46 protein-coding genes and 1 pseudogene (2 of these 47 cut by a window edge) are annotated in these 57,400 nt (G+C 71.5%); 23 read left to right on the forward strand and 24 right to left on the reverse strand.

From position 1 onward, the window contains the following. Together ABZ444_RS02015 and ABZ444_RS02020 are read left to right on the forward strand one after the other, a co-directional pair. Positions 1-209: the 3' end of a glycosyltransferase gene (locus tag ABZ444_RS02015; RefSeq protein ID WP_357991334.1), read on the forward strand. 910 nt of this gene lie to the left of the window's left edge; 209 of the gene's 1,119 nt are visible here — the last part of the coding sequence; its start codon lies beyond the left edge, outside the window; the stop codon is at positions 207-209. A 12-nt stretch (positions 210-221) separates the two neighbouring features. After that, positions 222-830 (forward strand): response regulator transcription factor, encoded by a 609-nt coding sequence (locus ABZ444_RS02020; protein ID WP_357991336.1) that lies wholly within the window; start codon positions 222-224, stop codon positions 828-830. A 375-nt stretch (positions 831-1,205) separates the two neighbouring features. On the opposite strand, the pseudogene ABZ444_RS02025 reads toward ABZ444_RS02020, so the two are convergent. Together ABZ444_RS02025 and ABZ444_RS02030 are read right to left on the reverse strand one after the other, a co-directional pair. Beyond that, positions 1,206-2,858 (reverse strand): annotated as a pseudogene (locus ABZ444_RS02025) (histidine kinase); the annotation flags it as partial. 25 nt (positions 2,859-2,883) lie between these two features. Further along, the gene (locus ABZ444_RS02030) at positions 2,884-3,678 is read right to left on the reverse strand and encodes a universal stress protein (RefSeq protein WP_357991339.1); all 795 of its coding nucleotides are present in this window, start codon (positions 3,676-3,678) and stop codon (positions 2,884-2,886) included. A 79-nt stretch (positions 3,679-3,757) separates the two neighbouring features. Between ABZ444_RS02030 and ABZ444_RS02035 the strand changes: the two genes are divergently transcribed. Both ABZ444_RS02035 and ABZ444_RS02040 read left to right on the forward strand, forming a co-directional pair. Further along, positions 3,758-4,060 (forward strand): hypothetical protein, encoded by a 303-nt coding sequence (locus ABZ444_RS02035; RefSeq protein WP_357991342.1) that lies wholly within the window; start codon positions 3,758-3,760, stop codon positions 4,058-4,060. 86 nt (positions 4,061-4,146) lie between these two features. Next, positions 4,147-4,695 (forward strand): phosphatase PAP2 family protein, encoded by a 549-nt coding sequence (locus tag ABZ444_RS02040; protein ID WP_357991345.1) that lies wholly within the window; start codon positions 4,147-4,149, stop codon positions 4,693-4,695. Here the strand turns inward: ABZ444_RS02040 and pip are convergent. Then, complete coding sequence (pip, locus tag ABZ444_RS02045; RefSeq protein WP_357991347.1) at positions 4,661-5,620, reverse strand: prolyl aminopeptidase; 960 nt, start codon at positions 5,618-5,620, stop codon at positions 4,661-4,663. The two genes, ABZ444_RS02040 and pip, sit on opposite strands and share 35 nt — an antisense overlap. A 66-nt stretch (positions 5,621-5,686) precedes the next feature. Here pip and ABZ444_RS02050 point away from each other — a divergent pair, with 66 nt between their 5' ends. Next, positions 5,687-6,604, forward strand: a complete 918-nt coding sequence (locus ABZ444_RS02050) for a threonine/serine dehydratase (RefSeq protein ID WP_357991350.1) — start codon at positions 5,687-5,689, stop codon at positions 6,602-6,604. Here ABZ444_RS02050 and ABZ444_RS02055 read toward each other — a convergent pair. The 5 genes from ABZ444_RS02055 to ABZ444_RS02075 all read right to left on the reverse strand — a co-directional run bounded on the left by ABZ444_RS02055 (position 6,595) and on the right by ABZ444_RS02075 (position 9,392). Further along, positions 6,595-7,173 carry a hypothetical protein gene (locus tag ABZ444_RS02055; RefSeq protein WP_357991353.1) on the reverse strand — a complete coding sequence of 193 codons (579 nt, stop codon included), beginning with the start codon at positions 7,171-7,173 and terminating at the stop codon, positions 6,595-6,597. The genes ABZ444_RS02050 and ABZ444_RS02055 overlap by 10 nt on opposite strands. A gap of 67 nt (positions 7,174-7,240) precedes the next feature. Then, complete coding sequence (gene mscL / locus ABZ444_RS02060; protein WP_357991356.1) at positions 7,241-7,660, reverse strand: large conductance mechanosensitive channel protein MscL; 420 nt, start codon at positions 7,658-7,660, stop codon at positions 7,241-7,243. An 80-nt stretch (positions 7,661-7,740) separates the two neighbouring features. Continuing rightward, positions 7,741-7,956 (reverse strand): DUF397 domain-containing protein, encoded by a 216-nt coding sequence (locus ABZ444_RS02065; RefSeq protein WP_357971014.1) that lies wholly within the window; start codon positions 7,954-7,956, stop codon positions 7,741-7,743. Positions 7,957-8,119: 163 nt separating this feature from the next. Then, positions 8,120-8,323: a DUF397 domain-containing protein gene (locus tag ABZ444_RS02070; RefSeq protein ID WP_357971015.1), complete on the reverse strand. Its 204-nt coding sequence runs from the start codon at positions 8,321-8,323 to the stop codon at positions 8,120-8,122. Between the two features lie 220 nt (positions 8,324-8,543). Continuing rightward, positions 8,544-9,392, reverse strand: a complete 849-nt coding sequence (locus ABZ444_RS02075) for a helix-turn-helix transcriptional regulator (RefSeq protein WP_357991359.1) — start codon at positions 9,390-9,392, stop codon at positions 8,544-8,546. Positions 9,393-9,997: 605 nt separating this feature from the next. On the opposite strand from ABZ444_RS02075, the gene glgX reads away from it, so the two are divergent. The 4 genes from glgX to ABZ444_RS02095 all read left to right on the forward strand — a co-directional run bounded on the left by glgX (position 9,998) and on the right by ABZ444_RS02095 (position 17,191). Further along, positions 9,998-12,091 carry a glycogen debranching protein GlgX gene (gene glgX, locus ABZ444_RS02080; protein ID WP_357991362.1) on the forward strand — a complete coding sequence of 698 codons (2,094 nt, stop codon included), beginning with the start codon at positions 9,998-10,000 and terminating at the stop codon, positions 12,089-12,091. Then, positions 12,084-14,234, forward strand: a complete 2,151-nt coding sequence (treY, locus tag ABZ444_RS02085; protein WP_357991365.1) for a malto-oligosyltrehalose synthase — start codon at positions 12,084-12,086, stop codon at positions 14,232-14,234. Before glgX ends, treY begins: the two co-directional genes overlap by 8 nt. After that, a complete protein-coding gene (gene treZ / locus ABZ444_RS02090; RefSeq protein ID WP_357991368.1) occupies positions 14,224-15,936 on the forward strand; it encodes a malto-oligosyltrehalose trehalohydrolase in 1,713 nt (570 codons plus the stop codon). Before treY ends, treZ begins: the two co-directional genes overlap by 11 nt. A 289-nt stretch (positions 15,937-16,225) precedes the next feature. Next, the gene (locus ABZ444_RS02095) at positions 16,226-17,191 is read left to right on the forward strand and encodes a hypothetical protein (protein ID WP_357991371.1); all 966 of its coding nucleotides are present in this window, start codon (positions 16,226-16,228) and stop codon (positions 17,189-17,191) included. A 118-nt stretch (positions 17,192-17,309) separates the two neighbouring features. Here the strand turns inward: ABZ444_RS02095 and ABZ444_RS02100 are convergent, their stop codons facing one another. The 9 genes from ABZ444_RS02100 to ABZ444_RS02140 all read right to left on the reverse strand — a co-directional run bounded on the left by ABZ444_RS02100 (position 17,310) and on the right by ABZ444_RS02140 (position 28,197). Further along, positions 17,310-18,911, reverse strand: a complete 1,602-nt coding sequence (locus ABZ444_RS02100) for an FAD-dependent monooxygenase (RefSeq protein ID WP_357991374.1) — start codon at positions 18,909-18,911, stop codon at positions 17,310-17,312. 1,222 nt (positions 18,912-20,133) lie between these two features. Then, positions 20,134-20,424, reverse strand: coding sequence for an MTH1187 family thiamine-binding protein (locus ABZ444_RS02105; protein ID WP_357991377.1), 291 nt, complete (start codon positions 20,422-20,424; stop codon positions 20,134-20,136). A 363-nt stretch (positions 20,425-20,787) separates the two neighbouring features. Further along, entirely contained in the window at positions 20,788-21,117 is a 330-nt protein-coding gene (locus ABZ444_RS02110; protein WP_357991380.1) for a hypothetical protein, read from the reverse strand. Between the two features lie 10 nt (positions 21,118-21,127). Then, entirely contained in the window at positions 21,128-21,805 is a 678-nt protein-coding gene (locus ABZ444_RS02115) for a uracil-DNA glycosylase (RefSeq protein WP_357971023.1), read from the reverse strand. A gap of 69 nt (positions 21,806-21,874) precedes the next feature. Further along, a complete protein-coding gene (locus ABZ444_RS02120; RefSeq protein WP_357991383.1) occupies positions 21,875-23,248 on the reverse strand; it encodes a M1 family metallopeptidase in 1,374 nt (457 codons plus the stop codon). Between the two features lie 82 nt (positions 23,249-23,330). Further along, complete coding sequence (locus ABZ444_RS02125; RefSeq protein ID WP_357991386.1) at positions 23,331-24,230, reverse strand: carbohydrate ABC transporter permease; 900 nt, start codon at positions 24,228-24,230, stop codon at positions 23,331-23,333. Beyond that, positions 24,227-25,600 (reverse strand): ABC transporter permease subunit, encoded by a 1,374-nt coding sequence (locus ABZ444_RS02130; RefSeq protein WP_357991389.1) that lies wholly within the window; start codon positions 25,598-25,600, stop codon positions 24,227-24,229. The genes ABZ444_RS02125 and ABZ444_RS02130 overlap by 4 nt, the downstream gene beginning before the upstream one ends. 12 nt (positions 25,601-25,612) lie before the next feature. Then, positions 25,613-26,941, reverse strand: a complete 1,329-nt coding sequence (locus ABZ444_RS02135; RefSeq protein ID WP_357991391.1) for an ABC transporter substrate-binding protein — start codon at positions 26,939-26,941, stop codon at positions 25,613-25,615. 8 nt (positions 26,942-26,949) lie between these two features. Beyond that, the gene (locus ABZ444_RS02140) at positions 26,950-28,197 is read right to left on the reverse strand and encodes an ABC transporter substrate-binding protein (RefSeq protein ID WP_357971027.1); all 1,248 of its coding nucleotides are present in this window, start codon (positions 28,195-28,197) and stop codon (positions 26,950-26,952) included. A gap of 130 nt (positions 28,198-28,327) precedes the next feature. Between ABZ444_RS02140 and ABZ444_RS02145 the strand changes: the two genes are divergently transcribed. The 3 genes from ABZ444_RS02145 to ABZ444_RS02155 are packed head-to-tail and all read left to right on the forward strand — an operon-like array spanning position 28,328 to position 31,826. Beyond that, a complete protein-coding gene (locus ABZ444_RS02145) occupies positions 28,328-28,834 on the forward strand; it encodes a PadR family transcriptional regulator (protein WP_352349944.1) in 507 nt (168 codons plus the stop codon). Continuing rightward, positions 28,831-29,559 (forward strand): ABC transporter ATP-binding protein, encoded by a 729-nt coding sequence (locus ABZ444_RS02150; protein ID WP_352349946.1) that lies wholly within the window; start codon positions 28,831-28,833, stop codon positions 29,557-29,559. Before ABZ444_RS02145 ends, ABZ444_RS02150 begins: the two co-directional genes overlap by 4 nt. Next, positions 29,556-31,826: an FtsX-like permease family protein gene (locus ABZ444_RS02155; protein WP_357991394.1), complete on the forward strand. Its 2,271-nt coding sequence runs from the start codon at positions 29,556-29,558 to the stop codon at positions 31,824-31,826. The genes ABZ444_RS02150 and ABZ444_RS02155 overlap by 4 nt, the downstream gene beginning before the upstream one ends. A gap of 17 nt (positions 31,827-31,843) precedes the next feature. Here ABZ444_RS02155 and treS read toward each other — a convergent pair whose 3' ends face one another. Continuing rightward, a complete protein-coding gene (gene treS / locus ABZ444_RS02160) occupies positions 31,844-33,538 on the reverse strand; it encodes a maltose alpha-D-glucosyltransferase (RefSeq protein WP_357991397.1) in 1,695 nt (564 codons plus the stop codon). Positions 33,539-33,802: 264 nt separating this feature from the next. Beyond that, entirely contained in the window at positions 33,803-35,425 is a 1,623-nt protein-coding gene (locus ABZ444_RS02165) for an asparagine synthetase B family protein (protein ID WP_357991400.1), read from the reverse strand. A 116-nt stretch (positions 35,426-35,541) separates the two neighbouring features. On the opposite strand from ABZ444_RS02165, the gene ABZ444_RS02170 reads away from it, so the two are divergent. The 4 genes from ABZ444_RS02170 (at position 35,542) to ABZ444_RS02185 (ending at position 40,792) form a co-directional block, all read left to right on the forward strand. Then, positions 35,542-37,353, forward strand: a complete 1,812-nt coding sequence (locus ABZ444_RS02170; RefSeq protein WP_357991403.1) for a hypothetical protein — start codon at positions 35,542-35,544, stop codon at positions 37,351-37,353. A 16-nt stretch (positions 37,354-37,369) separates the two neighbouring features. Continuing rightward, positions 37,370-38,002, forward strand: a complete 633-nt coding sequence (locus ABZ444_RS02175) for an anticodon-binding protein (RefSeq protein WP_357991406.1) — start codon at positions 37,370-37,372, stop codon at positions 38,000-38,002. A 163-nt stretch (positions 38,003-38,165) separates the two neighbouring features. After that, a complete protein-coding gene (gene lysA, locus ABZ444_RS02180; RefSeq protein ID WP_357991621.1) occupies positions 38,166-39,506 on the forward strand; it encodes a diaminopimelate decarboxylase in 1,341 nt (446 codons plus the stop codon). Then, on the forward strand, positions 39,503-40,792 hold the full coding sequence (locus ABZ444_RS02185; protein ID WP_357991409.1) for a homoserine dehydrogenase: 1,290 nt from the start codon (positions 39,503-39,505) through the stop codon (positions 40,790-40,792). The genes lysA and ABZ444_RS02185 overlap by 4 nt, the downstream gene beginning before the upstream one ends. 16 nt (positions 40,793-40,808) lie before the next feature. Here ABZ444_RS02185 and ABZ444_RS02190 read toward each other — a convergent pair whose 3' ends face one another. The 4 genes from ABZ444_RS02190 to ABZ444_RS02205 are packed head-to-tail and all read right to left on the reverse strand — an operon-like array spanning position 40,809 to position 46,457. Further along, positions 40,809-42,497, reverse strand: a complete 1,689-nt coding sequence (locus ABZ444_RS02190; protein ID WP_357991412.1) for a glycosyltransferase — start codon at positions 42,495-42,497, stop codon at positions 40,809-40,811. Beyond that, positions 42,494-44,530: a glycosyltransferase family 2 protein gene (locus ABZ444_RS02195; RefSeq protein ID WP_357991415.1), complete on the reverse strand. Its 2,037-nt coding sequence runs from the start codon at positions 44,528-44,530 to the stop codon at positions 42,494-42,496. Before ABZ444_RS02195 ends, ABZ444_RS02190 begins: the two co-directional genes overlap by 4 nt. After that, positions 44,527-46,023 carry a glycosyltransferase family 2 protein gene (locus ABZ444_RS02200; RefSeq protein ID WP_357991418.1) on the reverse strand — a complete coding sequence of 499 codons (1,497 nt, stop codon included), beginning with the start codon at positions 46,021-46,023 and terminating at the stop codon, positions 44,527-44,529. The genes ABZ444_RS02195 and ABZ444_RS02200 overlap by 4 nt, the downstream gene beginning before the upstream one ends. After that, positions 46,020-46,457 carry a hypothetical protein gene (locus tag ABZ444_RS02205; RefSeq protein WP_357971037.1) on the reverse strand — a complete coding sequence of 146 codons (438 nt, stop codon included), beginning with the start codon at positions 46,455-46,457 and terminating at the stop codon, positions 46,020-46,022. Before ABZ444_RS02205 ends, ABZ444_RS02200 begins: the two co-directional genes overlap by 4 nt. A gap of 237 nt (positions 46,458-46,694) precedes the next feature. On the opposite strand from ABZ444_RS02205, the gene ABZ444_RS02210 reads away from it, so the two are divergent. Then, positions 46,695-47,765 carry a family 2 glycosyl transferase gene (locus ABZ444_RS02210; RefSeq protein ID WP_357991421.1) on the forward strand — a complete coding sequence of 357 codons (1,071 nt, stop codon included), beginning with the start codon at positions 46,695-46,697 and terminating at the stop codon, positions 47,763-47,765. Continuing rightward, the gene (locus ABZ444_RS02215) at positions 47,762-49,411 is read left to right on the forward strand and encodes a glycosyltransferase (RefSeq protein ID WP_357991424.1); all 1,650 of its coding nucleotides are present in this window, start codon (positions 47,762-47,764) and stop codon (positions 49,409-49,411) included. Before ABZ444_RS02210 ends, ABZ444_RS02215 begins: the two co-directional genes overlap by 4 nt. 22 nt (positions 49,412-49,433) lie before the next feature. Here the strand turns inward: ABZ444_RS02215 and ABZ444_RS02220 are convergent, their stop codons facing one another. Beyond that, complete coding sequence (locus tag ABZ444_RS02220) at positions 49,434-50,822, reverse strand: glycosyltransferase (protein ID WP_357991427.1); 1,389 nt, start codon at positions 50,820-50,822, stop codon at positions 49,434-49,436. Between the two features lie 236 nt (positions 50,823-51,058). Between ABZ444_RS02220 and thrC the strand changes: the two genes are divergently transcribed. The 5 genes from thrC to ABZ444_RS02245 all read left to right on the forward strand — a co-directional run. Continuing rightward, positions 51,059-52,117, forward strand: coding sequence for a threonine synthase (thrC, locus tag ABZ444_RS02225; RefSeq protein ID WP_357991430.1), 1,059 nt, complete (start codon positions 51,059-51,061; stop codon positions 52,115-52,117). A 44-nt stretch (positions 52,118-52,161) separates the two neighbouring features. Beyond that, positions 52,162-53,067 carry a homoserine kinase gene (gene thrB / locus ABZ444_RS02230; RefSeq protein WP_357991433.1) on the forward strand — a complete coding sequence of 302 codons (906 nt, stop codon included), beginning with the start codon at positions 52,162-52,164 and terminating at the stop codon, positions 53,065-53,067. A 455-nt stretch (positions 53,068-53,522) separates the two neighbouring features. Further along, positions 53,523-55,571 (forward strand): transcription termination factor Rho, encoded by a 2,049-nt coding sequence (rho, locus tag ABZ444_RS02235; protein ID WP_357991435.1) that lies wholly within the window; start codon positions 53,523-53,525, stop codon positions 55,569-55,571. Positions 55,572-55,706: 135 nt separating this feature from the next. Next, positions 55,707-56,972, forward strand: a complete 1,266-nt coding sequence (locus ABZ444_RS02240) for a sensor domain-containing protein (RefSeq protein WP_357991438.1) — start codon at positions 55,707-55,709, stop codon at positions 56,970-56,972. A 10-nt stretch (positions 56,973-56,982) separates the two neighbouring features. Next, positions 56,983-57,400, forward strand: the 5' portion of a protein-coding gene (locus ABZ444_RS02245) for a response regulator transcription factor (RefSeq protein WP_357991440.1). 218 nt of this gene lie beyond the right edge of the window; 418 of the gene's 636 nt are visible here — the first part of the coding sequence; its start codon is at positions 56,983-56,985; the stop codon falls past the right edge of the window.

Below are 57,400 nucleotides of genomic sequence, written 5' to 3' on the forward strand. Positions count from 1 at the left end.
GCCTGCGCCGCGGCTGCCTGCCCGAGATCATCGACCACGGCCGTACCGGCTTCCTCGCCGACACCGAGGAGGAGCTGGCCGAGTACGTCCAGCGGGTGGACGAGATCGATCCGGAGGAGTGCCGCCGCGAGGCCAGGCGCCGCTTCTCGCCCGGCGTGATGGCCGACCGCTACCTGGACCTGTACGACCGGGTCCTGCGCGCGGACTGATAGACATGTGCGGTGATTCGCGTACTTCTGGCCGAGGACCAGGCCGTGATCAGGCACGCGCTCGCGACCCTGCTCGGCCTGGAGGCCGACTTCGAGATCGTGGCCGCGGTCGAGTCCGGTGACGCCGCCGTGGCCTCCGCCGCCGCGCACCGGCCGGACGTGGCCGTGCTGGACATCGACATGCCCGGCACCCTCGACGGGCTGGCCGCCGCGGCGGAGATCCGGGCCAGGGTGCCCTCGTGCCGCACGCTCATGCTCACCGCCTACGGCAAGCCCGGCCATCTCAAGCGGGCCCTGGCCGCCCAGGTGGACGGCTTCCTGCTGAAGACGGCGCCGCCGGAGGACCTGGTCTCGGCGATCAGGCAGGTCACCCGGGGCGGCCGGGTGCTCGACCCGTCCCTCGCGGTCACCGCCTGGGACCTGGCCGACAACCCGCTCACGCCGCGCGAGGCCGACGTGCTACGGCTGGTGGCGGGCGGCGCCGAGGCCCCCGACATCGCCCGCCGGCTGCACCTGACCGCCGGGACCGTGCGCAACTACCTGACGGCCATCGTCGCCAAGCTGAACGCGCGCAACCGCACCGACGCCGTGCGCATCGCCACCGAGGCCGGCTGGATCTAGCGGAGCGCGCGCGTCGAGCCGGAACCAGCCGTCCTCGGCGGCGGTCGTGAGCCGGCCGCCCAGCGTGGCCAGGCGGGTGGTGAGGTTGCCCAGCCCGGACGAGCCGCGACGGGGGACCGCCGTGGCCGCGCCGTCGTTGCGGACGAGCAGCCCGACCTCGTCGCCGGCGGCGGAGGTGGAGATCACGCAGGCGCGCGCGGCGCTGTGGCGCAGGACGTTCGTCACGGCCTCGCGCAGCACGGCGCTGAGCACGGTCTCGACCTCGGCCGGCAGCTCGGGGTGCGCGAGCCGCAGGGTGGCCTCGACCCCGGCCGCCGCCAGCACCTTCCTGGCCGACTCGGCCTCGGCGGCGAAGGACAGCTCGCGCTGCTCGCCGGTGACCGAGCGCAGGTCGTGCCGGGCGTGCTCGGCCATGGTGACGACGTTCTCCAGCTCCCGGACGGGGTCGGGCAGGCGGCGGGCCAGCTCGCAGGTGAGCAGGATGGCGGCCAGGCTGTGGCCGAGCAGGTCGTGCAGGTCGCGGGCGGCCCGCAGGCGCTCCTCGACGACGGCGGAACGCGCCAGGCTCTCCCTGGCGGCGTGCAGTTCCTTGGCGAGCTGGGCCAGGCGGAGCAGGCTGTAGACCACCACGCCGGTGGTGAGCGTGCTCACCGTGATGTTGACGCGGCCGGGCAGCTCGTACAGGGAGGCGACGGTCCAGACCGCGGCCAGGATCGCGGCCGTCAGGGGCCAGGCCGTCCGCGGGCGGAAGGCGAGCAGCACCGGACCGGCGAGGAAGCCCGCCGCCCCCAGCCAGATCGGCCCGAACACCGGGATCGGGGCGAAGGTGAGCGCCGCCATCACCCCCAGCGCCACCATGTGGCGGCCGGTGACCGAGCGCAGCTGCATGACGACGATCACGGCCAGCGCCGCGACCGCGGGAGCCAGCAGGCCGGCCGGGATCTGCAGCAGCGCCTTGACGCTGAACCCGACCAGCACGGCGGCCAGCAGGACCACCGAGACGTCGGGCGGCTCGCGTCGGGCCGCCGCGGGCGGGCGCGTGGCGGGCAGCACCGCCTCCACCGTGTACCGGCCCCGCCCGGACAGGCCGCGGGTGAGCGCGCCGCCCGCCGCCGCCACCTGGCGCGTGAGCCCCGCCGGGTCGGCGAGCCCGCCGGCGTCGTCGTCCTCGGCCGTGCGGCGGCCGTCGTCGGCCACGCGCAGGTGTACCTGGGCCCGTTCTGGCTCCTCCCAGGTCTCGATCACGCACATCGTGGCGGTGCCGCGGCGGGCGACGTCCGTGACCGCCTCGCGCAGCACCGAGGCGAGCAGCGCGCCCGCCGGGCCCAGCGGCTCGGTGTGGGCGGCGCGCACCTGCACGCCGACGCCGGCCGCCTCCAGCAGGGCGTGGGCCGTGGTCAGCTCGGGGGCCAGGGACATCGCGCGGTAGCTCGCCGCCGCGGCGCGCGCGTCCGCCAGCGACAGCCGCGCCGTCGCGACCACCTCGCCGAGCGTCTCGGCCGCCTCCCGCGGCGCGGCCAGCGCCCGCCGCGCGCCCGCTCCGATCGTGGCCAGGCCGCGCCCGAGGCCGTCGCTCAGCTCGGCGGCGATGCGCAGCCGCTCCTCGGCCACCGCCGCCGCGGCCAGCGCGGGACGGGTGGCCTCCATCTCGGCCACCCGCTCGACCAGCCGGATGAGGCCGAACACGACCAGCGACACCAGCACCGTGGTGATCGCGAGGTCCGTCGTGGAGACCGCGTCCCCGGCATAGCGCCAGTGGTGGATCACGACGCCGCTGAAGGCCACCGCGGGCGCCAGCGCCCACCAGCGCGTCACCAGCAGCGACCCGGCGAGGAAGCCGAGGATCGCGACGGACGCGCCCTGCCCCAGCGTCACCGCGTAGACCAGCACGCCCTGGACGGCGAGCAGCCACCCCTTCCTGACCCGCAGCGTGAAGGCGCACTGCGCGGCCAGCACCGGCAGCGCCCCCCAGGCGCCGGCCACCACGTAGACGCCGGCCAGCGAGGCCAGCACCACGACGACGATCATCCGGGCTACACGCACGCCCAGAAGCTTAGGAGAACCCCCGCGGCAGCACGGTGACCGGGCAGGAGGACGACCTGAGCACCTTCATCGCCAGCTCGCCCAGGAACACCCGGTGGGGCTGGGCGTCCTCGCCGGCGGCGCAGACCAGCAGCTCGCCGGGCAGCCACTCGACGTCCTTGAGCGCGGCCTGCACGTCGTGGCCCTCGGCCACCTCCGACTCGGCCTCGATGCCGGTGCTCTCCCAGGCCAGCCGTACGGCCAGGGCGAGGTCGTCGCGCAGCTTGCCCTGGTCCTCGGTGCGCAGGTCGAGGGTGATCAGCCGGAGGGGCACGTCGAGCCGGAGCGCCGCCTGGGCCACCCGCTCGACCGCCGCGTCGCACTGCGGCCGGTGGACGTAGGCCAGGGTGAGCCGGGCGGGCTCGTCGGGCGGCACGTAGCCCGAGGGTGCCAGCATCACCGCCTCCGGCGACAGGTGCAGCAGGTGGTCGGCGGTGCTGCCGACGGCGATGCGGCCGTACTGGCCGCCGCTCGCCGAGCCGACCACGATCAGGTCGGCCCTGATCCTGCTGGCCAGCACCGCCAGCCCGCGGCCGGTGCCCCGGCTCTCGAACGCCATGTACTCGGCCGGGACGACGCCCAGCTCCTCACCCGCGTGGGCCAGGTTGGCCTGGGCCTCGACGGCCAGCCCAGGGCTGCCCGGCGGATAGATCGACGCCACCGTGAGCTCGCCCCCGGTCAGCCGGGTGATGGCGGCCCCGAGCGCGAGGGCGTCCCGCCCACCGGGGTCGTTGCTGTAGCCGACGATCACGTGCTCTCCGATCACGTTTGCCCTCTTACCCGCTCTGAACTGGGAATACGCGGTCTCTGCCGATGCGTTTGAAACGATTGGAGGCGTAAAAACAGTGAAGATCACCCTTGACACCCGTTTCAACGGGTCCCTCGGCCCGGTCACCCTAGGTGAAGCGGTTCAGCACCTCAAGGCGCACGACCTGACGTGCACCGTCCCCGCCGGCATCGTCGAGCAGAAGGTCACCGTCTTCTCCGACTGCGTGGAGCGCGGCTTCACCCCGCTGCGCAGCGAGATCATGGCCGCGTACTACGTGGCCGAGCGGGACGCCACCGCCGAGGCGTTCGACCGCGGCCTCATCACCGAAGGCGAGCTGGAGCAGAGGCGCGCCCTGCTGGTGCGCCAGTACCTTGGGTAAGGACCGGAATCGCCCTTTCGGTCGAAGCATTTGACGATCAAAGTTCATAAGGTCGTGTCCACTACCCGTTCACGGATTGGACACCTGTGTACCGCGACATCGTCGACTTCGCTCTGACCACGCCCGGGTGGCTGCACGCCCTCGCCGAGTTCGGCACGGACGCCGGCCTTTTCATCTTCGCGGCGCTGTTCCTCGCGTGCTGGTGGCGGGCGCGCCAGGCCCCCGCCCGCGACCTCGCGCTCGCCATCGCCGGGCCGGCCGGGGTGGTGGGCGCGTACGTCGTGAGCGAGGGCGTGAAGCTGCTGGTCCGGGAGGACCGGCCGTGCCGTGGCGGCATCGCCACGATCGCGGCCTGCCCGCCCTCCACGGACTGGTCCTTCCCCAGCAACCACACCGTGATCGCCGCCGGGGCGGCGGGCACGCTCATCCTGGTCTGGCGCGCCTTGGCCTGGGTGGTGCTGCCGCTGGCCGCCCTGATGGGCTTCTCCCGGGTGTTCGTCGGCGTGCACTACCCGCACGACGTGGCCGGCGGCTTCCTGCTCGGCCTGGTGCTCGCGCCGCTGTTCGCGCTGCTGCTGGTCGGCGCGGTCACCCCCGCGGTCAGGCTCGCGCGAAGCCGTCTGTCGCCGCGATGAGCCGGTCGACGATGCCGGGCTCGGTCGCCGCGTGCCCGGCGTCGTGCACCACCTGGAAGTCGGCCTCGGGCCACGCCTTGTGCAGGTCCCAGGCGGTGGCCATGGGCGTGCAGGCGTCGTAGCGGCCCTGGATGATCACGGCCGGGATGTGCCGGACGCGGTCGACGTCCCTGATCAGCTGCTCGGGCTCGAACCAGCCGCCGTGGCGGAAGTAGTGGTTCTCGATCCTGGCGAACGACACCGCCATCTTGTCCTCGCCGAACTCCGCCACCAGGCTCGGGTCGGGCAGCAGCGTGATCGTCGCGCCCTCCCACTGGGACCACGCCTTGGCCGCCGCGAGCCGGGCCGCGTCGTCGTCACCTTCGAGGCGGGCGCGGTAGGCGGCCATCAGGTCGCCGCGCTCCTCGACGGGGATCGGTGCCAGGTACGACTCCCACAGGTCGGGGAACAGGTAGCTCGCGCCCTCCTGGTAGAACCAGTGCAGTTCGTGCGGGCGCAGCGTGAAGATCCCGCGCAGCACCAGCTCGGTCGTACGGTCGGGGTGCGTCTGGGCGTAGGCCAGCGACAGCGCGCTGCCCCACGACCCGCCGAACACCTGCCACCGCTCGATGCCCAGGTGCTCGCGCAGCCGTTCCATGTCGGCCACCAGGTTCCAGGTGGTGTTGGCGGCCAGCGACGTGCCCGGCGTGCTGGCGTGCGGCAGGCTGCGCCCGCAGTTGCGCTGGTCGAACAGGACGATGCGGTACAGCTCGGGGTTCCACTGCCGGCGGTGGTTGGCGCTGCACCCGGCGCCCGGCCCGCCGTGCAGCATGACGGCCGGCTTTCCGTCGGGGTTGCCGCAGACCTCCCAGTAGATCTGGTTGCCGTCACCCACGTCGAGCAGGCCGGACTCGTAGGGTTCGATGGGCGGGTACAGAGTTCTCATGTCTCGCGATCCTGCCATGGAGCAGGAGCTCGCCGAATTGTGCCGGTCTGAGCCTAGAGTGACCGTATGGACCTGGTGACGATCGACGACATCCGCGCGGCGGCCGGGCGGATCAACGGAACCGCGGTGCGCACGCCGCTTCTGAGGATGGGCGAGGCGTGGCTGAAGCCCGAGAGCCTCCAGCCGGTCGGGTCGTTCAAGATCCGCGGCGCCTACAACGCGCTGGCCGCCCTGCGTCCCTCCGGCGTCGTCACGCACTCCTCCGGTAACCACGGCCAGGCGCTGGCGTTCGCGGCGGCCGAGTTCGGCGTGCCGTGCGTGGTCGTCGTGCCCGAGGGCACCCCGGCGGTCAAGGCGGCGGCGATCGAGGGCTGGGGCGCCGAGCTGGTGATCGTCCCGCCCGACCAGCGCGAGGTGACGGCCGAGCGGCTGGCCGGCGAGCGCGGCCTGACGCTGGTGCCGCCCTACGACCACCGCGCGATCATCGCCGGGCAGGGCACGATCGGGCTGGAGATCGTCGAGGACCTGCCGGACGTCGAGGCGGTGCTCGTGCCGATCAGCGGCGGCGGGCTGGCCGCCGGCGTCGCGGCGGCGGTCAAGGCGCTGCGGCCCGACGTCCGCGTGTACGGCGTGGAGCCCGAGCTGGCCGCCGACGCCGCCGAGAGCCTGGCGGCCGGGCACGTGGTGGCCTGGGAGACCACGCGCACGTTCCGAACCATCGCCGACGGGCTGCGCGTGAACCGGGTGTCCGAGCTGACCTTCGCCCACCTGCGCGAACACCTCGAAGGCATCGTCACCGTGTCGGAGGACGAGCTGCGGGCGGCGATGCGGCACATCGCGCGCACGGCCCGGCTGGTGGCCGAGCCCAGCGGCGCGGCGACCACGGCCGCCCTGCTGTCGGGCCGCGTCCCCGCCGGGCGCACGGTGGCCGTGCTGTCCGGGGGGAACGTCGATCCTGAGCTGTTCGCCCAGGTCTACGCCTGAGCCCAGGCGTGGCGGGTGAGGAACCCGCGCTCGCCGGTGGCGTACTCGTGGAACGCCTGCTGCACCTCGGCCAGCTCGGGCACCACCGTGCGGACCATCGTGCCCTCCTTGTACTCCAGCTCGTAGCCGGGGGAGACCTGGAGGAAATGCCGGCCGAAGTTCACCAGGGCGACGAACGGGTTCTGCGGCGACAGGGTGGCCAGGACGTCGTGGACCAGCCCGAGGTCGGGGTCGTGCACGACCATCCCGTCGCCGGTGTGGAGCTGCATGCCCTCGTACACGCCGAGCGGGGCCACGTTGTGCACCAGGTCGCGCTGGGGGTCGTAGCAGACCAGGCCGTGCGCGCGGGCGGTGGTCAGCACCTGGGCCGAGCTCTCGTCCATCGTGTCCAGGTCCATCGTCACCAGGACGTGCCCGGGGTACAGGGTGACCTCCCCGGGCAGCTCCTTGGCGACGTCGGGCACGTCCCCCTCGACGGGATCGCTCCGCCTCACCGCCAGATACGTGGCCCGGGCCTGATCCCTGCTGATCGGCACGGGCTCGTCCCAGACCATCAACTCAACGCTCATCGGTCCATCTTGCCGAACGACCACCGTGCCGGTGCGCCACTGGGGTCAAGAGTCCGTGATGTACGGTTCAGCGCGGTTTCTCGGACTGGGGCACCAGCTCCACCGTGCAATGGGCACACCGACTGGCCTCGGCCGGGATGTCGGACAGGCACTCGGGGCACTCCTTGGTCGTCGCGGCCTTGTCCCGGTCGAACAGGTGGATCAGCCGCGTCATCGGGGCCACGACCAGCCAGTAGACGACCGCCGCGATGACCAGGAAGGTCAGCAGGTGGTTGAGGAAGTCGCCGTACTTGAACCGGCTGCCGTTGATCGTGAAGGAGTACTCGGCGAAGTTCGGCTGCCGGCCGCCGGTCACCGCGCCGATGAGCGGGGTGATGAGATCGGTGACCAGCGCCTGGACGAGCCCGCTGAAGGTCGCCCCGACGATGACGGCGACGGCCAGCTCGACGATGTTGCCTCGGAGTAAGAACTTCTTGAAACCGCCCATGGAGTCGGCATATTGCCGGGGGCCGCGGCCTGAAACCCCGATGGCCCCCGACAGAGCCCGATGGAGAACGTCGTGGCCGGTCAGACCTGGGGCGCGAGCCGTTCGAGATCGAAGCGGCCGTGCCGCACGCCGTCGAGGAACGCGGTCCACTCGTCGGTGGTGAACGACAGGACGGCACCGCTGGCGTCCTGACTTCCCCGCACCCAGACCCGGTCGGCGAGCATGGTGACCTCGACGCAGTCGCCATTGTTGCACCGTTGCCAGCGTGCCTGGTCAAGGGCAGGTGGGCGTTTCATCCATTACCTCCTGAAGGCGGCTGTAGAGGTATTGAGCCGAAGGTGATTTTACCTTGACAGTCGAGGATGACCAGGCGACAAAAGGGGCAGTGGCGAACGCCGGCGCCGGACAAAACAAAAGGCGGGCGTCCGTGAGGACGACCGCCGGAAAAGCGCCGCGCGCTCAGTCGGACTGACGTATTCCGCGCAGGAACGCGTCCCATTCCCGGGCGCTGAAGGTGAGGACCGGGCCGGCCGGGTTCTTGTTGTCCCGCACGCCGATCTCGCCGGGGGACAGCAACGCGACCTCGACGCATTCTCCGTTGTTGCAGCGCGAGGCGGCCCGCCACCGCGGACCCGCCTGGACGTCAGGGTGGTGGGACGTCATTGTCTCCCCCTCGTGCATCGACAATGGGCGCGGCGGCGGGTCGGACCTCGCCGGGCGCGCTCGGACGTTTCACTCGGACGCCGGCGATCTCACGTGGAGAGCGAAAGCGTCCCAATGGATGAACAGTAGCACCTGGCACTTGCCACGAGAACGAGGCTCTGATGTGTCGGAGGCATCATGCCAGGTGACCGGAAAAACGAGATGATCCTGTGACGGAGCGCTAAGCGAAGTTTGCGGCCATCTCGGTAATTCGCCGCTTCGATTCCTGGATGCCCAGGGCCTCGGCCCGCAGATGGTCGATGATCTCGCGAAACCGCCGGACCACCTTATCGGCCTCCAGGTAGAAAAGGCCCATTTGATGTTCCACGAAAATGGTGTCGGCGATGCCGGAGTCATGGTCGAACTCCATGAGCCGGAAGGTGCTGTCGAAGCCCACGTGCGCCCCCGCGGTGAACGGGATGACCTGGATGGTGACGTGCGGCAGCTCGCTCAGCTCGATGAGCCGGTCGAGCTGTTCATGCATGGTCTGCCGGCTGCCCACGTGCCGGTAGAGCACCGACTCGTCCAGCAGGACCCAGTAGCGCAGGGTGTCGGGCCGGTGCAGCCACTCCTGGCGCTTCATCCGCACCCTGACCCGGTCGTCGAGCACGTCGGGCGCGATGCGGGGCAGCCAGCCGCGGATCACGGCGCGGGCGTAGTCCTCGGTCTGGAGCAGGCCGGGCACGGTGGTGATCTCGTACTCGGTGATGGCGCTGGCCTCCGCCTCCAGGCCGAGCATCTGCCGCAGCTCGCGGTTGTCGTAGAACTGCCACCACTCCTTCTGCCTGGCGTCCTTGGCCAGCGTCATGAGCTGGGCGGACTCGGCGGGGGAGACGTCGTACAGGCGGCACAGGTCGCGCACGTCACGCAGGCTGACGCCGCGCTGGGCGGTCTCGATCCGGCTGATCTTGGCTGGGGAGCACAGGAGGAGCTGGGCCACCTCGGCGATGCTGAGGTTCTTCTCGTTGCGCAGCTCGCGTAAGCGCATCGCCAGTTGCCGCTGCCGGAGCGTCGGGTTGGGGATGGTCATCGCCGCACACTCCCTTCCCGCGCGGTGGCCGGTTGCCCCGGAGCGTACCCCTGGGTTCGGTTTCGAAGGCATGTGCGGTAGGTAATCGTCACCGGCACGTTCCTATGGCAAGTGCCAATTCGGGGTGGGTTTCCGGCATCGGAGGGTAAAAGTCAGCCAAGCCGTAAGAGAGGGGGATGCCCTGGGCTGATTTGATCAAACCACCAGAGATCGAAATGCCGCGTTCATTCCCTGACGCGATGGCTCACCAGAGGCCGTCCGTCACATAAGGCTGGGCCGACGGGGGCTCGTCGGCCCGGCTGCGACGATCATTCGCTACTGCCAGAGCGAGGATCGACCGTCCTGATCGCGGGGGATCGGGGACGCAGCGTCGCGTCACCCCGATCGTGGGTGCGGATCCGGTGCGCGGGGGCCGCGCATCGGATCCGTGAACCACGCCACCCCCCACCGGGCCGAACACGTGAGCCGTCTTCGACACCGCGCCGTCGGAGGCGGCTCACTCGATTTTTCGGAGTATTCCGGACGGACGCGTGGGAAGGAACAGGGTGGCCTTGTCCGGCGGAGCGGGGGAACGGAACATGGGGAGAGACCGCAAGGGAGCCTCGATGATCGAGATCTGGCCTGGAGACCCCTATCCTCTCGGGGCGACCTACGACGGCGCGGGCACGAACTTCTCGCTCTACACCGAGGTCGCCCAGGCGGTGGAGCTGTGCCTGTTCGACGAGGACAACGTCGAGTCGCGGGTGCCGCTCACGGAGGTCGACGGGTTCATCTGGCACGGATACCTGCCCGGCATCGGCCCCGGCCAGCGCTACGGCTACCGGGTGCACGGGCCGTACGAGCCGGCGCGCGGGCTGCGCTGCAACCCGAACAAGCTGCTGCTCGACCCGTACGCGATGGCGATCGAGGGCGGCGTCGACTGGCACGAGGCGGTCTACGGCTACCGGTTCGGCCAGCCGGACACGCGCAACGACGCCGACTCGGCCCCGTACGTGCCGCGGTCCATCGTGATCAACCCGTTCTTCGGGTGGGGGCACGACCGGCCGCCGGCGACGCCGTACCACGACACGGTGATCTACGAGGCCCACGTGCGCGGGCTGACGATAAGCCATCCCAAGATCCCCAAGCACCTGCGTGGCACGTACGCGGCGCTCGGCCACCCCGAGATCCTCGACCACCTCACCAAGCTGGGCGTGACGGCGCTGGAGCTGATGCCGGTGCACCAGTTCGTCACCGACCACATCCTGGAGCAGCGCGGCCTGTCCAACTACTGGGGCTACAACTCCATCGGCTTCTTCGCCCCGCACAACCGCTACTCCAGCACCGGGCAGCGCGGCGGGCAGGTGCTGGAGTTCAAGGCGATGGTGCGCAGCCTGCACGAGGCGGGCATCGAGGTCATCCTCGACGTCGTCTACAACCACACCGCCGAGGGCAACCACCTCGGGCCGACGCTGGGGTTCCGGGGCATCGACAACAGCAACTACTACCGCCTGGTCGAGAACGACAAGCGCTACTACGTCGACACCACGGGCACGGGCAACAGCCTGCTCATGCGCTCCCCGCACGTCCTGCAGATGATCATGGACTCGCTCCGCTACTGGGTCATCGAGATGCACGTCGACGGGTTCCGCTTCGACCTCGCCTCCACCCTCGCCCGCGAGCTGCACGAGGTCGACCGGCTGAGCGCGTTCTTCGACCTGGTGCAGCAGGACCCGGTGCTGTCGCAGGTCAAGCTCATCGCCGAGCCCTGGGACGTCGGCCCGGGCGGCTACCAGGTGGGCAACTTCCCCTCGCGCTGGACCGAGTGGAACGGCCGCTACCGCGACACGATCCGCGACCTGTGGCGCGGGCAGGCCGCCACGCTGCCCGAGTTCGGCTCCCGCTTCACCGGGTCGAGCGACCTGTACAAGGACGACAGCCGCCGCCCGGCCGCCTCCATCAACTTCGTGACCTGCCACGACGGCTTCACCCTGCAGGATCTCGTCGCGTACAACGACAAGCACAACGAGGCGAACAAGGAGGGCAACCGCGACGGCACCGACGACAACCGGTCGTGGAACTGCGGCGAGGAGGGCCCGGCGAGCCTGGCCATCGAGTCGCTGCGCGAGCAGCAGAAGCGCAACTTCCTCACCACGCTGTTCCTGTCGCAGGGCGTGCCGATGCTCTCGCACGGCGACGAGCTGGGCCGCAGCCAGAAGGGCAACAACAACGGCTACTGCCAGGACAACGAGCTGACCTGGGTCGACTGGTCCGACATCAGGGAGAACTGGCTGCTGCTGGAGTTCACCCAGGAACTGGCGGCGCTGCGGAAGAAACATCCGGTCTTCCGGCGCAGGAGGTTCTTCTACGGCAGGCCGGTACGCGGGCTGAGCGACATCGCCTGGCTCACCCCGTCCGGGGAGGAGATGACCGACAGCGACTGGAACGTCGGCTACGCCAAGTCGCTGGCCGTCTTCCTCAACGGCGACGCCATCACCGAGCCCGACCGGCGCGGCCGTCCGATCAGGGACGACTCCTTCCTGCTGCTGTTCAACGCCCACCACGACACGATCAAGTTCACGATTCCCCAGGACTACGGCGAGATGTGGCACACCGAGATCGACACCGCGATGCCCATCAGGCTCGACGTGCGGATGGTGCGCGCGGGCGAGGCGATCGAGGTCCCCGGACGCAGCGTGCGGGTGCTGCGCCGTGTCTAGGCCGGCCTCGACGTACCGGGTGCAGCTCACCCCCGACTTCGGTTTCGCGCAGGTCGCCGAGATCGCCGGCTACCTGCGCGACCTCGGCGTCAGCCACGTCTACCTGTCGCCGGTGCTGCAGGCCACCCCCGGGTCGCGGCACGGCTACGACGTCGTCGACCACTCCAGGATCAGGGAGGAGTTCGGCGGGGCCACCGGCTTCCGCGAGATGGCCCAGGAACTGGCCGCGCACGACCTGGGCATCGTCATCGACATCGTGCCCAACCACATGAACACCATGAACGCCCAGTTCTGGTCGGTGCTCAAGGACGGGCCCGCCTCGCCGTACGCCGACTGGTTCGACATCGAGTGGGTGGACGGGAAGGTGGCGCTGCCGGTGCTCGGCGACGACACCGAGCCGGTGGTCGACGGCGACGTCCTGCGCTACCACGAGCACGCCTTCCCCCACCCGGGCCACTACCGGCTGGTCGACTGGCGCGAGGGCCCCGGCTACCGGCGCTTCTTCGACGTGTCCTCGTTGATCGGGTTGCGCGTGGAGGACCCGTCGGTGTTGTTCGCCACGCACGAGGTGATCTTCTGGCTGCTCGACGAGGGCCTGGTCGACGGGTTGCGCATCGACCATCCCGACGGCCTGGCCGATCCCCGCGGCTACCTCGACCGGCTGCGCGAGCGGACCGGCGGCCCCTGGACGGTCGTGGAGAAGATCCTCATCGGCCCCGAGCGGCTGCAGCCCGACTGGGCCTGCGACGGCACGACCGGCTACGAGGTGCTCAACCGGATCAACGGCCTGTTCGTCGACCCATCGGGCAAGGAGCCGCTGGTCCGGCTGTTCAGCGAGCTGACCGGGCAGCCGGACGACTACCGTCCGGTGATGACGCAGGCCAAGCGCGAGGTGCTCGACCTGTTCTTCGGGGCGGAGATCGACCGGCTGGCCAGGGTCACCGGCTGCGAACCCGCCGCGGTGTCGGAGCTGCTGGCCGCGATGCCGCTCTACCGCGCCTACCTGGTGCCGGGGGAGGAGCCGCCGCCCGAGTCGGTGGAGATCGTCGAGCTGGCCGCCGCCGAGTGCTCGCCCGCCGTGCGGCCGCTCGTCCAGCAGGTGCTGTACGGTTCGCCGGAGGCGATCGTGCGCTTCCAGCAGACGTGCGGGCCGGTCATGGCCAAGGGCGTGGAGGACACCGCGCTGTACCGGTGGTTCCCGCTGTCGTGCCTCAACGAGGTGGGCGGCGAGCCGGACGTGTTCGGTGTCTCGGTGGAGCAGTTCCATGACTTCTGCGGGGAGATGTCCCCGTACACGATGACGACCCTGTCCACGCACGACACCAAGCGGTCGGAGGACGTGCGCGCCCGGTTGTCGGTGTTGTCGGAGATGCCCCGGGAGTGGGCGTCCGTGGTGTCCGAGTGGTCGCGGGAGCTCTCCTTCGACCCCCACCTCGACTACCTGGCCTGGCAGAACCTCATGGCGGCCTGGCCGATCTCCGCCGAACGCCTCACCGACTACCTGCTCAAGGCGGCTCGGGAGGCCAAGACCGCGATCTCGTGGGTGCGTCCGGACGCCGGTTACGAGCGGCGGCTGCGGGAGTTCGCGCAGGCCGCCGTGCGGCTGCCGGTGGAGGAGTTCACCGAGCGCATCGAGCCGTTCGCGATGTCGAACTCGCTCGGGGCCAAGCTGGTGCAGCTCATGATGCCCGGGGTGCCCGACGTGTACCAGGGCAACGAGACCACCGACTTCTCGCTGGTCGATCCGGACAACCGGCGGCCCGTGACGTACCCGCGCAAGCCCGAGACCTCCTGGGACGCCGCCAAGCTCCTGGTCACGACGCAGGCGTTGCGGCTGCGCAGGCGGCTCGGGGGCGCGGCGCCGTACCTGCCGCTGCGGGCCGAGGGGGAGGCGGCCGAGCACGCGATCGCCTTCGCCCGGGGCGAAGGCCCGCGGGCGGTGGCGGTCGCCACCAGGCTGCCGGTACGCCTCGCGCGCCGCTCCGCGGTCGCCGGCCACTCGGTGTGGGGCGACACCACCTTGACGCTGCCCGGCGGATCCTGGCGCGACCTGCTCACCGGCGAGCCGCATTCGGGAACGGTTCCGCTGGCCCGGCTGCTCGATCAGTACCCCGTCTCACTGCTGGAGCGACATGATCTTTGAGGTCTGGGCACCGAAGGCCACGGCTGTCGAGGTCGACGTTCTGGACGGACGCCGGCCGATGTCCCAGGGGGAGAGAGGCTGGTGGTGGGCCGAGGTCGCCGAGGCCGGCCACGGCACCAGGTACGCCTTCGTCCTCGACGGCGGCGGGCCCTACCCCGACCCGCGCTCCCGGCGGCAGCCGGAGGGGGTGTTCGGGCCGAGCGCGGTCTACGAGCACGACCGCTTCACCTGGTCCGACCACGACTGGAAGGGGCGCGACCTGCGCGGTTCGGTGATCTACGAGCTGCACGTCGGCACGTTCACCGGCGAGGGCACGTTCGCCGCGGCGATCGAGCGGCTGGAGCACCTGGTCGAGCTCTGCGTGGACTTCGTGGAGATCATGCCGGTCGCCCCCGTCCCCGGCGGGCGCAACTGGGGTTACGACGGCGTCGACCTCTACGCGGTCAACGAGACGTACGGCGGGCCCGACGGGCTGAAGTCGTTCGTGGACGCGTGCCACCGGGCCGGGATCGGCGTCATCCTGGACGTGGTCTACAACCACCTGGGGCCGTCGGGCAACTTCCTCCACCCCTTTGGTCCGTATTTTTCCGGGTTTGCTGGTAGCTATTGGGGCGAAGCGGTCAATCTGGACGGGCCGGGGTCCGACGAGGTCCGCCGGTACTTCATCGGCAACGCCGTCCAGTGGCTGCGCGACTACCACATCGACGGGCTGCGGCTGGACGCCGTCCACGCGCTGCACGACAGGCGCGCCCGCCACCTGCTGGCCGAGCTGTCGGAGGAGGTCGACGCGCTGGCCTGCTCGCTCGGCCGGCCGCTGTCGCTGATCGCCGAGTCCGACCTCAACGACCCGCGCATGGTACGCCCGCTGGAGGCCGGCGGCCTGGGGATGACCGCGCAGTGGAACGACGACGTCCACCACGCCCTGCACACCGCCGTGAGCGGCGAGAGCCACGGCTACTACGAGGACTTCGCCGACCCGTCGGCGCTGGCCAGGGTGCTGACCCGAGGTGTGCTGCACGACGGCGGCTACTCCGGCTTCCGCGACCGGGCGCACGGGCAGCCCTTCTCCGGCGTGCCCGGCCATCGGCTGGTCGCCTGCCTGCAGAACCACGACCAGATCGGCAACCGGCCCGGCGGCGACCGGCTGCCCGTGTCCGCGCTCAGGCTGGGGGCCGGGTTGCTGCTGACCTCGCCGTTCACGCCGATGTTGTTCATGGGGGAGGAGTGGGGGGCCCGCGCGCCGTTCCTGTTCTTCTCCGACCACGTGGAGCCAGAGCTGCGGGAGAGCGAGGGGACGCGGCGCGAGCGCGAGTTCGACGGCTTCGGGTACGCCTGGGACGCGCCCGATCCGTCCGACGAGGAGGCGTTCCTGCGTTCCAAGCTGGACTGGAGCGAGCTGAAGGAGGAGGAGAACTGGTCCCTGCTGTGCTGGTACCGGGACCTCATCGCGCTGCGCAAGGCGCTGCCGGAGCTGTCGGATCCGCGGCTGGACCGGGTGCGGGTGGAGGCCGATCCGGAGGGGAGGTGGCTGGTCATGTGGCGCGGGACGGTGTGCGTCAGCGTCAACTTCTCCCCGGAGACGCTGACGTTGCCGCCGGCGGGCGCCACCCTCCTGCTGGCCTCGGACGACCCGGTAGCCGCCGGCCCCGACGGCCTCCGCCTCCCCGGCCAAACCCTGGCCATCACCCGCACCACCCCCTGACCGCCGGCCCCCGCCTCCCCGCCCAGCCCCTCGCTCCCTCTCCCCGGCCGGCGGGCGTCCGCCTTGCCGGTCAGGCCCTCGCCATCTCCCTCGCCATCTCCCTCGCCACCCCCCGGCCAGACCCTCGCCATCCCCTGGCCGGGCGGTGCTGCGCAGGCGTTTCCGGGGGGCTGTCCACAGGCTGGGGGTCGGTCGGTGTCTTGTCCCCAGAACGGCGTTCGGCCGCACCGGGGCGGGCCGGGTTGCGGATCCTGGGTGCCTCACCACGTTTCGAAGGCGAGGCACCCCCATGAAGATCGTTCTGCCGCTCCCCGCCATGCTGACCTCACTGTTCGTCGTAGCCGTGGAGCACCTGCCGTTCGACGTCGACACGTTCGTGCCCTGGCGGGTCCCCGGGGCGTACCGGAAGGCGGCCCGTGACGCGCTCGAAACCCCGCCGTCCCTGACCGTCACCCATGCCCCCGCCCCCTGGCGCCCGGCCGGGCTCACCCTCACGGGCGACGAACGACGGCGGCTGCGCCGAGCCGGGCAACACGTGCTGGTGTCCACCACCGCGCCCCCACGCCGCCTGCCCGGCAACGTGCAGACCGCCAGAGCCGTCGCCCGCGCCCTCGCCCGCCAGTGCGACGGCCTGCTGATCGACCCGTCGACCGCCTCGGCCGTCCCGGCCTGCCCGAGGTCGCCGGGCGAGCCAGGAGACTTCCGCCTCGGCGACGACTGGCTCACCTGGGACGTGCAGATGCGCGACGACGCCACCTGCCCTCCATGGGACCCGTCCGAGACGGCCGCCTGCGACTGCCTGCGCGTCACCTCGCGCGGCCTGAGCCGCTTCGCGCTGCCGGAGATCACTCTCGACGGCGCCGCCTGCGCCCACAGCCTGTGCGCGACCGCCCTCCTCCGATCGGTGGCCCATCGCCTGGTCGCCGACCAGCTCGCCCATCTGCGGGCGCACCCGCTGGCCACCTGCCACGAGATCGACGACCTCCTGCGGATCCGGCCGTCCGGCGCCCTCCGGGGCGTCCCGCCGTTCGGCGTGCGGCTGACCCCGTGCGACGCCGACCTCGGCGAGCCGGGCAGGTCGGGCGCCATCCGCCGCCTGAAGGTGGGCCCCGCTCCCGGCTGCGGCCGGCTCACCCGTCTCAAGGTGGGGCCGCCGTCCGGCTTCACCGGCTCGGTCAACGACTGGCTCCGCACCACCGGCAGCCTCGACCTGACCTCCGTCGACCAGCCCGCACGCCCGGCCCTCGCCGCCTGACCTCCGCCCCCGCGAGACGGCCAGACCCCTGGAGGACGAACGTGCCTCCCCGCCCATGAGCACGTTTCACGACCCCGGCGAACGTCGTTGGGGCGCCGGTCCGGTGAGAGGCAGGTGGTCAGCGGTGCAGGATCCGGGTGAGGGCCTGGTCGAGGGTGGACATGGGGTCCGCCGTGGGGCGAGGGGCGCGCCAGGCCACATACCCGTCGGGCCGCACCAGGACTGCGCCGCCTTCCCGCACCCCGTACCGCTCCCGCCAGCGGCCCTCCACGTCCACCAGCTCGTCGTCCACCAGGATGCGGGTGAGCTGCACGCCCAGGCGCTCCTTGACCACGCGGCCGGCGTCCATCCAGACCTGGCCGCCGCTCTTGTCGGCCAGCAGGACGAAACCCGAGCCGAACAGGTCGATGGTCGAGATGCGCTGCCCCTCCCAGTCGAGCACGACGTGCGGGGCGCGGCTGCCGGGGCGGCCGCTCGGGGTGCGCGGGTCCTCCAGGAGCGAGCCGTCGTCGCCGGGCTCCTCCAGGACGGCGGCGGAGTGGTACCGGTAGCCGAGCATCGCCTGCAAGAAGTCCTCCAGGGGCTCGGGGTAGTCGGAGCGCTCGTCCACGGGCATCCGCACGCTGAGGTTGGCGAGCTGGGCGTCGGCGGTAAGGGCGCCGATCGGGCGGCGTTCGGCGTCGTAGGTGTCCAGGAAGCCGGGGCCGGCCTGCCCGCTGATCACCAGCCAGAGGCGCCAGGCGATGTCGCAGCCGTCCTGGAGGGCGGTGCTGCCGCCCTGGCCGCCGGTGGGCGGCATGGTGTGGGCGGCGTCGCCGGCGAAGAAGACGCGTCCGGCGCGGAAGGTGTCGGCCACGACGTGCGCCAGGCTGAACGTCGCCGTGTCCAGCACCTGCACGTCCAGGTCCGGGATGCCGGTTCCGACGCGGATGAGCTCGACGCAGCGTTCCTCGGTGAGGGCGTCGGCGCCGCCGTCCGGGGAGGGGGCCTGGTTGATGCCGAGCACGTGCGCGCCGACACCCGTGCCGGTCACGATGACGCCGGTGAACGCGTCGTTGTGCAGGTACCAGACGATGACCTCGCGCTCGTTCACCAGGCCGGTCAGGTCGGCGTCGAACATGATCGAGCGCATCTGCACGAGGTCGCCCCTGCCGGAGGTGGGCACGGCCAGCCGCTCGCGCAGCGTGCTCCGGTGGCCGTCGGCCGCTACCACGTAGTCGGCCCGTACGATGCTCTCTTCGCCGTCGGCAGCGCGGATCACGGCGGTGACGCCGTCGTCGTCCTGGTCGAGGGAGATCAGCTCGGTGGAGAAGCGCAGGTCGGCGCCGAGCTCGTCGGCGTAGGCGCGCAGCACCCGCTCGACCTCCGACTGGGGGGCGCCGATCCGGGGCACGGGGGTGAGGTCGGCGAGGGCGTCGAACTCTCCCGTGTCCTCGAAGATCATCTGCGGGTCGGGGTCGGCCAGCGTTTTGGCGATCGCGATGCGCATGGAGTCGCCGATGCCGATCCAGATGTCGGCGAACGTCTGCTCGATCCCCGGCAGCGGCCGCAGCAACTCGACGGCCCGCGGTCCCATGCCGAACGCCTTGGGCTGGATGGACGTGCTCGGGTGCCGCTCGACCAGAATGACGGGCACTTCGCGCCAGGCCAGCAGCGCGGCAGCGCTCAGGCCCGCGTACCCGCCGCCGACCACCAGCACGGGCACTCGCTCTTGTCTCATTGCCTCCACCTCCGGGCACACGTAGTATCGCGTTCGCTGATCAAGCGACACGATATGTCGCGTCTACAGAGACGGTCAAGACATATCGCGAACCCTCATTCATCGGAGCTCTCAGACTGCCTGGAAGCACGACGCCTTCCGGGCACGGGATCAAACGGGCGGCGTCCGCCCCGCCCGCGGGCCGAGCAGCACCGACATCGCCAGAAGGTCAGGCTTGAAGCACTTCATGGCGACCTTGGGCGCCACGTGCCCGCTACGGGGTCGCCGCGCCACGTGCCCTCTACGGGCTCGCCGCGCCCCCATGTGGCCGCTCCGGGGCTCCGCACTACGTGCCCGCTACGGGGACTCCGCATCAGTGTTCGCCGCAAGGGCTGTGCGCCACCTGCCACCTACGGGAGACTTCCCGCCCTGTGTCCGTCGCGGGGGCTGCGTGCCACGTGCGCGCTACGGGGCTCCTCGTCACGTCCCGCATGGGGGGTTCTCGCCACGTCCCGCCGTCGGGGCTGCTTGCGACGTGCCACGTGCCCGCTGCGGGGGCTGCGTACCATGTGCCCGCTTCGGGGCTCCTCGCCATGTCGCGCCATGGAGGGTTCCTGCCACGTCCCGCTGCGGGGGCTCCTCACCGTGTGCCCGGCTGCGGGCTCAAGCCGGGCCACCGCGGACTGCGGGCGTCACGTTACGAGCATGCGGCCGAGAGCTCCGGGGCGGTGCGGGTTGTCGCAGTCGCAGGCCGACTACCGTCTTCCCGACCGGACGGCCAGATGCCGATGGCGAACGGCTTCTGGGCGGTCAGCTGTCGAGATACAGGCCGGGTGTCGGTTTTCGGATGGGCGGGCGCCTGGGTGTCGGGCGCCGATTGGATGTCGGCCTTCTGGAGGGCGGTCGAGTGCCGGGCACCGGCCAGGGGTCGGTCCCTGGGCCCGTGGTCGAGTGCCGGGTGCCGGGTGCCGTCCTGGTGTCAGTCCGGGCGGGCGGCTGGGTGTCCAGCGCTGGCCGGGTGTCGGCGTTCTGGCGGGCCGTCGGGCGCCGGCTGGCCGAAGCGCCCGGTTACCCGTTCACGCTGGCGTTGTCGGCCGAGTGGTGGTGGGTGCCGGGCATGGGGCAGGGGCCGGTTCTGGGCCGGGCGGTGAGGTGTCGAGGTGCTGGCTGGGGGCGGCTTCTGGGGGAGCGGCTTGGGGCTGAGGTGTTCTGCTTGGGGGGCTTGGCGGTGGGAGGGGGTGGGTCAGGGGAGGTGGCGTTCGAGGCTTTGGAGTTTGGTGGTCATGCCGTCCGTCACGCCCGGGCGGAGGTCGGCCTTGAGGACCAGGCTGACTCTCGGGGCGACCTCGGAGACGGCGTCGACCGCGCGCCTGACGACGTCCATGACCTCGTCCCACTCGCCCTCGATCGTGGTGAACATCGCGTCCGTGTGGTTGGGCAGGCCGCTCTCGCGGACCACCTTGACGGCGCGGGCCACCGGTTCGGCGACCCCTTCGCCGACGCCCAGCGGGGTGATGGAGAAGGCCACGATCATGGCGACAGATCCCTCGGAGAACGGAAAGAGCCCGGACGAGACGATCGTAGCCGGGGCGAAGAGCCACGACGCGGGTGGGGCGTCGTGGCTGATCGCCGTACGTCAGAGGTCACGACGCGGTGGGGCGCCGTGGCCGGCGCCGTGCGACGGAGCCGCGGCGCCGATGGTGCGCCGTGGCCGGTAGCCGTACGTCAGAGGTCACGGCGCGGATGGTGCGCCGACCGGTCGACGTATGTCGGAGGTCACGGCGCGGATGGTGCGCCGACCGGTCGACGTATGTCGGAGGTCACGGCGCGGGTGGGCGTCGTGGCCGGTCGACGTACGTCACGTCCCGTCACGACACGTCACGTCATGTGCGAAAGGTCACGCGTGGTCGTGGCCGTGGTGGTCCTCGTCCTCGTCCTCGCTCGGCCCCTCGGACGGCTCCACCCCGAGAACGGCCTCGCGCGGCTCGATCTCGGTGATGTGGTCCACGAGCTGCAGCACGTGGTCCGGCTCGATCAGCCACTGCAGCGCGGAGGCGCCGGTCTCGTCGGAGTTGACGAGGTCGGCCTGCTCGGAGCGCTCCTCGTCGCTGAGGTCGGCGTCGGGATGCCGGATCTCGGCCAGCGCCGCCGCCTGCAGCGCGTTCACGTCGAGCACCTCCACGGTCAGCTCGACCGTAAGGCGCAGGTATTTCGGTTCATCACTCATGGCGACGATGCTAGGGCAGCTTCCACTCGACAGGTGCGGCGCCTTGCTGGGTGAGCAGCTCATTGGCGCGGCTGAACGGCCGCGAGCCGAAGAAGCCGCTGCGCGCCGACAGCGGGGACGGATGCGCCGACTCGATACGCGGCACGCTGCCGAGCATGGGCGCGAGGTTGCGGGCGTCGCGGCCCCACAGGATGGCGACCATCGGCTTGTCGCGGGCCACGAGGGCGCGGATGGCCTGCTCGGTGACCTGCTCCCAGCCCTTGCCCCGGTGGGAGGCGGGCTTGCCCGGCATGACGGTCAGGACCCTGTTGAGCAGCAGCACGCCCTGCTCGGCCCACGGGGTCAGGTCGCCGTTGGCGGGGCGGGGGAGGCCGAGGTCGGACTCCATCTCCTTGTAGATGTTGAGCAGGCTCCCGGGCAGCGGCCGCACCTCGGGCGCCACCGAGAACGACAGCCCGACGGGGTGGCCGGGCGTGGGGTAGGGGTCCTGACCCACGATCAGCACCTTGACGTCGTCGAAGGGCTGGTTGAACGCGCGCAGGACGTTGGGGCCCGCGGGCAGGTACTGCCTGCCCTCGGCGATCTCGTTGCGCAGGAACTCACCCATCAAGGAGATCTGCTCGGATACGGGCTCAAGAGCCTGAGCCCATCCGGCTTCGACGACTTCATGCAAAGGACGACCGGCCATGGCCGTGAAGCTTATCTAGGTCTGGTACGGCTTGCCGCCCAAACGGACGCGCAGGCCGTACCGGAATGATCACAACGACGGCTTGCCGGGCTGGAAGAGCCAGACGTCGAAGAGGGCGTCGAGCTGCCTGCCGGACACGCGTTCGGACAGGGCGACGAAGGCGGCGGTGTCGGCGTTGCCGTATTTGTGGTCGTTCGCCCAGGTGCGCAGGATCGTGAAGAACACGCTGTCGCCGACGGTCCGGCGCAGGACGTGCAAGGTCGCCGCGCCGCGGTCGTAGACGGGGTCGTGGAAGAGCGCGGCGGCGCCGCCGGGGTCGGCGGTGGGCGTCTGCCAGAACTCGTCGTCGGCGGGCCTGGCGTAGACGCCGTCGAAGGACGTCTGCACGGTACGGCTGCCGATCTTCTCCAGCCAGAGCCATTCCGCGTACGTCGCGAAGCCCTCGTTCAGCCAGATGTCCCGCCATAACGAGGGCGTCACCGAGTCGCCGAACCACTGGTGGGCCAGCTCGTGCGCGAGCAGCGACTCGCCGGGCACCACGGGGTAGATGGGCCGGGTCTGGGTCTCCAGGGCGTAGCCGACGTTCGGCTCGTGGTCCACGATCCCGCCGGTGGAGGAGAAGGGGTACGGGCCGAAGAGCGAGCTGAAGTAGTCCAGGACGGGGGCGTGGCGGGCGGCGAAGTCCGTCGCCTTGCCGGCGAGCTTGGGATCCACGGCGGTGATCACCCGGTAGCCGCCGGACCTGGTGTCGGTGAGCTGGAACCTGCCGATCGACACCGTGGTCAGGTAGCTGGCCATGGGTTCGCGGGCGTCCCACACGTAGGTGGTTCGGCCGCCGGCCGACGTCCTGGCCACCAGGTCGCCGTTGGCCACCGCGACTTTCGTGCTGGGCACGGTCACCGCGAACCGGTACGTCGCCTTGTCCGACATGTGATGGTTGCCGGGGTACCAGGTCATCGCGCCCTGCGGCTCGTTGGCGTTGAAGACGCCGTCGCTGGTCCTGATCCAGCCGTCCCTTGAGCCGTCGGGGTCGAGGACGTGGGTGGGCCTGCCGTCGTACCGGACGACGACGGAGAAACCCTGTCCGGAGACCAGTGCGGCGGCGGGGGTGACGACCAGTTCGTCGCCGCTGCGGGTGAAGGCGGCGGGCCTGCCGTCCACGGTGACCGAGCGTACGGACAGCGAGCCGGACAGGTCGAGGTCGAAGCGGCTCAGCGCCTGGGTGGCGCGGGCGGTGACGGTGGCGACGCCGGTCAGCATGTTGGAAGAGGGGTCGTAGTCGAGGGCGAGGTCGTAGTGGCCGGCGTCGTAGCCGCCGTTCCCCTGACCGGGGAAGTAGGGGTCGCCCGCCCCGGGCGCGCCCGGGGCGCCGCCGAGCGCGGCGGCGGGGGTGAGGGGGAGGGAGATGAAGGCTGCTGCGGCGAGGGCGAGAAGACGCTTCATGCACAATCATCGGAGGTCCGGAAGGACGTGTTACGGGCGCCCGCCTGCCCCCCTCGGGAGGCGGGCGCCCGCAGGGAATGGCCTACTTGACGGAACCGGCCATCATGCCCTGGACGAAGTACCGCTGGAAGGCGAAGAACAGCACCAGCGGGATGATCAGTGACAGGAACGCCCCGGAGGAGAGGATGTCGACGTTCGATCCGAACTGCCGCATCTGGGACTGCAGGGCCTTGGTCATCGGCTGGTTGTCGGTGTTGGCGAACACGAGCGCGATGAGCATGTCGTTCCACACCCACAGGAACTGGAAGATGCCCAGCGAGGCGATGGCCGGCTTGCCCAGCGGGAACACGACCTGGGCGAAGATCTTCCACTCCGGTGCGCCGTCCATCCTGGCCGCCTCCAGGAGCGAGGCCGGGATGCCGACGAAGAAGTTGCGCAGCAGGAAGATGGCGAACGGCAGGCCGAACGCCGTGTGGAACAGCACCACGCCGGGGATCGTGCCGAAGATCCCGACACCGCCGTAGAAGGCGGCGACGGGGATCAGCGCGATCTGGATCGGCACGATCAGCAGGCCCACCACGACCAGGAACGCCGTGTCCCGGCCGCGGAACTCCATCCACGCGAACGCGTACGCCGCCATGGCCGCGATGCCGATCACCAGGATCGTGGTCGGCACGGTGATGGCCACCGTGTTCCAGAACGACGAGGTGAAGCCGCTGGCCAGCAGGTTCTTGTAGTTGGCCAGGGTCAGCTCGGCGGGCTTGGTGAAGATCGTCCACCAGCCCTCGGCGTTGTTCACCTTCACCGTGCGCATGGAGACGACCAGCAGGCCCAGCGTCGGCACCAGCCAGAACAGGCCGAGCACGATCATGACCACCTGGACGGCCCCGCCACCGAGGCGGTCCACGATCCTGCTCGCCAGGCCTCTGCTCGGCGCGCCCGACTCCAGTCCGTGAGACGCGTTCACGGTCGCGGTCGTCATGTGTCTTCCCTTCTGAACCGGCGGATGTTCATGATCATGAAGGGGAGGACCAGGATGAGCAGGAACACCGCGAGTGCGCTGCCGAGCCCCTGGTTGTTCCCGCCGCCGAACGAAACGCGCCACATCTCCAGCGCGACCACGTTCGACTGCGGCTGAACCGAGGCCGGCGCGATGATGTAGACCAGGTCGAAGACCTTCAGCGTATTGATGATCATCGTCACGAAGACGACGAGCAGCACCGGCGACAGCAGCGGCACGGTGATCCGCCGGAACACCTGCCACTCGGTCGCGCCGTCGATGCGGGCGGCCTCCAGGGCGTCCCGCGGGATGGCGGCGAGGCCGGCGGCGATCAGCACCATCGCGAACCCGGCCCACACCCAGACGAACGCGCCGATGATCGCCGGCGTGATGAGCGTCTGGCCGAGCCAGGTCAGGCCGCCGTAGCTGGCCTGGAAGTTCGACTCCGGCAGCCGTACGACGTAGGAGCCCGCGGGCAGGCCGTCGAAGCGGAACGTGCCGTCGTCGGCGGTCGTGGCGGTGCCCGCCACCTTGCCGTTCTGGACCGCCTCGACGGTGATGCCGGGCAGGCCCTTCTCCGTCGGGTCGACCGCGCCGCTCTGGCCGCCGCCGCCCTGGGTGAAGTCGAACCAGACGGTCCCGGACAGGCCGTCGCCCGAGGGGGCGCGGGCGGTCTGGGCGTTGGACGGCATGGTCTGCGGCTTGACGCCGACGATCGGGATCAGCACCGGCCGGCCCGCCTGGGCGGGCTCCTTGGTGACGACCGCGCCGTTCTGCTCGGTCACGGGAGACCCGTCGCCGCCGCGCGGCCGGGCCTCGGGGTAGCCCTTGGAGGAGGAGAACGTGTCGTGCACGGTGGTGAGCACGGCGTTGGCCAGGCCCTTGTCGGGGCTCTCCTCGTACACCAGGCGGAAGATGACGCCAGCGGCCATCAGCGAGACCGCCATGGGCATGAACACGATCAGCTTGAACGCCGTCGCCCACTTGATGCGCTCGGTCAGCACCGCGAAGATCAGGCCGATCGTGGTGACCACGATCGGCGCCACGACCACCCAGATGAGGTTGTTGCGGATCGTGACGAGCATGCCGTCGTCACTGAAGATCGTTGCGTAGTTGCCCAGCCCCACGAACCCGCTGCCCGAGGCGTCGAACAGGCTGCGGAAGATGGAGTAGACGATGGGGTAGACCACCCAGACGCCGAGCAGCAGGGCCGCCGGCAGGAGGAAGGCGATGGCGACCGCCGGCGATGGGCCGAGGCGTCGTCTCTTACGGGGGGTTTCAGCCGGTCCTGCGGAAGGCCCGCCCGCGATCTTCGCGGGCGGGGCCGCCGGGCCGTCCAACCGTTCGGTCACGGCCTTACCTCTTTACTTCCAGGCCTTCTTGGCCTCGGCCTCGAGCGCCGCCTGGGCGCCCTTGACGTCGCTCGGGTTGCGCAGGAAGTCCTGGAGGACCTTCCACTCGCCCTTGCCGTCGGTGCCGCCGAAGGCGCTCGGGGCCAGGTCCGACATGTCGTAGCGGACGGCGTCACCGGCGGAGACGATCGTCTGGCCGAGCTGCTTGGTCAGCTCGTCGGGGTAGTTGTCGGGGGAGACGTTCTTGTTGGGCGACAGGTAGCCGGGGAGCTTGGCCCAGATCTCGCCGCCCTCCTTGGAGGCCAGGAACTGCACCAGGGCCATCGCACCGGGGGAGTCCTTCATGACCACGGCCACGTCGCCGCCGAGCACGACCGGGGCGGTGTCGCCGGCCTTCGGGAACGGGAAGTACTTGGCGCCCTCGCCGACCTTGGCGCCGTCCTGGGTGGCCTGGGTGGCGACGAAGTCGGCCTCGATGACCATGGCGGCCTTCTTGTTGCCGTAGACCTTGGTCACGCAGCTCGGGAAGTCGGTCTGCAGCGCGCCGGAGGCGCCGTCGAGCACGAACTCCTTCTTGCCCGCGATCTGCGCGATCTTCTCCAGGGCGGTGGCGACGCTGGCGTCGGTCCAGGGGATCTCGTGCTTGGAGAGCTTGTCGTAGTTCTCCGGGCCGGCGCTGGACAGGTAGACGTTCTCGAACAGGTCGGTCAGCGTCCAGCCGGAGGCGCCGCAGAGGGAGAAGGGCGGGGTGCCGGAGTCGGCGATGGTCTGGCCGGTCTTGATCAGCTCGTCCCAGGTCGTCGGCACCTGGACGCCGGCCTCCTCGAACGCCTCGGAGCGGTACCAGACCAGCGACTTGTGCGCCGCCTTGATCAGCACGCCGTACACCTTGCCGTCGGCGGAGCCGAGTTCCTTCCAGTACGGCGTGTAGTTGGTGTCGATCTCCTGGGTGACCTCGGCGGACAGCGGCTTGAGCGCGTCCTGCTTGGCGTACTGCTGCACCAGACCCGGCTGCGGCAGGATCGCGACGTCCGGCGGGTTCTTGCCCTGGATGCGCGGGCCGAGGTAGGCGCCGGTGTCCTCACCCGTGGAGGCGTAGGTGACGGTGGCGCCGGTCTTGTCGGAGAAGGCCTTGAGCACCTGCTCGAAGTTCTTCTGCTCCGCGCCGGTCCACTTGGCCGCGACCTCCAGCTTGACGCCTTCGAGCGTCTTGGCGCCGGCGGCGGAACTGGCCGGCGCCGACTCCGAGGCGGTTGGGGTCGTCGTCGTCGGGGCGTTGCCGCAGGCGGCGACGGCTACCGCGAGCCCTGCCAGGACTACTGCTGCTCTGGCTTTACGCATGGCTTGCCTCACTGGGTTCTGATGATCTCTTCGAGTTCTGACTTCATGGAGGCCGCGACGTCGTCGGCGGACTCGTTCTCGGGGTCGGCCAGGGCCTTGGCGACCGAGCTGGCGATCACCAGGCTCACCTGGTTGTAGTTGGCGCTCACCGGCCGTGGTTTGGCGGCGAGGATGCTCTCCTTGAGCACGGGCAGGTACGGGAACCGCTTGATCAGGGCCGGGTCGTCGTACAGCTCGGTCCACACCGGCGGGAAGGAGCCCTCGGTGAGGACGCGGCGTTCGTTCTCCAGGCTGGTGAAGTAGCGGATGAACTGCTGTGCGGTCTGCTGGTGCTTGGAGTAGGCGCTGACGGCCAGGTTGATCCCGCCGAGGGAGCTGGATCCCTGACCGTTGAGTCCGGGCAGCCGGGTCACCGCGAAGCGGTCGCCCAGCTTGGCCCTGGCCGGGCCGTAGGCGTGCGGCCAGTTGCGGGCGAAGGCCAGCTTCCCGTCCTGGAAGGCCAGCCGGGTCTCCTCCTCCTTGAAGGTCAGCGAGTCGCCGGTGATCCAGCGCTCCCGCAGCCCTTGCATCAGGAAGTCGAGCGCGATCTTCCCCTTGGCCGGATCGAGGGTCACTTCCGTGCCGTCGTGGTTGAGAATCTGCCCGCCCGCCGACTGCACTGCCTCGGAGAAGTTCACCGTCAAGCCTTCGTAGGCCAGGAGTTGGGCCGCATAGCCTCCGATGTCCCGCTTTTTCGTTACTTCTCGCGCTTTATCGCGAAGTTCCGCCCAGGTCTGCGGCGGCTTCTTGATGAGATCGGTCCGGTAGTAGAGCAGTCCCGCGTTGCTGGTGTACGGGACAGCCCAGAGCTTGCCCTTGTAGACGGCCGTGTCCACGACGGGCGGCAGGAACCTGTCGAGCGGGAACAACCCGCGCTCCAGGGGGATGATCCAGCCGTTCTCCGCGAACTCGGCGGTCCACACCACGTCGAGCCCCAGCACGTCGTAGCGGTTGCTCTGAGCCTGGAGGTTGGCCACCATCTGGGCGCGTTGCTCGTCGGCGGCCTCGGGCAGCTCCAGCAGCGTCACCTTCTCGGCCGGGTGGGCCTGGTTCCAGCGGTCCAGCAAGGGTTGCAGGTACGCCGTGGTGTCGCGTCCGGTGGCGAAGGTGATCGGGCCTGTGCCGCCCGTTCCCTTCTCGCCGCTGCCCTCGTCACCCGCCGCCGTGCATCCGGCCGCCAACACGACGACCAGAACGAACGAAAGCGGGCGCAGCACTCTGTTTCCTCCACAATCAGCGGGGTTACATACGTGTTAGGTAGATGCATTCATGTTATGCACACCTGTAATCTGATGGTCAACGGATACCTACGTAACGCTCACGTAACACAAAGCGGGGAGGTGAGGCGTGCGGCTTCACCTGCTGGCGCTCCTGGCCAAGGAACCGGCCCACGGCTACGAGCTCAAACAGGCCCTTGAGCAGACGTTCGGCAGCGCCTACCCCTCCCCGAACATCGGGCAGATATACGTGACGCTCGGCCGGCTGGAGAAGGACGGGCTGGTCAGGGCCGTCGACGTCGAGCAGTCCAACCGGCCGAACAAGAAGGTCTACTACCTGACCGCCAAGGGCCGCGACCTGCTCACCATCTGGGTCGACGAGCCCACCGAAGGGCCCAGGGTGCGCGACGAGTTCTTCATGAAGCTCGTGCTCGCGCCGCTCACCGGCATCGCCGACCGGATGGCGCTGATCAGTCGCCAGCGCCGCCACTACCTGTCGCTCATGGGCGACCTCAACGACCTGCTCTCCCGTACGGAGCCCACCGACCGGGTGGCTCTGCTGCTGATCGAGGGGGCCATGCTGCACCTCCAGGCCGATCTTGACTGGCTGGAGCGATGCCAGGAGGATCTGGCATGAGCTCGGTCCTGAAAACGGTCAATCTGGTCAAAATCTACCAAGATGGCGCAGTGCCGGTGCCGGCCGTGCGCGGGGTGGACCTCCAGGTCGAGCCGGGCGAGTTCGTCGCGGTGATGGGGCCGTCCGGCTCGGGCAAGTCCACGCTCGTGCACATGCTCGGCGGCCTCGACGCGCGCACCAGCGGCGAGATCTGGCTCGACGGGCAGCGGGTCGACACCCTCTCCGAGAGCGCCTGGGCGCTGCTGCGGCGCAAGAAGGTCGGTTTCGTCTTCCAGTTCTTCAACCTGGTCGCCAACATGACCGTCGGCGACAACGTCGAGCTGCCCGCGCTGCTGGCCGGGGCCTCGCCCAAGGTGGCGCGCGAGCGGCGCGAGAGCCTGCTCGGCGCGCTCAACCTGGCCGACCGCGCCGGGGCCTCGCCCGCCCAGCTCTCCGGCGGCGAGCAGCAGCGCGTCGCGCTGGCCAGGGCCCTGGCCAACAAGCCCAGCCTGCTGCTGGCCGACGAGCCCACCGGCAACCTCGACAGCCGCAACACGCGCGACGTGCTGCGCCTGCTCAGCGACGTGCACAAAGAGGGGCAGACGATCGTCATGGTCACCCACGACGCCCGGGTGGCGGGCCTGGCCGACCGGCTGGTGTCGCTGTTCGACGGCGAGATCGTCGACGACGGGCGCATCGCCCGCCGCCGCACCCGTACCGCCGGCGAGGTGATCGACCTCCGATGAGCACCACCCTGGCCGGAAGCCGGTGGATCAAGGCCGACCTGCGGGCCAGGAAAGGCCAGGCGGTGCTCACCGTGCTGGTCGTGGCCGGGATCGTGGCCGCCCTGATCACCGCGGCCACCCTCCTGGAGGACGGCACCAACCCGTGGCGCAGCCTGTCGGCCCAGACCGACGGCGCCCACGTCTGGGTCTACACCGACGATGACCCCGACGTCGCCCTCGGCGGCATCGACGGCGTCACCGGCACCGCCGGCCCCTACCGCTCGGCCCCCGTCACCGTGGCGCAGGAGGGCAAGAAGGAGCCCGCGTCGCTGCGCGCGATGCCCGCCTCGCCGCCCCGGGTGGCCCATCCCGTGCTGGCCGAGGGCAGGTGGCTCGACGGCTCGCAGCCCGACGGCGTGGTCGTCGAACACTCCTTCGCCAGGTCGCTGGGCCTGGCGATCGGCTCGCCGTTCACCGTCATCGCGCTCAACGGCGAGCGCCACACGCTGTACGTCCGCGGCATCGCCGACTCCGCCGACCAGGGCTTCTACCCTGAATGGACCCCCGGGCTGGCCTGGGTGCTGCCCGCCACGCTCGACCGCGTCGAGCCCATGCTGGGCCGCAGCGAATGGGTCACCGGGCTGAGACTGTCCGACCCCGACGCCAGCCAGGTCGTGGCCCAGCGCGTCGTGGTGATGCTGGAGGACAAGCTCCAGCGCGTCTACACCTGGCGCGAGGTCAGGGCCGCGATGGAGCTGGACAACCGGCTGCTCGGCACGCTGCTCGCGCTGTTCGGCGTGGTGGGCATGGTCGCGGCGGCGCTCGCGCTGGCCAACGCCGCCGGTGGCCGGGTGCTCGGCCAGCTCCGCGACCTGGCCACGCTCAAGTCGATGGGCTTCACCGGCGGCCAGGTCGCCCTGCTGCTCCTGGTCGAGCACGGCGCGCTCGGCCTGCTCGGCGTCGGTCTCGGCGCGCTGGCGGGCTGGGGGGCGACGGCGGTGGTGCTCGGCACGTACTCGGCCGCGCCGGTGCCGGTGCTGGCCATCGTGGCGGGCACGGCGCTGGTCGTCCTGGGCGCGGTGGGGGTGCCCGCCTGGCGGGGCGCGCGCACGCCGCCGATCCCCGCCGTGCCGGCCTCGCCGCCGCGCGGCCACCTGTCCCGGCTGGCCCGGCTCGGCCTGCTCGTACGCCTTCCGCCCGCCCTGATCCTGGGCACCCGCGACGCCTTCACCAGGCGCGTGCCGGCGTTCCTTACGGCGTTCGGCCTGGCCGTGCCGATGATGATGATCACGATCGGCCTCGGCGTCTGGGCCACCCTCGACAACTTCCTCAGCCACCCCGAACAGGTCGGCCAGCACGCCAGCCTGTACGTCCGCCCCGGCAAGCAGATGGAGTCGGCCGAGGCCCAGCGCATCGCCGAACGCGACCGCGACGTGCGCTCGGTCTACCCGGGCACCGACGTGAACGCCCTGGCCCCGGGCGAGGCCCGTTCGGTCCGGGTGCGGGCGGTCGGCAGCTCGACCGACCCCTACCCGTTCCCCGTCGTGGAGGGCAGGGGCTACACCGAGCGCGGCGAGGCGGTCGCCGGGCAGGGGCTGCTCGACCTCCTGGGGGTCAGGATCGGCGACCGGGTGCGCCTGACCGTGGGCGGCTCGCCGCTGATCGTCCGGATCGTGGGCCGTACCGTCGAGCCCGACCTGGACGGCGAGGTGCTCTCGGTGGGCCTGGACAGCCTGGCGGCCAAGGACTCCGTGCCGCCCCAGTACTACGCGCTGGCCCTGCGGCCGGGCGCGGACAAGGCGGAGGTGCGGGCCCGGCTGCTGGCCGAGTCGGCGGAGGGCCTCGACGTGCAGGCCGCGGTCAACCCGGCCGACCGGCTGGCGATCATCAGAGTGGTGATCGTGGCGCTGATCGCCGTGCTGGCCCTGATCGGCCTGGCCAACCTGCTCACCGCGAGCGCGATCGGCCTGCGCGACCACGCCTTCGACCTGGCCGTGCTCAAGGCCATGGGGCTGACGCCACGCCAGGTCATGGCCACGCTGGTGACCGGTACGGGCCTGCTGGTCGTGCTCGGCGTCGGCGCCGGCACGGCGGTGGGGGCGTCCGTGGTGGTGGGGCTGATCGACCTGCAGGGTCACACGAGCGGCGTGGGCGCGGGCATCGGCCGCGCGCCCTCGCCGGTGACGCTGGCGGTGGCCGTGCTGACGGCCGTGGGCACGGCCCTCGCGGTGGCGCTCATTCCCGCCCGCCGCGCGGCCCGTGCCCAGGTGCCCGTCACTTCACGCTGATCCCCTCGGGGCTGTGCTCAGTCCCCGGGCTTCAGCGCGAACCAGTAGAAGCCATGGCCCGGCAGGGTCAGCAGGTAGGGCAGCTCGCCGATCTTCGGGAAGCGCACCCCGCCGCGGGCCTCGACCGGCACCATGCCCTCGAACCTGCGCAGGTCCAGCTCGACGGGCTGCGGGAACTTCGACAGGTTGTTGACGCAGAGCATCACGTCGTCGCGGTCCTCGCGCACGTACGTGAGCACGCACGGGTTGGAGGACCACATTTCGGTGTAGGCGCCGAGGCCGAACACCGGGTGGTTCTTGCGGATCTCCAGCATGCGCCGGGTGAAGTGCAGCAGGGAGCCCTCGTGGCGCTGCTGGGCCTCCACGTTGACCGCCTGGAAGCCGTAGATCGGGTCCATGACGGCCGGCAGGTAGAGGCGGCCCGGGTCGGCCGAGGAGAACCCGGCGTTGCGGTCGGGGCTCCACTGCATCGGCGTGCGGACCGAGTCGCGGTCCTCCAGCCAGATGTTGTCGCCCATGCCGATCTCGTCGCCGTAGTACATGACCGGCGAGCCCGGCAGCGACAACAACAGCGCCGTGAACAGCTCGATCAGGTCCCGGTTGTTGTCCAGCAGGGGCGCCAGGCGACGCCGGATGCCGAGGTAGGCCCGCATGCGCGGGTCCTTGGCGTACTCCTTGTGCATGTAGTCGCGCTCTTCCTCGGTCACCGTCTCGAGCGTGAGCTCGTCGTGGTTGCGCAGGAAGATGCCCCACTGTGCCGTGTCGGGCAGCTTGGGGGTGCGGGACATGATCTCGGAGATCGGCTCGCGGGTCTCCTTCTTCACCGCCATGTAGATGCGCGGCATCAGCGGGAAGTGGAAGGCCATGTGGCACTCGTCGCCGCCGGTGGTGGGGTCGCCGAAGTACTCCACGACGTCCTCGGGCCAGCCGTTGGCCTCGGCCAGCAGCACCCGGTCGGGGTAGAGCCGGTCGACCTCCGAGCGGATCTTCCTCAGGTACGCGTGCGTCTCGGGCAGCCCGGAGCACGCCGTGCCCTCACGCTCGAACAGGTACGGCACCGCGTCCAGGCGGAAGCCGTCGATCCCCAGGTCGAGCCAGAACCGCAGGACCTCCAGCATGGCCTCCTGCACCGCCGGGTTGTCATAGTTCAGGTCCGGCTGGTGGTGGAAGAAACGGTGCCAGTAGTACTGCTTGCGCACGGGGTCGTACGTCCAGTTGGACTCCTCGGCGCCGATGAAGATGATCGGCGCGTCCGGATAGCCGGTGGGCTCGTCGGACCAGACGTAGAAGTCCCCGTAGGGCCCCTCCGGATCATGCCTGGAGGCCTGGAACCATGGGTGCCTGTCGCTGGTGTGGTTCATGACCAGGTCGGTGATGATCCGCAGGCCCCGCTCGTGCGCGGCCTCGATCAACTGGACGAAGTCTCCCAGGTCGCCAAAATCCGGAAGGATCTTCATATAGTCCGAAATGTCATAACCGCCATCGCGCAGCGGGGACTCGTACAGCGGCAGCAGCCAGAGGCAGTCGACGCCGAGCCATTCCAGGTACCCGAGCTTCTCGATGAGACCGCGCAGGTCGCCCGTGCCGTCACCGTTGGAGTCCTTGAACCCCCGGACGAGAACCTCGTAGAACACCGCCCGCTTGTACCATCGCGGATCTTCCGAGACGAAAGCCTCAGAGATCGACTCAGGTGATGGGGATGCGTTGATCATGATGTCGCTCACAGGAAGAGATGTGGGCAGGACGAAGTCACCGGTTACCCCGGCGTTCTTAGCTGGTGACCGCGCCGCGTGGAGTCGTCATCCCTGCGAACTCCATGCCCTCGAACGAGACCGGATTTGTGATCTGGTGCCCGTTTGTTGCGGCGCTTACGGGCCGAACACTACCAGCCCGGTGGCTTTCCGGAACCCGCTTCTGCTGTGCGACGTGTAATACCCGCGAGATCCGTATGTAATCGCCCTGTTACCCAGAGTTCACTAAAAAGGTGCGGTGACGTCCGGGAGGTCGTTCTCGAAGTCGTTCAGCCAGAGACCGAAAAGCACCAGTCCGCGCACCCAGAAGCGGTCGTTCCAGCCGTTGAACCGGGTCAGCGCGTCGGGCCCGCCGGCGATCACCTCGTGCAGCTCGTCGGAGAGCATCCCGGGCACGCGCCGGGCCACGACTTCGAGCATCCCGTGGGAGTAGGCCCGCGCCGGCGCGGCCGTGGAACGCAGGGGCACCCGCTGGAGCGGCTGCTTGACCACGTTCGTGGAGGGCAGCGCGGCCACTCTCGGGTTGGCCGCGTGCAGCACCTCGCGGTAGAAGCGGCCCTTGTCCTTGCGCGCGACGCCGACGCTGAGCGCGGCGTCGAAGAAGGCGGGGTGGATGAACGGCGCCGCGAACGACGCCTCCGGGCCCACCAGGTTCACCGCCGAGCGCGCGATGCCGCGCACGGTCCTGGTGTGCAGCACCGACAGCGGCAGCTCGGCCCGGTGGCCGTGGAGCATCGAGGTGGCCGCCGCGAACTGCTCGCGTACGGTCTCCTCCATCCACTGCGCGGCGGCCTTGGACAGGAACGGCTGCGCGGGCGCGCCCAGCGACAGCGAGCCCAGCAGCGCCGCCGACCGCTCGGCCTGCGTCCTGGCCTCCAGCGCGGCGCCGCTGACCATGAAGTTCTTCAGCAGCGGGCCGCCGGCCAGGCCGTCGACCAGGATGCGGCCCGCGCCGTGCACCTCCTTGGCGAACGGCGCGTACCAGGCGTGGTGCGGCGTCAGGTACTCCAGCCGGCGGGCCACCCCGGCGGCGTCGCCGGGGTAGGCGGCGGCGTCCTGGGTGACGACCCGGTGCGGGATGCCCAGCTCGCGGGTGATCGCCCTGGCGAAGGCGATGTCGGTGTCGGTGCCGTCGTCGGGGCTGGTGGTCCACGACTCGACGTCGGCGCCGCGGGCCATGGCCACGCCGGCCAGCAGGCGCGAGTCGTAGCCGCCGCTGACCGGCACGAGCAGCTTGCGGCCGTCGTAGTCCTCGTAGACGTGGTGCAGCAGCTCCACGATCTCCTCGGGGCTGGTCCACGCCTCGTAGGGCTCGGTGCGCAGCCAGCGCGGCAACCGGCGCTCGGTGGCCAGACGGCCGTGCTCGAACACCAGCGCGCTCGACCCCGGCAGCCGCCTGACCTCCCGGTACGGGGTCGCCTCGCCCAGCGGGAACGTCACCTGGATGATCGAGGCCCAGGCGGCCCAGTCGATCTCGATGGCCACCAGGCTGAGCAGCGGCTGGATCAGCGAGGAGAAGTAGACCGCGTCGCCCTGGCGCACGTAGTAGACGTCGACCAGGCCGAGCGCGCCCGCGTGCAGCGTCACCCGTGCGCCGTCGCCGATCAGGCCGGGCGTCTCGTACGTCTCCGCGACCGTGATCCAGTCCTCGGCGGCGGCCGGCTTGCGCTCGGCCCACGAGAACGCGAACGCGCCGCCCGCCCGGTGGTACGGCGGCAGCGGCGCGGAGCTGAACAGCGCGGCCTCGTCCGTCTGGAGCGCGGGCCGCACCTTGGGGCCCGCGGCGGTGAGTTTGCCCAGTATGGAGGTGTCGATCCGGCCGAGAGCGCCGCATACGTAGGGTCGCACGTTGAACTGCACCGGATCTCATCCCTTCGAGACGCTTCCTGCAAAAGAGTATCCTTTGCCGGGCTGAGAGAGCGGAGGTCCGGTTGTCTACCGAGCTGGAAAGCACGCGTCGGGCGTTGCGGGAAGCTGTCGCGCAGGCCGAGCGCGCGGCCGAACTGGCCAGGCTGCTGGACGCCGCGCAGTCCAGGCTGGCGGCCGCCGAGGAGAGCGCCGAGGAGGCCAGGAAGCTGGCCGAGCGGCTGAGCGAGGCCGAGGAGCGGCTGGAGGCCGAGCGGGCCGCGGCCGACAGACTGCGCAAGGAGCTGGCCGAGCAGCGCTTCCAGGCCGAGGTGGCCAACTGGAAGCTGTCCTCGATCAAGGTCGCCCGCTGGAACCGGCTCGGCGACGCCATCAAGAGCGGCAAGAACAACCCGATGCGCCTGGCCAAGGGGCTCAGGGGCGCGGCCAGGCCGGTCAAGCGGCCCAGCGCTCCCAAGCGCCGGCCGGTGGCCGTCCAGGGGGCCAAGGAGGCGCGTCCCGGGGCGTCGTTCCAGGCCACCAGCACGACCAGGACGCTGGGCGGGGCCTCGTTCAAGCTCAAGCCGTACCGGATCCCCACCGGGCCCAACACCCGCCCGCACCTGACGGCCGCCGTCGTCGCCGATCCGCACGTCGAGGCGCTGCTGCGTTACGAGTGGCGCCAGACGACCGGGTTCACGCCGCGCGACTTCGCCCGCGTGCTGCCGCTGGAGGTGCCCCACCTGCTCGTGGTGGAGTCCGTCACGCAGGGGCCGTGGCTGGAGGAGCTGACCGGCGAGCCGGGCGAGGGGCTCAGGGCGCTGCTGGCCTGGTGCGCCGAGCGCGGCATCCGTACCGTCTTCTGGCACACCCAGGGTGACGTGGCCGACTACGCCGCCGCGGCTGGGCTGTTCGAGCACCGCTTCACCAGCGACACCACGGTCCCGTGGCCGCGCCTGCACTTTGGCGTGCAGCCCCGGGTGCACAACCCGCTGCCGCTGGCCGGCGGGCGGGTCGACCGGGTGCTCACGCTCGACCAGCTCCTGCCGCCGCACCTGGCCTATCCCGACGTGCTCACCTCCTACCGCTGGCCGGCCGCGGCCGACTGCCCGCCCGGCACGCCGCAGTGGCGGCTGGCCGAGATCGCCGCCTGCGGCACGCCGATCGGCACCGAGCCGGACTCGCGGCGGGCGCACGTGGCGCTGCGCCGGGCCTACGGCACGGGGACGATGACCGAGCGCGTGGACGAGCTGCTGGAGGCCGTCGGCCTGCCCGGCGCCCGCGCCACCCTCGACACCTCCGTGCTGCTGCCCATCCTCGACCCGTCGCTCATGGAGCACGCGCTGGCGCAGGTGGCCAGGCAGACGGGCGTGGCCCAGGTGATCGTCATCGGGCCGCCCGAGGCCGAGCTGCGCGCCCGCGACGTGCTGACCGACGCCGAGGTGCTGTACCGGCGGCCCCACCCCGCCATGAGCGAGGGCGCGATGCTGGCCAAGGGCCTCGACCTGTGCGAGGCCGACCTGGTCGCGGTCATGGACCCGCGCGACGTCTACGGCCCGCACTACCTGTCCGACCTGCGGCGGGCCTTCCTGTTCAGCACGGCCGACATCGTCGGCAAGGCCGCCTTCTACGCCCACCTGCGCAAGCCGCAGGCGACCCTGCTCAAGCAGCCCGAGGCCGAGTACGCCTACCTCCCCGAGATCGCCGGGGCCACCCTGCTCGCCCGCAGGAACGCCCTGCGCGAGGTGGGCTTCGCCGACCTCACCGAGGGCTGGGACGAGGTCATGATGCGCCAGTGCCGCACCGACGGCGTCAAGGTCTTCTCCGCCGACCGGTTCGGCTACGTGCGGGTGCGCAACGAGGACCGCTGGCTGCTCGGCGCGGCCCAGCTGGTCGAGTACGGCTCGGCGGAGCCGCACGCGCTGATCTGACGCCTACGCTGAGGCGATGACCGACCTGCTGGCCGAGGCGCTGGAGGAGGTGCTGGGGGAGCCGCCGGCGCCCGAGGGCACGTGGGAGCGGGAGGCCGTCTACGTGTCGGCCGCCGCGCTGCGCCGCCGCGTCCCGCCGGCCGAGCTGGCCGCGCGGGTGCGGGCGGTGGAGGGCGTGGCCGGGGCGCAGGCGCGGCCGAACGGCTTCCTGCGCATCGTCGTGGACGTGCCGGGACGGCTGGTCGAGTCGCCGGCCCCGCCCGTCCTGCCCGAGCCCGGCTGGCCCGACTTCCCGCGCACGTGGGACAACCCCGGCTTCGTCGTCCGGTACGCCCACGCCCGCGCCTGCGCGGTGCGGCGGTGGGCCGGGGAGCTGGGGGTGCCGCTCACGGGGTTCCGGCCCGAGCTGCTCGACGGCCCCTACGACCGCCGGGTGCTGCGGGTGCTGGCCGAGCTGCCCGGACGCGCCGTCAGCCGCGACCCCGGCTGGGACGCCTTCTCGGTCCGGCTGGCGCTGGCCTACCACGACGCCCACGAGCACGCCCCCGCCGTCCCGATGGGGGACGAGCCGGTCCGACCGGTGCACACGGCCCGGTTGCGGCTGGCGGAGGCCGTCCGAGGGGTACTGGTTGGGCCGGAAAGATTGTGATGCATCGTAAAATATCCGGCTAAAGCGCGAAAAATCGTGAAAATGTTGCTTGTGGACCTTGATCGCGTCTCGATACGTGGGCAGCGGTCCTGGAAGGGGCGGCGGTTCCGATAGCCTCGATCGGGTGAGCTTCGTCCATCCAGCCGGGGACCGGCACGCCGAGATGCTGCCCCACGAGCGCCCCCCGATGGCGCCCGCCGACCTCAACCGGATCGACCCCACGATCTGGCCCCGAACGTCGACCCGGACCGACGGCACGCTCACGGTCGGCGGCGTCGACGTGCGCGACCTGGCCCGCGAGTTCGGCACGCCGCTCTACGTCCTCGACGAGGCCGACGTACGCTCACGCATGCGCGACTACGCCACGGCCTTCCAGGGCTCCGAGGTCCACTACGCGGGCAAGGCGTTCCTGTGCAAGGAGATCGTGCGCTGGCTGGCCGACGAGGGCCTCGGGCTCGACGTCGCCAGCGGCGGCGAGCTGGCGGTGGCGCTCAGCGTCGGCTTCCCGCCCGAGCGCATCACCCTCCACGGCAACAACAAGTCCAAGGCCGAGCTGACCCGCGCCCTGGAATGCGGCGTCGGGCACATCGTGGTCGACTCCTACGAGGAGATCGCCCGCCTCGGCTACCTCGCCGAGCAGCTCGGCAAGCGGCCCAAGGTGATGATCCGGGTGACCACCGGGGTCGAGGCCCACACCCACGAGTTCATCGCCACGGCCCACGACGACCAGAAGTTCGGCCTGTCGCTCAACACCGGCGCCGCGGCCGAGGCCGTGCGCCGCATCCTCGCGCTGCCGCAGCTCGACCTGGTCGGCCTCCACTCCCACATCGGGTCGCAGATCGTCGACACCGCCGGGTTCGAGGTGGCCGCGCGGCGGCTGGCCACGCTGCTCGTGCAGATCAAGGACGAGCACGACGTCGTCCTGCCCGAGCTCGACCTCGGCGGCGGCTACGGCATCGCCTACGTCGAGGGCGACGAGGCCCCCGACATCAAGGAGCTGGCCGACGGCCTGCGCGAGATCGTCACCAAGGTCTGCGCCGACGCCGGCCTGCCGGTGCCGCGCCTGACCGTCGAGCCGGGCCGCACCATCGTGGGGCCGGGCGGCATCACCCTCTACGAGGCCGGCACGGTCAAGGACGTCGAGGGGCTGCGCACGTACGTCAGCGTCGACGGCGGCATGAGCGACAACGTGCGCACCGCCCTCTACGGCGCCGAGTACACCGCCACCCTCGCCAGCCGCGCCAGCGACGCCGAGCCCATGCTCAGCCGCCTGGTCGGCAAGCACTGCGAGAGCGGCGACATCATCGTGCGCGACTGCCACCTGCCCGCCGACCTGGCGCCCGGTGACCTGGTCGCCGTGGCCGCGACCGGCGCCTACTGCCGCTCGCTGGCCAGCAACTACAACTACCTGCCCAGGCCCGCCGTGGTCGCCGTCGCCGACGGCGCGGCCCGGGTGATCGTGGCGGGCGAGACCGAGGACGACCTGTTGAGGGGGCAGCTGTGAAACCGCTGAAAGTGGCTCTGCTGGGCTGCGGCGTCGTCGGCTCGCAGGTCATCAGGCTCCTGCACGAGCAGGCCGACGACCTGGCCGCGCGCATCGGCGCCCCGCTCGAGCTGGCCGGCGTGGCCGTGCGCAGGCTCGGGCGCAAGCGCGACATCGAGGTCGACCCGGCGCTGCTGACCACCGACGCCGAGTCCCTGGTCACCCGCGACGACATCGACATCGTCGTCGAGGTGATCGGCGGCATCGAGCCGGCCCGCACGCTCATCGTGGCCGCCCTCGAACGCGGCAAGTCGGTCGTCACCGCCAACAAGGCCCTGCTGGCGGAGGACGGCTCGGCCCTGCACGAGGCGGCCCGCCGGGGCGGCGGCGACCTCTACTTCGAGGCCAGCGTGGCCGGCGCGATCCCGCTGCTGCGCCCGCTGCGCGAGTCGCTGGCCGGCGACCACGTCAAGCGCGTGCTCGGCATCGTCAACGGCACCACCAACTACATCCTCGACAAGATGGACACCACGGGCGCGTCCTTCACCGACGCCCTGGAGGAGGCCCAGACGCTCGGCTACGCCGAGGCCGACCCGACGGCCGACGTCGAGGGCTTCGACGCCGCCGCCAAGGCCGCGATCCTGGCCGGCCTGGCCTTCCACAGCCGGGTCACCGCCGACAAGGTGCACCGCGAGGGCATCACCGAGATCACCGCGACCGACGTCGCCTCCGCCAAGGCCATGGGCTACGTCATCAAGCTGCTGGCCATCTGCCAGCGCTCCGACGACGGCCGTTCGTTCGGCGTGCGGGTGCACCCGGCGATGATCCCGCGGACCCACCCGCTCGCGGGGGTGCGCGAGGCGTACAACGCGGTGTTCGTGGAGGCCGAGTCGGCCGGGCAGCTCATGTTCTACGGCAAGGGCGCCGGCGGCGCGCCGACGGCCTCGGCCGTGCTCGGCGACCTCGTGGCCGTCGGCCGCAACCGGCTGGCCGGCACCCACGGGCCCGAGGAGTCCACCTACGCCGACCTGGCCGTCCATCCGATGGGCGACACGGTCACGCGCTGCCACGTGGCGCTCGACGTGGCCGACAAGCCGGGCGTGCTGGCGCGGGTGGCCGACCTGTTCGCCAAGCACGACGTGTCCATCCAGACCGTCCGCCAGGAGGGGCACGGCGACGACGCCCAGCTCGTCATCGTCAGCCACCGCGCCACCGACGCGGCCCTCACGGCGACCATGGAGGGGCTGCGCGAGCTCGACATCGTCCGCGCGGTCGCCGGCGTGATGCGCGTGGAGGGCGACGACTGACGCCCGCCCCGCCCGGTCAGTGGGCGGGGAAGGCCAGGTCGCGGACGCGGCGTACGGCCCGTTTCAGGACCGTGCGGTCCTGTTCGCGGGCCAGCCGTACCGCCTCGCGCCGCCAGCTCTCGGCCTTCTCCCGCCAGCGGGAGGCGTCCCTGCCGTTCTTGGCGGCCTCCCGGCGCAGCTGGGCGATCTCGGCGCGCAGGGCGGCGACGCGCTTGCGGTGGAGGGTCAGGTCCTTCTCGTGGCGGGCGGTGAGCAGGGCGAGCTCGGCGGCCGGCGGCCTGCGCGGCGGGTAGACGTCGGGGCGGCGGCGCAGGCCCCACGACGCGCCGTCGGCCCATTCCAGGCCGTACAGGGTGTCGATCAGGTCGTCCGGGTGGTCGTCGGGGGTGGCGACCAGGGCGGCTCCGGACAGGGCGGCCGTACGGTCGAGGCGGGCGGCGACCACGCCCTGCGGGGTCTCGTCCAGGGCCAGGCACAGGCTGCCGAGGTCGTGCTCGTCCAGGTGGGCGATCAGGCGTTCGAGCGTGCCGGGGGAGAGGGTCCAGCCGGGCGGCACGGTCAGGCGGAAGGGGGCCGTCGTGCCGGCGGGTGGCCCAGGAGGCGGTTCGGTGGCCAGCCGGACCCGTGGGTCGTGCTCGAAGGTGGCCTTGAGCAGGCGCAGGTCCAGGTCGGGGTCGCGCAGGGGCGAGCGGCGTCCGGTGGGCAGCGCGGGCCAGGGGCCCGTGAGGGTGAGGCGCACGTCGGGGACGGAGGAGGCGAGCAGGGCGTCCGCGGTGGCGCGGGTGTCCTCGTAGCCGCCCGCCGTCACCACCGCCTCCACGTACGGCACCAGCCACTGCCGCCCCGGATCCGTCCGCAGATACCGCCGGTAGGGAACCCGGTCGGCCACGTAGGGGTCGTTGTACCGCTTCAACGCGGCGACGTCGCGCATCGCGGTCGGCAGGCCGACGTGCCACGCCCGCGCCTGCGGGTCCGGGACGAACACCGCCCCCGCCTGGACGAGCCGGTATCCCAGCTCGGTGTCCTCGGCCAGCACCAGCGAGGTGTCCAGGCCGCCGATCGAGCGCAGCAGCGCCGCCGGGTACGACGCCGTGGCCCCCACGTGCACGCGGGCGGCCGTCGCACCGGACGCCGTACGCAGGCCGTCGTGGTCGTGGATGATCTCCTCGGCCCAGTCGTGCCGGTGCGGTGACAGCGGGAACAGGCCGTCCTCGGCGCCCGCGTCCAGGGCCTGGACGACCTGCTCCGGCGTGGGCGGCTCGCCGGCCGAGGTGAAGTCGATCCAGCCGAGCACCACGACGTACGGGGCCAGGTGGTGCCACCGGAGCTGGGCCTCGACGTGCCGCCGGTGCGGGACCATGTCGGCGTCCAGCACGAGGACGACCTCGCCGGCGGCGGCGTCCAGGCCCGCCTGCACGGCCCAGGCGCGCCCCCAGCCGCCCGGCGGGCTGGGGATCAGCTTGGTGCCGCCCGGGGCGAGGTCGGGCAGGCGGATGGGGGTGGCGCTGCCGTCGTCCACCACGATCACGTCGAGCAGGTGCGCCGGGTAGCTCTGCGCGGACAGGGCGGCGAGCGTCAGGTCCAGGGTCTCCTGGCGGTCGTGCGCCGGGATGACGACCGTGACGGCGAGCTCCGGCTCCCAGGCCCCCAGCTCGGGAGGGTCGAGGACGCCGAAGTCGTTGCCACGGATGCGCGGGACGGTCATGGGCGGCTGCTCCCCTCCAGCTCCATCAGGGCGTTCGGGCGGAACCCGCGCCACTGGCGCCGGTTGCGGCGCAGGAACGTGCCGATCGGCTCCTGCCAGGTGTGGGCGGAGGCCGGGCCGCGGCGCAGGATGTAGCCCAGGCCGTGGGTGCGGTAGATCTGGCCGCCCGCCGCCTGGAGGGCCTCCTGGAACTGGGTGTCCACCGAGCGGCGCAGCGGCCGGAAGCCGCCCACGGCCTGGAACGCCGAACGTTCCACCAGGATCGTGCCGCCCGCCACGAAGCTGGTGATCTGCTCGGTGACCTGACTGCGGTGCACGGTGACGTCGATCGAGGCCAGGTAGACGAACTCGGGCACCGTGCCGACCACCTGCGCCCCCGAGTAGGAGTGGGCGAGCAGCAGGTCGGCCAGGAAGTCGGGGCCGTACCAGTCGTCGTCGTCCATCTTGAGCAGGAACGAGCCGGAGGCCCTGGCGGCGGCCTCGTTCAGCACCTCGCCGAAGACGGCCGCGGGGTCGGCCTCGTACACGGTCAGCGGACCGCCGAAGTCGGCCAGGGCGGCGGCGACGTCGGGGTGCTCCCGCGGGACGCCGTGCAGCGCGAGCACCACTTCGAGCTGGGCGTCCCGCTGGCGGGCGATCTGCCGCAGGGCGAACGGCACCATGTCGGCGCGCCGGGTGGCCAGCAGGACGGAGGTGAGCGGGGGAGCGGGTGCGGGCGCGCCGAGCTGCTCCCACCGCGCGGCCACGCCATGGGTGCGCAGGGCGGCCCGGCGCAGCCGGATGCTGTGCTCCTCGCGCCGCAGCTCGTCGGACAGGTCGGGGGCGGCGGGCAGCAGCGTGACCAGCTCGTCCCCGAGAGCGCCCGCCCAGCGCGGCACGGCTCCGGTGACCAGCGGCACCCCGGCGGCGGCCAGACCGGCCAGCACCCGCACGGCCGCCAGCGGGCCGCTGTGCGGATGTTGCCAGCTCACCTCGACGCCGCGGATCTGCCGGAGCCTGGCCACGTCGGCGTCGGTGACCCCGCCCGACTCGGCGAACGTCGTCACGACCTTGCCGTCGAGCAGCACCGACCAGCGGCCGTCGCGCTCGGCCAGCGCGGCCATGCCCCGGGACGGGGTGGTCACGAAACCCTGGGGGTTCACCAGGCGCTCGTCCACGGGCGGGACCATCGACGGCTCGCCGAGCACGTCGGGATCGGCCAGCGGCGAACCCGCACCGCCGGGACGCCCGATGCTCTCCCAGCTCGCGGCGACGATCGTGGGCCGCTCGACGGGCGCCTGATCCCCGGCCCAGCCGATCCCGCCCGGCTCGCCGGACCCGCCCGGTGTCAGGGCCGGGGACGCGTCCGGGGCGCGGCCGTCGCCCGGCGGCCGCAGGGCGTCGCCGGCCAGGCCGCGGAGGGCGTCGTCGCCCAGCGTGCGGAGCACGACGTCGCTGCCGGGGGCGCCGACGCGTTCGGGGACCGGGCCGCTCACCTCGGCGGGCGTGGCGTTCGGGTCGCCGGGACGCCAGTCGGCCGAGCCGATCCCGGCGATCCCGGCGGCGGGCGCGGCGATCACGTCCAGGCGGTGCCCGGCGAAGGCGCGCGCGGTGGCGGTCACCGTACGGCCGGCGGGCGTCGGGGCCGAGAAGCGGGCGTCCACCACCCACACCCGGCTCCTGGGCTGGTACACCCGCAGGTCGGTCAGCGACCGCCAGCGGTGCGCGGGGGTCGGCGTGGGCACGGGTGCCGGGTGCGAGGCGGGGGCGTCGAGCACGCACACCACCACCCGCCCGGCCAGCGGGAGCAGCTTGTGCAGGGTCGCCACCCTGCGCAGGTCGGCGGGCGTCCTGGCGAGCACGAGGACGTGGTCGGCCGACTCCGGCTCGGCGGGCGGCTCCAGCAGGTCCCGGTCCAGGTCCACGGCGCGGCCCGCGCCGTCGGCCGGGAAGGTGTGGCCCTCGGTGCCGGCCAGGAACACCCGGGCCTCCGGCAGCTCCGCCAGCAGCGCGGTGACCGTCCGCCGCTCGGCGGACGGCTGATCGGCGATCACCCGGCGCTCCGCAGGTGCCGGATCAGGGAGCTCAGCGGCCCGGGAGCGGGGTCCTCCTCGTCCTGTGCGCGGGACAGGCGCTCGACCTCGGCGGCGAGCCGGTCGACCTGGGCCCGCAGCTCCTTGGTCTCCGCCAGCCGCCGGGCCGCCAGCGCGCGCCACTTGGCCGGGTCGCCGCCCAGCGGCGGAGGCTCCGCGGCGGTGCCGAAACCGTGCTCGCCGCCCTCGACCCACAGGACGCCGAACAGCTCGTCCACCAGGTCGTCGGCGGCGCCGTCGTAGCGCGCGGCACGGGCGAAGGCGGCCGTGCGCTCCAGCCGGGCGGCCACGACCCCGTCCGCGTCCTCGGCCAGGGCGACGCAGAGCAGGCCGAGCAGGTCCTCGTCGGCCAGTCGCACGAGCCGGGCGAGGGTGTCGGCCCCGAGAACCCATCCGGCGGGCAGCCGCAGCAGGAACGGGGTGGGGGCGACGCTGACCGGTTCGCTTTCCGCGAACGTGACGCGCGGCTCGTGGGCGTACAGGTTGTGCAGCAGCCGCAGGTCCAGCAGCGGGTCGTCGAGGCTGGACCGGCGCTCGCCGGTCAGCCGGCCCCAGGGGCCGACGACGGTGACGGCGGCGTCGGGCAGCGTGCCCGCCAGCGCCGCGTCCACGCTCGCCCGGGTCTCCTCGTACGTGGTGGCGCTCACCACGACCCGCACGTACGGCACCCGCCAGTGGCGCCGGGGATGGCTGCGCAGCCAGCGCAGCTGCGGCACGAGGTCGCCCAGGTAGGACCAGTTGTGCCGGTGGACCTCCTTCTCCCGCGACATCACCGTGGAGGGCCCGACGTGCCACGCCCTGGCCTGCGGATCGGGCACGAACACCGCCCCCGCCTGGGCCAGCCGGTAGCCCAGCTCGGTGTCCTCGGCCATGTTGAGCGAGGTGTCCACGCCGCCCGCCGCGCGCAGCAGCTCGGCGCGCACCGACGTGGAGGCCCCCGTGTGCAGCAGGTACGCGCTCGCCCCCGCGTCCTTCAGCATCCGGGTCGACTCCAGGGTCTTGCGCGTGTACTCCGGTTGCGTGCCCTCCTCGCCCGGGGCCGTCACGAACCGGGTGTCGCCGATCACCACCGCGTGGTCGAGCAGGTGGTGCCAGCGCATGTGCGCCTCAAGGTGGTCGGGGGCCAGGATCATGTCGGAGTCCAGCCAGTGGATCACCTCGCCGGTGGCGGCCAGCTGCCCGGTCTGCCGGGCCGCGCCGCGTCCCCAGCCGTCGGCCACCCGTACGACGCGGGCTCCCGGCAGCTCGACCGGCGGCGTGCTGCCGTCGTCGGCGACCACGATCTCGACGAGCCCGGCCGGATAGGTCTGCGCGGCCAGCGCGGACGCCGTGCGCTCCAGCGCCTCCTGGCAGTCGTAGGCCGGGATGACCACGGACACGCGCAGCTCGGGCGTCCAGTCCCCGATCGCGGGCGGGCGCAGCACCCCGTAGTCGTTGTGCCGGACGCGGGTCATGCCAGGCCCTTGGCCAGCGCGCGAACCTCCTCGCGCAGCTCCTCGACCTCCCGGGCCCTGGTCATGGCGTTCACCCGGTCCTCGCCGAGCGAGGCGAGGATCGCCCCGATGTCGTCGGCCCGCCGCGCGGCCGACTCCTCGACGGCCTGGACCAGCAGCTCCAGCCGGGATTCGAGGTTCTTGACCGCGGTCGTCGTACGGGCGAGCTCGGCCTCCTGCTTCTTCATGCGCAGGTCGATCCGGTGCGCCTTGCCGTCCACGCGGCGGACGGTGAGCAGCAGCAGGGCCAGGGCGGCCAGCGTGACCGCGAACGCCGCGACGGCCGCCGCCGCACCGAGGGTGAGCAGGCCGGCCAGGACGAGGAGGGCGAGCACCCCGGCGGCCACGACTGCGAGAAGTGCGGCGGCCGCTGCCAATCGGCGGGGCGAGAGCATCCGCGCAAACCTTTCATAGTCACGACTAGTCGGGCATAGGAGGATGGGCGGGATTTTTGCCACCCTGATAAACCCTGACCTCTACCGTGCCATAAGTTCCTGGAGGAAAACTGGGAACCCGCTGCCTCGGGGCCCACGCCGTTCGGGATGCGAAAGCTGCCTGTCTGTCTACTGACGTGTAAAAACGGGCGTAAGGTAGGCGCCGATCCAGTCCCGTCCGGTCGAGGAGCATCGTCCATGTCCGTCACCCCCTGCGGCTTCACGCGTACGCCGGGCAAGGGGTTCGCCCGGCTGCACTGGGCGGACGGATGGCAGGTGGACGGCGGGCCGCCCGACGTGCCCGAGCTGCGTACCCGGCGTGGGCTGGAGATCGACTGGCCCGCCGCGCCGGTGCCGCTGGACGGCCTGACGGAGCTGGCCGGCGCCGGGATCCCGCTGACCGCCCGGGACGCCCCCGCGTGGGTGCCGGGCGACCTGGCCGCGCGGCTCACCGACCGCGACTGGCTCGCCGAGCCCGCTGACGGCACCGCGCGCTCCCTGGCCGACCTGCGGCGGGAGGAGCACAGCGTACGGCTGCGGCGCCTGGTCCACCGGCCCGCCCGCGCGACGGTCAGCATCGTCATGTCGACCAAGCGGCCCGGCCTGGTCGGCGCGGCGCTGGCGCAGATGGAGCGGCAGCGGGGCGTCGAGGCCGAGGTCCTGCTCGGGTTGCACGGGGTGGCCTTCGAGCAGGTACGCGCGGCCGTCGAGGCGTGCTCGCTGCCCGTCAGGTGGGTCGAGGCGGCCCGGACGGTGCCGTTCGGCGAGGTGCTGAACCGGGCCGCCGCCCTGGCCTCGGGCGACTACCTCGCCAAGTGGGACGACGACGACTGGTACGGCCCCGGCCACCTGTCCGACCTGCTCATGGCCCGCTCGTACGCGGGGGCCGACGTCGTGGGCACGACGGCCGAGTTCTTCTACCTGGAGCCGTTGCGCGCCACGATCCGGCGGACGACGTTCGCGAGCGGAGCGGCGTACCCTAGCGAGGTTTGGGCGGATCACGTAGCCGGAGGCACCATTTTGCTCCAAAGCGCGAAATTTCGGGAAATTGGAGGATTTCCCGCTCTCCCGCGTGCGGTCGATCTGGAGTTCCTGAAAGCGGCGCAAAAGATCGGCGCGCGCACCTATCGCACGCACGGCCTCGGCTACGTCCTGCGCAGGGGGCTCACCGAGGAGCACACCTGGCAGCTGCCGCTGGCCCATTTCGTCAGGATCGCCACGAACCAATGGCACGGCTTCCGGCCGAGCCTGCTGATGGAAACCGCATGAACAACGGCCAGAAGCCGCCGGTGCGCGGCAACGACTACCGCGTGCTGCGGCCCGGGGCGGACCTCACCCCGTCGCTCACGGTCAGCGTGATCATCCCGGCCTACGGCGGCCAGGACAAGCTGGACCTGGTGCTGGCCGGCCTCGCCCGCCAGACCTACCCGGCCGCGCTCACCGAGGTCATCGTCGTGGACAACGGCAGCGTCCCGCCCCTGCGGCTGCCCGCCGTCCGTCCCGAGGGCAGCCGCCTGATCGTCTGCGACCAGCCCGGCCGCGCCAACGCCCGCAACGCCGGCCTGGCCGAGGCCACCGGCGACGTGATCCACTGGCTCGACTCCGACGTCGTCCTCACCCCGGGCGCGATCGAGGCCCACATGCGCTGGCACCACACGGCCCCCTACCTGGTCGTGACCGGCTACATCAGGTTCACCGACGCGGAGCTGCCCGCCGAGCTCCCCGCCGACCTGGAGGAGCACTTCGAGCCCGCCGAGCCGCACACCTGGATCGTCGACCTGGTCGAACGCACCGACGGCCTCACCGCCAACCCCCAGCGGCCCTTCAGCCTGCACGTCGGCGGCGCGACCTCGGTCGGCGCCCGCCTGATCGAGAGCGCCGGCCCCATGGACGACGAGCTGATCCTCGGCCAGGACACCGAGATGGGCTACCGGCTGGGCCAGGCGGGCGCGGTGTTCGTGCCCGAGCCCCGCGCCCGCGCCTACCATCTCGGCCCGACCATGCGCATGCGCGACAAGGAGGCCATCGACCGGGTGAGCCACGCGTTCGTGGCCGACCGCATCCCGGCGTACCGGTGGTTGCGCACCCATCCGTCCCGCCAGTGGAAGATCCCGTACGTCACCGCCGTCGTGGACGGCACGGCCGGCTACGACAGCGTGCGCGCGACGGTGGACGCCCTGCTCGCCGGGACCGTTCCCGACCTGTCGGTGCTCCTGCTCGGCCCCTGGGACGAGCTGGACCGCGAGCGCCGCTCCCCGCTCAAGGACCCAGGCCTCGACCTGGCCCTGGTCCACGGCCACTACCTGCACGAAGGACGGGTGCGCCTGGTCACGGCCGAGGAGGTGGACCCGGCCACGCCGTTCGTGCTGCGCCTGCCGACCGGCTGGATCCCCGGCGAGGACACCCTCGCCCGCCTGCTCGACCTGGCCCGCGACGAGGGCCTCGGCCTGGTCGCCGTGCTGCTGCGGGAGTCGTCGCAGGGCGTCGTGGCGGCCCGGCTGGAACGCTGCTCGGCCTTCGCCAGGGCCCGCATGGTGGCCGCCGACCACCCCGGTGACCCCGGTGACCTCGACGACGTGGTGGACGCCGTGTCCGGCGTGTCCTGGGTCGAGGGCGAGACCTACGGGTTCACCACGGAGGCGGCGCCGCTGATCGGGCGGCGCGGGGCGTACCGGGCGCGGCTGGAGGCCCAGGCCGAGACCGAGCGGCTGGCGGCGGAGGCCGACCGCCTGCGCGCCCAGGTGACCAAGTGGCGGGACGAGGCCACGCGGTGGCGCAAAACGGCCGTCGAGCTGCGGCGCGACGTGAGCACCCTGCGCCGCCAGCTCGCCGCCGCGAACCGCGCCCAGCAGAGCCTGCGTACCCTGCTGTCGGCCACGATGAAACGAGCGCTGGGCCGCCGCCTGCGCGGCTGACCGCTCGTCCCTCTGGAGGCGGTCAGTTCGGGCGCAGGGCCGACTTCAGCCGCCTGAACAGGGTGTTCTCGGCGGACTCGGCCGGTACCGCCACCGTCGCGGGGATGGTGACCGGCTCCGGCTGCGGCGGCGCGGGCCAGTAGCGGTCCGGCGGCTCGTGCCGTACGCCGTGCGTGGTGTCGATGACGTCGTCGAGGTCGGCGCCGGGACCGGCCAGCAGCAGCGCCCGGCCCAGCGCGGAGGTGCGTTCGAGCCGGGCCGTGCGCCCGTCGGGCAGGTCGACGACGAGCACCCCCGTCAGGTCCTTCTGCACCGACTCGACCATGCGCTCCAGCGTCGCCCGGTGCAGCGGCACGTCCACCGGCCCCCGGTAGCGGAACGGCGTGGGCGCGGGCGTCGGGGCGGCCTCGTCGATGAGCCGGATGCGTTCGTCGTGCGCGAACAGGTCGCGCATGAGCCGCAGCTCGAAGCACGGGTCCGACAACACCGCGCGCCGCCCGTCGTCCAGCCGCGACCACGGGCCGACCAGCGTCAGCACGACGTCCTGGAGCTTGCCGTCCAGGGCCGCCGTCACCGCGCGCCGCACCACCGACTCGGAGGTGTCGGTGACGTCCAGCACGATCTCCACGTACGGCACCAGCCACCGCCGCCCCCGGTCCTTGCGCAGGTCACGGCGGAGCGGGATCCGGTGCGCCAGGTACGGCTCCACCGCCCGCACCGCCCGCTCCCGGTCGCGGTGCTGCGCAGGCAGCCCGAGGTGCACCGCCTGGGCGGCCTGGTCGGGCACGAACACCACGCCGTGCATGGCCAGCCGGTAGGAGAACTCGGTGTCCTCGCCGCGCACCACGGTCGGGTCGAGCCCGCCCACGGCGTCGAAGACCTCGCGGGGGAGGGCGAAGGTCGGCCCGGTGCACACGTGGTACGGGTTGCGGCTGCTGCGCAGCCCGTCGGTCCTCTCGATCGTCGCCTCGGTCGAGCTCGACACGGCCCCTGCCAGGTCGAACACCTCGTCCAGGCGCCCGGCGGCGAACACCTGCCGCGCGGTGACCGGCGGCGCCTCGACGAACTTCTTCATCCCGATCGTGACCAGGTAGTCGGTCACGTGATGCCAGCGGGCCAGGGCCTCGATGTGCTCCCGGCAGGCGACCATGTCGGCGTCGAGCCGCTGGATGATCTCACCGTCGGCGGCCTTGGCGCCGGTGTTGACCGCGTTGGAGATGCCCCAGCCGTCCCGTACCGGGACGATCCTGGTGTTGACCGGCCGGATCTCCGGCAGCCGGACGGGCGGCGCACTGCCGTCGTCGACGACCAGGAGCTCCATGAGATGGTCCGGGTACGTCTGCGCGGCCAGCGCGGCGAGCGTCAGGTCGAGCTTGTCCTGCCCGCCGTGCGCCGGTATCACCACGCTCACGGACAACCCCGGCGACCAGGCCCCGAGCTCCGGCGGCACTACTGGTGAATAGTCGTTCTGCCTCAAAGCAGGACGCGCGTTCATGGTGACCCCCTGCCGAGACCTTATCGGGAGATGCTGAGAATTTCCTGAATAGTGGCGCTGTCCAACGACCTGTCCACTCAGTGGACTCGGCTCCGCGCCCGCGCCGCGCACCCCGTACACTCGGTGGCCAACACCGCAGGTAGGGAGTCATCATGGGCAGGTCGTGGCGTGGCCTCATCGAGGAGTACCGAGAGCGTCTTCCGGTCACCACGAAGACGCCCGTCGTCACGCTCCTCGAAGGCGGCACCCCGCTCGTCCCGGCGCACCGCGTGTCGGCGCTGACGGGATGCGAGGTCTATCTCAAGGTCGAGGGGGCCAACCCGACCGGCAGCTTCAAGGACCGCGGCATGACCATGGCCATCAGCAAGGCGGTCGAAGAGGGCGCCAAGGCGGTCATCTGCGCCTCCACCGGCAACACCTCGGCCTCCGCGGCGGCCTACGCCGTACGCGCGGGGCTGACCTGCGCCGTGCTGGTGCCGAAGGGCAAGATCGCGATGGGCAAGCTGGCGCAGGCGCTCGTCCACGGGGCCACGCTGCTGCAGGTCGAGGGGTCGTTCGACGACTGCCTGGAGATGACCCGCAAGCTGTCCTCCAGCTACCCGATCGCGCTGGTCAACTCGGTCAACCCGTTCCGGCTGCAGGGCCAGAAGACGGCGGCGTTCGAGATCGTCGACGCCCTCGGCGACGCCCCCGACATCCACTGCATCCCGGTGGGCAACGCGGGCAACATCTCGGCCTACTGGATGGGCTACCAGGAGTACGCCGACGACGGCGTCTCGACGAAGCGTCCGCGCATGTTCGGCTTCCAGGCCAGCGGCGCCGCGCCGATCGTCGAGGGCGCCCCGGTGACCCACCCCCACACGATCGCCACCGCCATCCGCATCGGCAACCCGGCGTCCTGGAACCTGGCCACCGCGGCCCGCGACGAGTCCGGCGGCGTCATCCAGGCGGTGACCGACCGGCAGATCGCGGCGGCGTACAAGCTGCTGGCCCAGGAGGAGGGCGTGTTCGTGGAGCTGGCCTCGGCGGCGAGCGTCGCGGGGCTGCTCCAGGCACACTCCCAGGGGCTCGTGGAGGCCGGGCAGCGCATCGTCTGCACCGTCACCGGCAACGGCCTGAAGGACCCCGACTGGGCCATCTCGGGCGCGCCCGCCCCGGTGGTCATCCCGATCGACGTGCACGCCGCCGCCGCGGCACTCAACCTCGCCTGAGGGGTGCACGGGGAGTGAGCGAACGACGAGGGAACCGTGAACCAATGACGACGGTGCGAATCCGCGTGCCGGCCACGTCGGCCAACCTGGGGCCGGGCTTCGACGCGCTCGGCCTGGCGCTCACCCTCTACGACGACGTGGAGGCCACGCTCACCGCCGAGCCCGGCGTGCGCGTGAACGTGGAGGGCGAAGGCGCGGGCGAGGTCGATCTCGGCGAGGGACACCTCGTCGTCCGGGCGATGCGCGAGGCGTACGCCCGCATGGGGGCGCCGCAGCCTGCGGGCATCGCCCTGCGCTGCGTCAACCGCATCCCGCACGCCCGCGGCCTGGGCTCGTCCTCGGCCGCGGTCTGCGCCGGCATCCTGGCCGCCCGCGCGCTGAGCGACTCCGGCCTGTCCGACGACGAGGTCTTCGCGTTGGCCACCGAGATGGAGGGCCACCCCGACAACGTCGCTCCGTGCCTGGCCGGGGGCCTGACGGTGGCCTGGACCGACCACGCCGGAGTACCGCGTATGGTGAAGCTGGCTCCCGACGAGAGGGTCCGCCCGGTCGCCGTCGTTCCTTCGACGCGGCTGGCCACGGAGACCGCTCGGGGGCTGTTGCCGAAGGACGTGCCCCACAAGGACGCCTCCTTCAACGCCGGCAGGGCCGCGTTGCTGATCGCCGCGCTGACCTCGCGACCGGAACCAGAGCTGCTGCTCGCCGCCACCGAAGACCGTCTCCACCAGCCCTATCGCGCGCCTGCCATGCCGGAGAGCGCGCGTCTGGTAGAACGTCTGCGTGCAGTCGGCGTGCCTGCGGTCGTTTCGGGGGCGGGTCCCACGGTTCTTGCGTTTTCGTCACCGGATACGCAGGATTTGATCGCGCCAGAAGTGGGTAATGACTGGCACATCCAGCAAATGGACGTCGACCCGGTTGGTGCGAACGTTCAGTTCCCCGAGACACGCTGATGCCTCTTTAGACCTTCAGGGAATAGCCGTGTGCGCTGGTGATGTTAGGCTGATAGCCGCACCAGATGGCCCCCTTGGTGGGTGCGTGCTTGTCAGCCATACATCGCTGCATCATGCTTCACGTCGCGAGGCGTGAGCAGCGCGGCTGTCTCCCCGGAATCCGTTGCCTCCGGTTGGCCCACACCCGGTTGGCCCAACGTGAGGCGGCGACGACGGGGACCTGCGCGTTCGACGCACATCGACATCTGGTTGGCGACAGCAATCTGGGGGGTGTCAGCCACGCGCCACGGTCCTGTGGCGGCCTGGACGAACCCCTCCCCAAGAGTGGCGGCCGTCCGCGACAGCCGAAGATCGCAACGTGCACCCCGACCCGGACTGTCCCGCCGGGTCGCAAGCACCTCCGGGACGCCCGGCAGAACAAAACCGGCGCCCGACCCCTGGGAAGGACCTTTTAGTTGAGCGACACCACCGAACTCCTCTCCGACGCACCAGGCTCTCAGCCCGCGTCCGGCGACACCCCCACCCGCGCCGCGGCCAAGCCTCGTGCGCGTCGCTCCGGCACCGGCCTGTCCGCCAAGGTGCTGCCCGAGCTGCAGAAGATGGCCGCTGAGCTGGGCATCAGCGGCACCGGGCGCATGCGGAAGAGCCAGCTCATCGCGGCCATCCAGGAGAAGCAGGGTGGCGCCTCCGGAGACGGCGCTCCGGCGGCAGCCGCGGTTGAGGCGGCGCCCGTCCTGACGGAGGCCGCGCCTCCCGTGGCCGAGCGGCCCACCCGTACGCGCAGGGAACGTTCCCGCACCAAGCCCGCCGACGAGGCCGCACCGCAGGCCGCCGAGCCGGTGGCCGCGGCCCCCGAGCCCGTGGCCGCGCCGGCCGAGCCGGCCGTCGAGCAGCAGGCCCAGGTCGTGGACGCCGGTCAGGCCGACACGCGGGGCGAGCGCGAGAGCCGTCGCGAGCGGCGCAGCCGCGGCGAGCGCCGTGAGCGTGGCGAGCGCAGCGACCGTGGCGAGCGCAGCGACCGTGGCGAGCGCAGCGACCGTAGCGACCGCGGTGAGCGTGCAGACCGTGCAGACCGTGCAGACCGTGCAGACCGTGCAGACCGTGCCGACCGCGGTGAGGGCGGCCGTGCCGAGAGCAGCCGCGGCGACCAGCGCGCCACGGACGCCGGCGGCAGGGGCGACCAGCGCGGTGACCAGCGGGGCGACCAGCGCGGTGACCAGCGGGGCGACCAGCGCGGTGACCAGCGCGGTGACCAGCGGGGCGGCGACGACGACGACCGGCGTGGCCGCAGGGGCCGCTTCAGGGAGCGCAACCGCGGCCGCGGCCGTGACCGCTTCGACAGCACCGAGCCCGTCATCGGCGACGACGACGTGCTCATCCCGATCGCCGGCATCCTCGACATCCTCGACAACTACGCGTTCGTCAGGACCAGCGGCTACCTGCCGGGCAGCAACGACGTCTACGTCTCGCTGGCCCAGATCCGCCGCAACGGCCTGCGCAAGGGCGACGTCATCACCGGCGCGGTGCGCCAGCCGCGCGACGGCGAGCGCCGCGAGAAGTTCAACGCCCTGGTCCGCCTCGACACCGTCAACGGCATGGACCCGGAGCAGGCCCGCAACCGGCCCGACTTCAACAAGCTGACGCCGCTCTACCCGCAGGAGCGCCTGCGCCTGGAGACCGAGCCGAACATCCTCACCACGCGGATCATCGACCTCGTCTCGCCGATCGGCAAGGGCCAGCGCGGTCTGATCGTCTCGCCGCCGAAGGCCGGCAAGACGATGGTGCTGCAGGCGATCGCCAACGCGATCACCCGCAACAACCCCGAGTGCCACCTGATGGTCGTGCTCGTGGACGAGCGTCCCGAAGAGGTCACCGACATGCAGCGGTCGGTGAAGGGCGAGGTCATCCACTCGACCTTCGACCGTCCGGCCGAAGACCACACCACGGTCGCCGAGCTGGCCATCGAGCGCGCCAAGCGCCTGGTGGAGCTGGGCCACGACGTGGTCGTCCTGCTCGACTCGATCACGCGACTCGGCCGCGCCTACAACCTGGCGGCCCCGGCCTCCGGTCGTATCCTGTCGGGTGGTGTCGACTCCACGGCGCTCTACCCGCCGAAGCGCTTCTTCGGCGCCGCGCGCAACATCGAGAACGGCGGCTCGCTGACGATCCTCGCCACGGCCCTGGTCGAGACCGGGTCCAAGATGGACGAGGTCATCTTCGAGGAGTTCAAGGGCACCGGCAACATGGAGCTCAAGCTCAACCGCTCCCTGGCCGACAAGCGCATCTTCCCCGCGGTCGACGTGGACGCGTCCGGCACGCGTAAGGAAGAGATCCTCATGGGCAAGGATGAGCTGCAGATCGTCTGGAAGCTGCGGCGGGTGCTGCACGCTCTGGACATGCAGCAGGCTCTGGAGCTTCTCCTGGAGAAGATGAAGGAGACCAAGTCCAACGCCGAGTTCCTCATGCAGGTGCAGAAGACCACGGTGAGCAACGACCGCGACTAGCGGCCACGCGCCTTGAGGGGCGGCGGGGAGGTTCTCCCGCCGCCCCTTTCGCGTGCGCGGGGTGGGGTTAACCCCACCCCGGGATCGGACGTCTGCTCCATTCACCCCGTCCGCGGCGCCGGGCAGGCTGGAGGCATGCGATCGGTGAGGCTGAAGGACAGGGTGCGGTTCGGGCCGAAGGGGCCGTTAGGGGTGCTGGTGGACCCGATGACCTGGCGGGCGGCTCCGTACCTGCTGGTCAGCGCGGGGTTCGGGATGGCCTGGTTCATCGTGGTGGCCCTGGCGACGACGGTGGCGGTGCCGCTGGTCATCGTCTGGGTGGGGTTGCCGCTGACGATGGCGGCCGTGCTGATGTGGCGCGGCGGGGCGATGCTGGAGCGACGGCTGATGGGGGCGGCGTTCGGGGTGCGGATCGCCGACCCGTACCGGAGCAGGCCCGAGGGCGGGCTGCTCGCGCACCTCACCTGGCTGCTCGGCGACAAGGCCACCTGGCAGGACCTCGGCTACCTCCTCATGCTCCTCCCGCTGGGCCTGGTCGAGTCCGCGTTGTCGCTCGCCCTGTGGACGGCGACGGCGATGTTGCTGCTCGCGCCCTTGGCACGCGTCCTGTACGTCCTGAGCGACGGGCGCACCGGCCTGATCATCGACGACTGGGCGGGCGTGCTGGTGGCGGGTGCGGCCGGCGTGGTGCTGCTCGTCGTGACGGCCTATCTCGTACGGGGCATGGCCTGGCTGCACGGCACGCTGGCCACGGTGCTGCTCGGCGGCAGCGAGGAGGAGCGGCTGCGGGCCAGCCGGGCCAGGGGGATCGACGCGGCCGAGGCCGAACGCCGCAGGATCGAGCGCGACCTGCACGACGGCGCGCAGCAGCGGCTGCTGTCGGTGGCGGTGGACCTGGGACGGGCGCAGGCCAAGTTCGACACCGAGCCGGAGGAGGTCAGGGCGCTGATCGTCCAGGCCCACGCGGGCACCAAGGCGGCCATCGCCGAGCTGCGCGACCTCGCCCGCGGCATTCACCCGGCCATCCTCACCGACCGCGGGCTCGACGCGGCTCTGTCGGGGCTGGCCGCGCGGGCCCCGGTGCACGTGGACGTCTCCGTCGAACTGACCGAACGGCCGCCCGCCGCGGTGGAGAGCATCGCGTACTTCATCGTCGCCGAGGCCCTGACCAACCTCGCCAAGCACTCGGGCGCGACGGAGGCGTCGGTGGCGGTGTTCGGGGACGTCCGCGGCGTGGTCGTGGACGTGTGGGACAACGGCATCGGCGGCGCCGTCGTCACGCCGGACGGCGGGCTGTCGGGCCTGGCCGACCGGGCGGCGACCATCGACGGCGTGCTCGTGCTGCACAGCCCCGTCGGGGGGCCGACGATCGTCCGTGCGGAGCTGCCCTGCGAATGGTAGTCATGTGCACATGCGCGTGGTCATCGCCGAGGATTCCGTACTGTTGCGCGAGGGGCTGGCGCGGTTGCTCGCCGACGGCGGCTTCGAGACCGTCGCGGCGGTCTCCGACGGGCCCGCGCTGGTGGCCGCCGTCCACGAACACGAGCCCGACCTGGCGATCGTTGACGTGCGTATGCCGCCCACCCACACCGACGAGGGGCTGAAGGCGGCGCTGAGGGTCCGCGAGGCCAGGCCCGACTTCCCGATCCTGGTCCTGTCCCAGTACGTCGAGGAGCGCTACGCGGGCGAGCTGATCGGCAAGGCCGTCGGCTACCTGTTGAAGGAGCGGGTGGCCGACGTGGCCGAGTTCATGGAGGCGGTGCGCGAGGTGGCGGCGGGCGGCACGGTGATCGACCCGGAGGTCGTCGTGCAACTGCTCAGCCGCAGGC

It is taken from the genome of Nonomuraea sp. NPDC005730 (genome assembly GCF_040630865.1).
GTDB lineage: Bacteria > Actinomycetota > Actinomycetes > Streptosporangiales > Streptosporangiaceae > Nonomuraea.

What these genes read in the sequence shown, in the direction of transcription:
- pip (WP_357991347.1), bottom strand. Translation starts at nt 5,620, where the DNA reads ATGAGAACTCTGTACCCGCCCATCGAACCCTACGAGTCCGGCCTGCTC.
- ABZ444_RS02050 (WP_357991350.1), top strand. Translation starts at nt 5,687, where the DNA reads ATGGACCTGGTGACGATCGACGACATCCGCGCGGCGGCCGGGCGGATC.
- ABZ444_RS02055 (WP_357991353.1), bottom strand. Translation starts at nt 7,173, where the DNA reads ATGAGCGTTGAGTTGATGGTCTGGGACGAGCCCGTGCCGATCAGCAGG.
- mscL (WP_357991356.1), bottom strand. Translation starts at nt 7,660, where the DNA reads ATGGGCGGTTTCAAGAAGTTCTTACTCCGAGGCAACATCGTCGAGCTG.
- ABZ444_RS02065 (WP_357971014.1), bottom strand. Translation starts at nt 7,956, where the DNA reads ATGAAACGCCCACCTGCCCTTGACCAGGCACGCTGGCAACGGTGCAAC.
- ABZ444_RS02070 (WP_357971015.1), bottom strand. Translation starts at nt 8,323, where the DNA reads ATGACGTCCCACCACCCTGACGTCCAGGCGGGTCCGCGGTGGCGGGCC.
- ABZ444_RS02075 (WP_357991359.1), bottom strand. Translation starts at nt 9,392, where the DNA reads ATGACCATCCCCAACCCGACGCTCCGGCAGCGGCAACTGGCGATGCGC.
- glgX (WP_357991362.1), top strand. Translation starts at nt 9,998, where the DNA reads ATGATCGAGATCTGGCCTGGAGACCCCTATCCTCTCGGGGCGACCTAC.
- treZ (WP_357991368.1), top strand. Translation starts at nt 14,224, where the DNA reads ATGATCTTTGAGGTCTGGGCACCGAAGGCCACGGCTGTCGAGGTCGAC.
- ABZ444_RS02095 (WP_357991371.1), top strand. Translation starts at nt 16,226, where the DNA reads ATGAAGATCGTTCTGCCGCTCCCCGCCATGCTGACCTCACTGTTCGTC.
- ABZ444_RS02100 (WP_357991374.1), bottom strand. Translation starts at nt 18,911, where the DNA reads ATGAGACAAGAGCGAGTGCCCGTGCTGGTGGTCGGCGGCGGGTACGCG.
- ABZ444_RS02105 (WP_357991377.1), bottom strand. Translation starts at nt 20,424, where the DNA reads ATGATCGTGGCCTTCTCCATCACCCCGCTGGGCGTCGGCGAAGGGGTC.
- ABZ444_RS02110 (WP_357991380.1), bottom strand. Translation starts at nt 21,117, where the DNA reads ATGAGTGATGAACCGAAATACCTGCGCCTTACGGTCGAGCTGACCGTG.
- ABZ444_RS02115 (WP_357971023.1), bottom strand. Translation starts at nt 21,805, where the DNA reads ATGGCCGGTCGTCCTTTGCATGAAGTCGTCGAAGCCGGATGGGCTCAG.
- ABZ444_RS02120 (WP_357991383.1), bottom strand. Translation starts at nt 23,248, where the DNA reads ATGAAGCGTCTTCTCGCCCTCGCCGCAGCAGCCTTCATCTCCCTCCCC.
- ABZ444_RS02125 (WP_357991386.1), bottom strand. Translation starts at nt 24,230, where the DNA reads ATGACGACCGCGACCGTGAACGCGTCTCACGGACTGGAGTCGGGCGCG.
- ABZ444_RS02135 (WP_357991391.1), bottom strand. Translation starts at nt 26,941, where the DNA reads ATGCGTAAAGCCAGAGCAGCAGTAGTCCTGGCAGGGCTCGCGGTAGCC.
- ABZ444_RS02150 (WP_352349946.1), top strand. Translation starts at nt 28,831, where the DNA reads ATGAGCTCGGTCCTGAAAACGGTCAATCTGGTCAAAATCTACCAAGAT.
- ABZ444_RS02155 (WP_357991394.1), top strand. Translation starts at nt 29,556, where the DNA reads ATGAGCACCACCCTGGCCGGAAGCCGGTGGATCAAGGCCGACCTGCGG.
- treS (WP_357991397.1), bottom strand. Translation starts at nt 33,538, where the DNA reads ATGATCAACGCATCCCCATCACCTGAGTCGATCTCTGAGGCTTTCGTC.
- ABZ444_RS02175 (WP_357991406.1), top strand. Translation starts at nt 37,370, where the DNA reads ATGACCGACCTGCTGGCCGAGGCGCTGGAGGAGGTGCTGGGGGAGCCG.
- lysA (WP_357991621.1), top strand. Translation starts at nt 38,166, where the DNA reads ATGCTGCCCCACGAGCGCCCCCCGATGGCGCCCGCCGACCTCAACCGG.
- ABZ444_RS02190 (WP_357991412.1), bottom strand. Translation starts at nt 42,497, where the DNA reads ATGACCGTCCCGCGCATCCGTGGCAACGACTTCGGCGTCCTCGACCCT.
- ABZ444_RS02200 (WP_357991418.1), bottom strand. Translation starts at nt 46,023, where the DNA reads ATGACCCGCGTCCGGCACAACGACTACGGGGTGCTGCGCCCGCCCGCG.
- ABZ444_RS02205 (WP_357971037.1), bottom strand. Translation starts at nt 46,457, where the DNA reads ATGCTCTCGCCCCGCCGATTGGCAGCGGCCGCCGCACTTCTCGCAGTC.
- ABZ444_RS02210 (WP_357991421.1), top strand. Translation starts at nt 46,695, where the DNA reads ATGTCCGTCACCCCCTGCGGCTTCACGCGTACGCCGGGCAAGGGGTTC.
- ABZ444_RS02215 (WP_357991424.1), top strand. Translation starts at nt 47,762, where the DNA reads ATGAACAACGGCCAGAAGCCGCCGGTGCGCGGCAACGACTACCGCGTG.
- thrC (WP_357991430.1), top strand. Translation starts at nt 51,059, where the DNA reads ATGGGCAGGTCGTGGCGTGGCCTCATCGAGGAGTACCGAGAGCGTCTT.
- thrB (WP_357991433.1), top strand. Translation starts at nt 52,162, where the DNA reads ATGACGACGGTGCGAATCCGCGTGCCGGCCACGTCGGCCAACCTGGGG.
- ABZ444_RS02240 (WP_357991438.1), top strand. Translation starts at nt 55,707, where the DNA reads ATGCGATCGGTGAGGCTGAAGGACAGGGTGCGGTTCGGGCCGAAGGGG.